The sequence below is a fragment of the Halalkalicoccus tibetensis genome, assembly GCF_037996645.1.
GTDB lineage: Archaea > Halobacteriota > Halobacteria > Halobacteriales > Halalkalicoccaceae > Halalkalicoccus > Halalkalicoccus tibetensis.
The window spans coordinates 593,506-644,510 of sequence record NZ_JBBMXV010000001.1 but is presented as its reverse complement, the minus strand read 5'-3'; the positions used below and the strand labels follow the sequence as shown (position 1 = coordinate 644,510).

Here is a 51,005-nt window from a genome sequence, read left to right as displayed (position 1 = left end):
GAGTTCGCCGCGCTCTGCGAACTGGCGATGGAGCGGGGTGAGCCCGGGTGAACGAGGCGCTCGTCGGGCTGGACGCCCTCGGCGAGCAGTACGCGACGGTCCCCGAACGGCTCGCGATCACGCTGCTGGCGCTCGCGATCGTCTCGTTGATGGCCTGGAGCGTCGCCCGCCTCCGCAGCGAGACCGGCGAGGGTCTCCGATCGGCGGTCCTCGACCTGGCGGGCTCGATCGCGCTCGTGGGTTCCGCCGTCGGCGCGACCGCCGTCGTCATCGGGGTCTGGGGACAGGGGACCACCGTCGCGTTCGCGCTCGCGCGGGCCAACGTCGGCGTCGACACGCTCGGGACCGTCCTGTTGACGATCGGGCTGCTGGTCGGGACGTTCGTCTTCGTGCGCTTTCTCAAAGGGGTGATCGGCGAGCTCCTCGGCGGCCACGACGCGGTCAGCGAGCACCAGATCGAGGTGACCTACCGCATTACGCAGGTCGGGACCTACCTGCTCGCGCTCCTCGTCGTCCTCGGGATCTGGAACGTCGACCTGAGCGGGCTGCTGATCGGTGCCGGCGTCCTCGGAGCAGTCCTCGGACTCGCGGCCCAGCAGACGCTCGCGTCGATCTTCGCGGGGTTCGTCCTCATGTTCTCGCGGCCCTTCGAGATCGGCGACTGGGTACAGATCGGCGACAACGAGGGGATCGTCAGCGACATCACGATCGTCAGTACCCGCATCCAGACCGCGGACGGCGAGTACGCGATCCTCCCCAACGACGAGGTGGGCAGCCGGACGATCATCAACCACTCCCGGAAGGGGCGACTCCGCCTGCAGGTCTCGGTGGGCGTCGACTACGACACCGATCTCGACCGGGCGGAGGCGGTCATCCGCGAGGCGATCTCGGACATCGACCGGCTGATGCGCGTGCCGACGCCGCAGGTCGTGGTCACGGGATTCGGCGACTCGGCGATCGAGTTCGACGTCCGCTTCTGGATCGACAAGCCGAGCGCCCGCCGGCGCTGGCGCGCGAAGCAGGCGGTGATCAAGTCGATCACCGAGGCGTTCCGCCGCGAGGGGATCACCATCCCGTACCCCCAGCGCGAGCTCTCGGACCGCGAGGGGGCGTTCGAGGGGCTCGGGGAACCGCCAGAGGCGCCGGACGCGACCCCACAGGCCGACGGGGGTGAGGAATGACCCGCGACCTCGCCGAGCGCCGCGGGGTCGAGACCGAGGTCTACGGCGCCGCCGAGGACTCACAGCTGCTCGCGGAGGCCGCCGCCGAGGCGATCGAGCCCGGCTGGACCGTCCTCGACTGTGGCACCGGCTCGGGCCACGTCGGCGGGGCGGTCGCCGACGCGGGCGACGTGCGCGTGATCGCCTCCGACCTTAACCCCCACGCCTGCCGGCGGGCGCAGGATCGAGGACTGGAAGCCGTTCGGGCCGACCTGCTCGCGCCCTTCCGTGCGGACGCCTTCGACGCCGTCCTGTTCAACCCGCCGTACCTGCCGACCGACCCCGAGAACGAGTGGAACGACTGGATGGAGGTCGCGCTCTCGGGCGGCGAGTCGGGCCGCGAGGTGATCGATCCGTTCCTCGACTCGGTAGGGAGAGTGCTCGCGCCCGACGGGATCGTGCTGTTGCTCGTGAGCAGCCTCACGGGGTTCGAGGACGTCCTCGAGTACGCCGAAAAACGCGGGTTCGAGGCGAACGTCGTAAACGAGGAGTCGTTTCCCTTCGAGACGCTGTCGGTGGTGAAGCTACGCCGTTAGGCCATCGGGAACAGCGTCGAGAGCACCATGATGATGATGAAGCCCGTGATCGAGATGATCGTCGTCAGCACGGTCCAGATCTGAAGCGTCTCGATCTGGGTGAGCCCGCCGATCTCCTTGATGACCCAGAAGCCGCTGTCGTTGAACCACGAGCAGATGTTCCCACCCGCGCCGATGATCAGCGCGAGGTAGACCGGGTGGACGGTCAGGTCGGGAACCAGCGGCGCCATGATTCCCGCGGTGGTGAGCATCGCGACCGTCGCCGAGCCCTGGGCGATGCGGATCGTCGCCGCGATGACGAAGCCGGCGATCAGCAGCGGGATCCCGATGTCCGCGAAGAGGGTCGCGATGTAGTCGCCGATACCGGCCTCCGCGAGCGTCGCACCGAAGGCACCACCCGCTGCGGTGATCGCCGCGATGTGCCCGCCGCTCTTGAGCGACTCGACCAACTCGTCCGCCCACGTATCGCGATCGAGCGCGCGGATCCGATAGAAGGTGAGCGCCGCCGCGAACGCCGCCGCCGTCAGCGCGAAGTTCGCGTTGCCGAGGAAGCTCGTGATCGCGACGAGCGGCGAGTTCTCGGCGACGAGTTCGAGGTCGACGAGATAGTCGACCGTCGTGTTCGACGCGATGAGCACGATCGCGAGCGTGATCGGGAGTGTCGCCTCGACCATTCCCGGAAGCTTCTCGGTCGGACGCTCCGCCATCTCCTGCATCTTCTCGGCGGACGAACCCATCGATTCGCGAAGCGGGATGTCGTCGATTCGCTCGTTGATCCAGTGGCCGTAGAGGACGCCCGCGACCACCGCGGTCGGCACCGCCACGAGAAAGCCGATCAGCATGACGATCCCGAGGTCGACGCCGAGCTCGAGCGCGACCGCGAGCGGCCCCGGCGTCGGCGGCACGAACACGTGGGTCGTCGCCGCGCCGGCGCCGACGACGGTGATGAACAGCGCGTAGTCCCGACCGGTCCGTGCGCGCATCGACCGGGCCAACGGTGCCATCAGGAAGAAGACGTTGTCGAAGAAGACGGGGATCGAGAGCGCGCTCGAAGAGCCCCACAACGCGAGATACGAGCGTTCCTCGCCGGTCAGCGACTGGAACCCCCGCACGACCCGTTCAGCGGCGCCGCTTTCCATCATCGTCTTGCCGATCACCGCCGCCATCAGGATCGGGATCCCGACGCCGACCATCGTCTCGCCGAACGCTTCCGCCGTCGCCTCCGGAACCTCCCCGAACGGGATCTGTGCGGTCGCGGCGCCGACGATCAACGTCGCGACGACCAGTCCGAGAAAGGCGGGTACCTTGAGCCAAACGAGCAGCAGGACGACGGCCACCAGGCCGATGCCGAACACCAACACGGGGTTCTCTAACATGTGTTCGACGGCCCGACTACGACGGTAAATAAATTATGATGTTAGTATCGGACCGGGTCCCTTTCGGTCCGGGTATAACTACAGAGCATCAAACAGGATGGGAAATATTAAACAGTCGTATCTCGAAGCGGTATGCAGATGACCGTAGTCACGACGACACCGGGGCTGTATCCGCTGCCCGATTGGGCGAAGGAGGCCCTCTCGGGGCTGAAAGGCCACCAGAAGCACGACTTGATCGGCGGCGACGAGGGCGGGGAGATCGCCGACGCGTACGGCGACGTCCGCGAGGAGCTGTTGGTCGACCAGACCGAGGCCGGTCTCGATCTGGTTACCGAGGGCCAGGCACGCTGGGACGACATGCTTGCCCATCCGCTGGCGGTCCACGATAACGTCGAGACCCGCGGGATCGTCCGCTACTACGACAACAACAACTTCTATCGCGACCCCGTCGTCACGGGCGAACTGACCGAGAGCGGCGACGTCGCGCGCGAACTGGAGGCCGCAAGCGAGTTCACCGACTCGCTGCAGGCCGTGCTTCCCGGCCCGTACTCGCTCGCGGACCTCGCGAGCAACGAACACTACCGGGAGGACGACTTCCTCGACGCGGTCGCGGAGTTCCTCGCCGGCGAGGTCGAGGCGTTCCCGGCCCACGAGACGCTCTTTCTCCTCGAGCCCTCTCTTGTCGAGAACGCGCCCGGAGACGGCGAGGACGAGCGGGCAAGCGAGGCGATCGACCGCGTGGCCGCGGCGACCGACGCCGAGGTCGTCGTCCACACCTACTGGGGGGCACTGGAGGAGAAGGTCCACGCCCACCTGCTCGACGCCGACGTCGACGCCATCGGCTACGACTTCGTCAGCGACGTCGACGACAACCTCTACAACATCCAGGAGTACGGCACCAAGGACTCGGTCGCGCTGGGCCTGCTCGACGGCCAGAACACGCGCGTCGAGAGCCCCGAGACGATCGCGGAACGGATCGACTGGATCGGCGAGCGCCTGCCCGCCCAGGAGTTCGACACAACCTACGTGACGACCAACACCGAGCTGTTCTACCTGCCCGAGAACAAATATAAGGAGAAGCTCGCGGCGCTGGGCGAGGTCGCCGCGCGCACGGAGGTGACGGCATGAAACGAGATCAGTTCCGCCGGCCGGACCACGCGAACGAGACGTTCATCATGACGACCGTGGTGGGGAGCTACCCCAAGCCCAAGTGGCTCCACCGGGTCCGGGACCTCTGGGAGGACGAGGAGAGCGACTTCGACGACGAGAACTGGGACGAGGCGACCGACGACGCCGCCCGCGTCATCACCGACGAACACGAGCGGGCGGGCCTCGACGTGCTGGTCGACGGCGAAGTTCGACGAAACGAGATGGTCGAGTTCTTCGCCCACCGGATCGAGGGCTACGAGTTCAACGGCCCCGTGAAGGTCTGGGGGCACAACTACTTCGACAAGCCCTCGGTCACCCGCGAGGTCGCCTACGACGAGAGCTGGCTGGTCGACGAGTACGAGTTCGCCGCCGAACTGACCGATCGTCCGGTGAAGGTCCCGATCACGGGCCCCTACACGCTCGCGAACTGGTCGTTCAACGAGGCCTACGAGACCGAGGAGGAGCTCGTCTACGATCTGGCCGATCTGGTCAACGAGGAGATCGAGAAGCTGGTCGACGCCGGTGCGCGCTACATCCAGATCGACGAGCCCGCCCTGGCCACGACGCCCGATGACCACGCGATCGTCGGCGAGGCGCTCGAACGCATCGCCGAGGACATCCACGAGGACGTCTACCTCGGCCTGCACGTCTGCTACGGCGACTACTCGCGGATCTACCCCGAGATCCTCGACTACCCGGTCGACGAGTACGACCTCGAGCTCGCGAACGGCGACTACGAGCAGCTCGACGTCTTCACCGACCACGAGTTCACGGGCAATCTCGCGCTGGGCGTCACGGACGTCCACGTCGCGGAGGTCGAGTCGGTGGCGGAGATCAAGGAGAACATCAAGAAAGGCCTCGAGGTCGTTCCTGCCGATCGGCTGACGATCTCGCCCGACTGCGGGCTGAAGCTGCTTCCCCGCGACGTCGCCTACGGCAAGATGGCGAACATGGTGCAGGCCGCCCGCGAGATCGAAGCCGAGATCGACCGCGGCGAGATCGAGGTCTCGCGCACGCCCGCGAGCGCGGACTGACCTGATCCGCCGACCGCGACCTGCGTCCCTTTTACCCGCGAGCCCGTTTCGAACCGTATGAGCTACGACGAGCTGGCCGAGGCGCTCGCGAACGACGCCGGGGAACGGACGATCACGGCGTTCCCCGATGGGAGCGTCGACGTCTACTACAGTGCCTACGACGCCCACGGCGAGCCCATCGAGGACCGCGGGACGTTCGCAGAGCGGCTCGTCGAGGACCCGCCGGCGTTCCCCGTCACCCGCGAGTCGACCGAGCCCGGCGGGCAGGCGGTCAACATGGCGATCCAATCTGACGCGCTCGGCGACCGGACGAGCCTGTTCGGCCACCTCGACGACCCCGTTCTCGCGGACTGGGGGTTCGAGACGACCTCGATGGGCGATCCCTCACGGGTGGAGGTCTACCCGATGGACGAGGACGTGCTGTTCGCCGAACGTTCCGAGGAGCTGGGCGACTGGGTGTTCGACGATCTCCGGACCGTCGCGGACGACTTCGAGGGGGCGTTCGAGGCAGACGCGGTCTGCTGTGGCAACTGGCCCTCCGCCCCGGGGTTGACCGGGGCGTTCCGGGAGCTCGCCGATTCAGCGATCGACGGCGGGGTCCTCGTGTTCGACCCCGGCCCGATCTCGGTCCGATCCGGCGGGGAGATCCGCGAGCTGTTCGACGCGCTCTCGGCGCTCGAGGGGATCTACGACGTCGTCCTGAGCGTCAACGGCTCGGAGCTCCGGACCGCGACGGCCGTCCTCGGAGCGGGCGGCGACGGCCGCGAGGGGGTCGTCGCCCTGCGCGAGGAGCTCGGGGTCACGGGGGTCGTGCTCCACACGGCCGACGAGGCGCTCGCCGCTACCGCGGAGGGCGTCATCGAGGTGCCGAACCGCTCGGTCGACGAGCCGGCCCGGGAGACGGGGGCGGGCGACCGGTTCACCGCCGGCCTCGCCCACGCGCTCGCTCACGAGTGGGACTGGGAGCTCGCACTCGCGCTCGGAAACGTCTGTGGCGCCTACTACGTCGAGAACGCCGAGACCGCCGACCGGGAGGCGCTCATCGAGTGGCTCTGAGCTTGCGCTTCCAGGCGAAACGGCTACGTCGCCCACCGAAAAACGCCCGGACATGGGAACGCGCTACGAGGAAGGCGACGTCGTTGCGACGCCCGACGGCCGTGGGGTCGTCGCGGCGGTCCTCACGGAGACGTTCTACTTCCCTCGAGAAGGTGGCGAGGACGAGTACGAGCAGGTGACGGCCACGGACGACCAACCGGCCTACGTCGTCGGCCTCGAGTCGGTCGGCTCGGCTCCCTATCGCGCCTCCGCGCTCGAGGCGAGCAGTCTGGACGACGAGGAAAGCGACGTCCCGGAGGTCGAAGGCGAGCGCCTGGCCGACACCATCGACGAGGAGGTAAACGGGCTGGACTCGCTGCCCGAGGGCTGGGACCGCGAGAGCGTCCTCGAGTACTGGGAGGGGATCGGCGGCTCCTGGGAGGAGTGCGTCGACGACATGGAAGAGGAGTTCGGCGAGGACCGAGCGAAACAGCACTGCTCGGCGATGAAGGACGAGGTGCTACGGACCGAGCGGTGGCGCAACCGGTTTTAGAAGGGTTGCGATCGAAGGCATAGCCGATAGCATCGATCCGTGAGTCAGTCTCGCCCATGTCACGAGCAGCGACGCCGTACGAGTCGGGCGACGTCGTCGCGACGCCGGACGGCCGTGGGGTCGTCCTCGCGACGCGAGCCGAGGGTTTCTCGTTTCCCCAAGAGGGCCACGACCACGCCGACGTCGAGGCCAGCCCCGAGCGACCCGCCTTCGTGGTCGCCCTCGAGGAGGGGGGCTCGGCGACGTACAGGGAAGGGGCGCTCGAGCCCACGACCTTCGGCGAGACGGACCTCCCCGAGCCGAAGGACGAGCGGGTGACGGACGTCGTCGACGAGGAGGTCGACAGCGGCGATCGCCTGCCGGAGGGGATGGATCGCCGGGAGGCCCTCGAGTACTGGTCGGACCTCGGGGGCTCCTGGAGCGCCTGCGTCTCCGATCGCGAGGACGAGCTCGGCGAACAGGAGGCGGAGGCCCAGTGTACCGCGATCAAGGACCTGCTCTCGGGCACCGAGCGCTGGCGCGAACACTTCTGAAACCTCGCTTTTCAGCCGGGACGGTCGACCCTCGGATCGCGCCCGGAGGCCTCGGTTCGGGGCCCCCTGACAGTTAAGTAGGTCTGTGCGTCTATTCGAGTCGATGACCGTACCAACGCAGACGCTGCCGAGCGGCGACTCGATCCCCGGAATCGGCCTCGGAACCTGGGACATCGAGGGCGAGACCGTCGAGGAGTCCGTGCGTGCGGCGCTCGATGCCGGCTATACGCATATCGACACCGCCGAGGGCTACATGAACGAATCCGAGATCGGCTCCGTGCTGGCCGAACACGACCGCGAGGACGTCTTTCTCACCTCGAAGGTGCTCCCGTCGAACCTCGCCTACGAATCGGTCATCGAGGCGTGTGAGGCCTCGTTGGACCGGCTGGGGACCGACTACCTCGACCTGTACCTGATCCACTGGCCCAACCCCGCGATCTCGCTGCGCGAGACGCTGAACGGGATGGCACGGCTCCACGAACGCGGGCTGGTCCGAAACGTCGGCGTCTCGAACTTCAGCGCCTACCAGCTCAGCGCCGCCCACCACGTCTCGGACGTCCCGATCGCCGTCAACCAGATCGAGTTCCACCCCTGGTTCCAGCGCCCCGATCTCGTCGAGTACTGTCGGGAGACCGGGACAACCATCGAGGCCGCGGCACCGCTCGCCCGGACGGGGGTCTTCGACGACGAGACGATCGGGGAGCTCGCCGAGAAATACGACAGATCCGCCGCACAGGTCGCCCTCCGGTGGGCGGTCGAGAAGGACGTCGTCGTCCTGCCCAAGTCCTCCTCGCCTGAACACGTCCGCGACAACGTCGGGGTGTTCGACTGGGAGCTTGACGAGGAGGATCACCGTCGCCTCGACGGGATCGACCGCGACCAGCCCTGTTACGACACCGGGGCCCGCGATTGGAGTCGCGACGTGTACGGTATCTCGCAGTAAAACGGTAAAAACGGTCGCCGCAGCGATCGGACTACTCGTAGAGCCAGGTCTCGTCGACCCGCTCGTAGTCCAGCAGCTCGTCGTCGTCGAAGAACAGCTCGATCTCGCGCTCGTTGGCGCCCTCGTCCTCGTGGTCCGAGCCGTGGATGACGTTACGACCCAGATCGAGCCCGAAGTCGCCACGGATCGTGCCGGGCGCCGAGTCTGCGGGGTCGGTCTCGCCCATCATCCGCCGGACCTGCCGCGTGGCGTCCTGGCCCTCCCAGACCATCGCGAAGACCGGGCCGGCGGTGATGAAGTCGACGAGCCCCTCGAAGAAGGGCTTGTCCTCGTGCTCGCCGTAGTGTTCGTGGGCGAGCTCCTCGTCGATACGCATGAACTTCCCGCCGACGAGCTTCAGCCCGCGCTCCTCGAAGCGCGAGACGATCTCGCCGATCAAGCCACGCTGCACGCCGTCGGGCTTGACCATCACGAAGGTGCGCTCGTGGTCCTCGCTCATTCTTCGGTCTCCTCGCTGTCCTCGTCCTCGACGGTTTCGGCCTGCTCGGCGCCGTCGTCGCTCTCGACGTCGCCGTCGTCGGCGGTGGCCTCCTCTGCGGCCTCCTCGTCGGTCTCGATCGTCGCTTCTTCCTCGGTCCCGGCGGCCTCGGTGCCGACGTCGCCGGCGTCCGCGGCGGTGGACTCGGCGTGTGCGTCGCGCTTCTCCTGGGCCTGGGCGCGCCCCTCCTTCTCGGCGCGGCCGGCGGCGGTCCACTCCAGATCCCGGGCCTCGCGCCCGAGGAAGTAGTTCTTCTCCGCTTTCGAGTCGACGAAGTTGAGCACGGTGCCGTCGGTCCGGACGAACATGATGCCCGTACCGGGTTCGATCTCCTCGCCGCTGTAGTCGCAGGTGCGTGTCTCGACCATTACTGTCCTCCGATGGAGTCGGCCTCCCGGGCGGTCTCGCGGAGCTGCAGCACGTCGCCCTCGCGGACCGGGCCCAGGACGTTTCGCGTGATGATGCGTCCCTGGTTCTCGCCCTCCTGGATGCGGCACTTGACCTGCATGGCCTCGCCGTGCATCCCCGTCTTGCCGACGACCTCGATGACCTCGGCGGACGTGGAGTCGTTGGCGGATTCTTCTGCGCTCATTGGTTATCTCAGCGGAGCTCCTCGACCTTCCCACCGATGTCCTCGACGTCGTCCTCGGCGTCGCCGGCGTCCGTGATGGCGGCGGCGGCGCTCCCGACCTCGAGGCCGGCCGCGTGGCCGACGTCGTCCTGGGTCTCGACGAAGACGAACGGGATGCCCTTCTCGTCGGCGAGCTCGGGGAGGTGCAGCACGATCTCCTCGGGCTGGACGTCCTCGGCGATGACGACGAGCGAGGCGTTGCCGCGCTCGATGGCTTTGGTCGTTTCGTTGGTACCTTTCTTCACCGAACCTGTGTCTCGGGCGACCTCGAGGGCCTCGAGGGCGTCCTCCTGAAGGTCGGCCGGGACGTCGAAGTTGACGTATACTGGCATTGTGATCTCCTCCTGCACGCGGGCTCTCGCTCCCCTGCCTGTATAGATCCTAAACGGCTAGGAGCGTCATGACCCCGCGCAGGCTGTAGACTCGAATAGCGCACCACCCCATAAAAGCGTGTTCAAACGATAGAGGGCGTGTGATCCCGGCGCACGGAAATAGACGCGAGAGATTTCCCGGTGAAAGAAAGACGGACGGCGACGAACAATCGAAGTGAACGAGGCGATGGCCGACGGATGGGAAACGGCCATACGCCGGCCCCTCCAAGCCGGGGCATGGACCCCGCTTCGGTCGCCGCCCGCCTCCTCGCGGAGGCCCGCGAAACGAACGAGCGCCGACTGCTCGTGCTCGCCGGCGACCGCGAACGGTGTTTCTCCACGCTGCGGACGGTCCTCGAGGCCCTATCCGTGGGCGTGACCGACACCGTCCTCGTGAGCGATCGGGACGCCCTCCCCTGCGAACGGGTCGACCCCAAGCGAACCGCCGAGCTGCTGGGCACCACTCGCGAGATCGTCGTCTACGACGCCCACGACGCGCTACTCCCCAACGCCCTCGGGCAGTTGAGCGGCGTCGTCGACGGTGGCGGCCTGCTGGTCCTGCTCGCGCCCGACCTCGAGGGGTGGCCCGACCGACGCGACGGCTTCGACGGTTCGCTCGCGGTCCCACCGTTCGGGGTCAGGGAGGTGTCCGGGCGCTTTCGCGGCCGGCTGATCGACCTCCTGTACGCCCATCCGGGGATCGGGATCGTCGACGTCGACTCGGGGGGGATCGAACGCGACGGGCTGACCCACCCGGCCCCGCGGATCGGTTCGAGCGGGAACCGAACCGAGATCCCCGACGAACACGCCTTTTCCCGGCGGGCCTACGAGGCCTGTCTGACCGGCGACCAGGCCGAGGCCCTTCGCACGCTCGAATCGCTCCGGGAGGGCCGGCGGGCGGTCGTGGTCGAGGCCGACCGGGGACGGGGAAAGTCGAGCGCCGCGGGGCTCGCCGCGGGCGCGCTGGCCGCCGAGGGCCACGACGTGCTCGTGACCGCCCCCGACGCCCGGAACGTCATGGAAGTATTCGCGCGCGCACGCGAACTCCTCGATGGCGAGGGGCTCGCGGACCCGGACGGGGAGCGCCCCCTGGAGACCGCCACCGGGGGCCGGGTCCGGTTCGCGCCGCCCGCGGCCGCGGCGGGCGAGGAGCCCGACGTCCTGATCGTCGACGAGGCGGCGGCGCTGCCGGTACGAGTGCTCGAGGGATTCCTCGCGGTCGATCGGGTCGCGTTCGTCACGACGATCCACGGCTACGAGGGGGCCGGCCGGGGCTTCTCGGTTCGCTTTCGCGATCGACTGGAGGAGGGTGACCACGAGACCCATTCGGTGTCGATGGCCGACCCCATCCGCTATGCCGCGGGCGACCCGCTCGAGATCTGGGCGTTTCGCGCCCTGCTGCTCGACGCGCGCCCGCCCGTCGAGCCGCTGGTCGCGGATGCGAGCCCCGAAACGGTCGAATATCGCGCCCTCTCGAAGGGCGACCTCGCGGGCGACGAGCGGCTGCTCCGGGAGACGTTCGGCCTGCTCGTCGCGGCCCACTACCGGACCGAGCCCGACGACCTCGCGCGCCTGCTCGACGCGCCGAACCTCGCGGTCCGCGCGCTGATCCACGATGGCCACGTCGCGAGCGTCGCGCTGCTTGCCCGCGAGGGCGGCCTCGGTCCCGACACGCGGCGGGAGCTCTACGACGGCGGCCGAGTTCGAGGAAACATGATCCCCGATCTCCTGACGAGCCAGCTACGCGACGAGAGCGCGGGAGAGACGGTCGGATGGCGGGTCATGCGGATCGCGACCCACCACGCGGCCCGTTCGCGCGGATTGGGGTCGCGGCTGCTCTCGGAGATCCACGGGGAGCTCTCCTCGCGAGCGGACTGGCTCGGCGTCGGCTACGGCGCGACCCCCGAGCTCATCTCCTTCTGGTCGGAGAACGACTTCTCGACGGTCCACCTCTCGACGACGCGCAACGACGCGAGCGGCGAGTACTCCGCCATCATGCTCGCGCCGACAAGCGAGGCGGGCCGCGGGCTCCACGACGCCCACGCCGACTGGTTCGCCGAGCGGGCTGGGGGGATGCTCGCCGACCCGCTCCGGGACGCCGAGCCCGACGTCGTCCGGGCGGCGCTGCGGTCGACTGACGCCCCGCGGAACCCGGCGCTCTCCGAGCGCGCCTGGCGCCACGTCGCGAGCGCCGCCTACGGGTCGGGCGCGTTCGACGCCGCCCCTCACGGGTTCGGGGCGCTCGCACTGGCTCACTTGCTCGACCCCGTCGCCGAGCTCACGGACCGCCAGGAACGCCTGCTCGTGCGCAAAGCCCTGCAGGGCCGTCCCTGGGACCGCGTCACCGACGAGCTGGAGTTCGTCTCGATGCGGATGTGCATGCGCGAACTCGGCGAGGCGTTCAAGCCGTTGGTCGACGAGTACGGGGATGAAGCGGCCCTCGAAGAGAGAGACCGCTACACCGATGACTGAACCCTGTTCCGAGGCCGGCTGCGACCGCTCGGCCGCCGTCCGGCTGCACGTTCCCTGGGCCGACGAGCGGCTGGTCTGTACAGCCCACGCGCGGGTGCTCGCCAGGCAGGACGGCGTCGTCGCCGAACCCCTCGGGGACGCCGACTGGGAGTGATCGCGGTTGAGTCAGGTCAGGGGTGCGCGAAGTACGCCACCGATTCGCTTTTCTCGCCCTCGTCTCGCGGGTCGGACCCGCTCGTCCCGGCCGCGGCGCGTCCCGCCACGCGGTCCACCCGGGCGAACCCGATCCGCTCGAACTGCACGACCTCGTCGACCTCGGACTCGACGAACCCGGGCTCGGCGCGCCCCTCGACGTCGCCGTCCATCGTCCGGAGCCGGACGGGGACGCTCTCGTCGGCGGGCACCCAGTGTATCACGTCGACGCCCCCCTCGCGGACGGCCTCGATATCGTCACCCGTGTACTCGAGGGTGTCGCGTTCGTGGCGGAAACAGCCCAGCCCCTTCAGCCAGACCCGCTCGCCGTGGTCGGGGACGTCGACGGGCTCGATGAGGGCCGCCTCGCCGGCGGGGATGTGGCGCGTGCCCCGGTCCTCGTGGTCGGGGTGGACCGGCGGCTCGGCCGTTTCGGGATGGTCGCCGGTCAGGGGGTACTCGACCCCGTCGCGGACGAGGAAGCGCCGGGTCGCCCCGTCGTCGACGCGCTCGCGGTTCTTCGCGTAGACGCTGCTCATCGCCAGATCGACGTTGCTCGTCGAGGTGCCGAGCTCGACCATTGCCTCGGTGACCGCCTCACCCTCGATGCCCCGCCGGCGGACGCTCTGGAGGGTCGGCGCCCGGGGGTCGTCCCAGCCGTCGAGCTCGCCCTTCCGGATCAGCTCGCCGATGGTCGAGGTCGAGAGCGCCACGTCGTACTCGTCGGTCTGGATGTGTCCCCAGTGAACGACCTCGGGGTACTCCCAGCCGAAGTACTCGTAGACGAACCGCTGGCGCTTCGCCGAGTCCTGCAGGTCGATCCCGCGGATGATGTGGGTGATCCCCTTGAGGTGGTCGTCGACGCCCGACTGGAAGTCGAGCATCGGCCAGCAGCGGTACTCCGCGGCCTCCTCGCGGGGGTGTGGCGTGTCGATGAGCCGGAACGCCACCCAGTCGCGCAGCGCGGGGTTCTTGTGCTCGATGTCGGTCCGAACGCGAAGCACCATCTCGCCCGACTCGTACTCCCCGTCGATCATCGCCTCGAACTCCTCGAGGGTGGTCCCGGCGTCCTTGTCGCGATGCGGACAGGGCCGGCCGTCGTTCTTCAGCTCCGAGAACTCCTCGCCGGGACACGAGCAGGTGTAGGCACCCCCCTTCTCGATGAGCTCGCGGGCGTGCTCGTAGTAGGTCTCGAGCCGATCGGAGGCCTTCATGGTCTCGTCGGGCTCGAACCCGAGGTACTCGATGTCCTCGAGGATGTCGTCGTAGGCCTCGAGGTCGGGGCGTTTGGTCTCGGGGTCCGTGTCGTCGAACCGGACGAGGAACCAGCCGTCGTAGAGCTCCTTGTAGGTCCCGATCACGGCGGGCATCCGGCCGTGGCCGAGATGCCACGGACCGTTGGGGTTGGGCGCACAGCGCATCCGAATCTCCTCGTACTCCTCCGCGTTCGGCAGGTCCGGCAGGACGCGGTCGTCCTCCTCGTCGTCTGCCTCCAGCTCCGCGAGCAGTTCGGGGGCGAGCTCGGCCAGTCGGTCGCGACGTTCCTCGGGCGTAAGGTCGTTGACCCGGGCGATGACCCCGCCAGCGACGCCGGGGATCTCGTCGCCGTGGGGTCGGAACTCGGGGTTCTCGCCCATCAGCGGCCCCATGATCGCGCCCACGTCTGCCTCGCCGCCGTGTTTGACGGCGTTCATCAGCGCGTGTTTCTCGGCCTCCCGCTCGATCCGCTCTCTGAGCTCCTGGTCCATTACCGTCGCTTCGCGCGAACGGGTGAAAAGAAAACTGATCGGGCGTGGAGTAGGTCGCTCGGAGGTCCAGTGGTGTCTGGATCCGGCTGCCCGCGAACGGGGCGACGTCGCGGCGATTCCGCGGCGGGTCTTCGGAGGAAATGGCGCGTCAGTAGCCGCGTTCGATCAGGAAGTCGGCGACGGCCTCGAGCTGTGCCCGCGCCTCGTTGTCGGGCAGGACCTCGAGTTCGGCCTTCCCGTTGTCGACGAGCGACTGGGCCGTTTTGCGGGCGTAGTCGATGCTGCCGGCCTCCTCCAACGTGGAGACGGCCTCGTCGATCTCGGCCTCCGAGACGGCCTCGGGGTCCGAGACGTCGACCAGATCGTCGACGTCGACGCCCTGTTGGCGGGCGTGTAGCGTGATCAGGGTGCGTTTACCCTCGACGATGTCGCTGCCCCGCTGTTTGCCGAGGGTGTCGCTCGGCACCGTCAGGTCGAGCACGTCGTCCTGGATCTGGAACGCCCTGCCGATATCGATCCCATAGCGATAGAGCGCCTCGACGGTCCCGCTCTCGGCGCCGAGCAGCGTCGGGGGGAGGCTCGCGGCGGCCCCGTACAGCACCGCGGTCTTGTGTTCGACCATCTCGAGGTACTGCTCCTCGTCGACCGAGTCGCTGCGCTCGAACTCGACGTCCAGCGACTGCCCCTCGGAGATCTGGGTGCAGGTATGGGCGAGCGTCCGGACCGCCTCGAGGCTCCGCTCGGGCTCGGCGCCGCTCTCGAGCATGATCTCGAAGGCCTTCGAGTAGAGGGTGTCGCCCGCGAGGATCGCGGTCTCGAGGTCGTACTCGCGGTGGACCGACGGCACGCCCCGTCGGAGGTCGTCGTCGTCCATGATGTCGTCGTGGATCAGGGTGAACGACTGGATGACCTCGATCGAGACGGCCGCCCGCATCACGTCGATGCGGTCCCCGTCGAGCGTCGGGAACTCCCGATAACTCGTCGTGAGGGGCTCGACGTCCGACAGCGCCTCCGCGGTCAGCAGCAACACCGCCGGGCGGAGGCGCTTTCCGCCCGCCTCCAGCAGGTAGCGCGAGGCTTCGTAGAGCCGCTCGGGCCGGGTGACGGGGAGCTCCTCGTCGATGGCCTCGTTGACCAGCTCACGACGCTTGGCCACCGCCTCGTCCACCGACCGCGCCTCTGGATTGGTCATTACTCGACCAGCGAGATGACGTTGCCGTTGTGCGTGACGTGGATGTCACGACCGAGTTCGTAGCCCTGGTTCTGACAGAGGTCGACGTAGCCCGAGTAGCCCTTCATGTTCTGGTGGGCCGGGATGACGTGCTGGGGCTGGAGGGCGTCGAGCATCTCGTAGTGGCCCTCCTGGCAGAGGTGGCCCGAGACGTGGATTTCGTCGTAGATCCGCGCGCCCTGCATCCGCAGCAGGTTCTCGGACTGGTAGCGCTGACCCTCGTTGGTCGGCTCCGGGATGACCCGCGCCGAGAACAGCACCTTGTCGCCGTCGTCGAGCTGGTAGGGCGTCTCGCCCCGTCCCATCCGGGTGAGCATCGCGCGGGGCTCGCCCTGATGGCCCGTCACGATCGGCAGGAAGTTCTCCTTGCCCTCGTTCATGATGCGCTTGAATGCGCGCTGGTAGGCCTTCCGGTGGCCGAACATGGCGACCTCGTCGGGGAAGTCGACGAAGCCCAGTCGCTCCGCGGTGCCCGAGTACTTCTCCATCGACCGGCCCAGAAGCAGGGGCGTGCGGTCGATGTCCTGGGCGAACTCGACGAGCGACTTCACGCGGGCGATGTGGCTCGAGAACGTCGTCGCGACGATCCCGCCGTCGTAGTCCTCGATGCTCGTCATGACGTCCTGCAGGTGGCGCCGGGCGACCGCCTCGCTGGGGGTCCGCCCCTTCTTGTTGGCGTTGGTGCAGTCCTCGATATACGCTAGGACGCCCTCGCCCTCGCGGCCGATCTCGCGGAAGCGCTCCATGTCGATCGGGTCGCCGATGACGGGCGTGTGGTCCATACGCTTGTCGAGCCCGTAGACGATCGCGCCCTCGGGGGTGTGGAGCACCGGGTTGATCGCGTCGATGATCGAGTGGGTGACGTTGACGAACTCGAGTTCGAGGCCGTTGCCGATCTCCATCGAGGAGCCCGACTCCATCTTCTGGAGGTCGTTCTCGACCATGAACTTGTTCTCATCGTCGATCTCCTGTTTGACGAGCTCGATCGTGAAGGGCGTCGCCACGATGGGCGCGTCGTAGCGGTGGGCGAGCTTGGAGATCGCGCCGATGTGGTCGAGGTGACCGTGGGTCGGGACGATCGCCTGAACGTCGCCCTCGATGTCGGACATCACGCGATCGTCGGGGATCGCGCCCATGTCGATCAGGTCGAGGCTGTGCATCTTCTCGGTCTGTACGTTGTCGTGAATGAGGACCTTCGACAGGTTGAGTCCCATGTCGAAGATGACGACGTCGTCGCCAGCGCGGACGGCAGTCATCTGCCGGCCGACCTCCTCGTAGCCGCCGATCGTTGCGATTTCGATTTCCATAGTTGGGTGTATATAGCGGTTCGCCTGATGGCGAACGCGCTCATTGAAAACCGCGGACGCTCCCGGCACCGCACCGCCGTGAGTCGACAGGTCCCGAACGATTTCGAGCTCCCGCATGCGGCCGATCCGCATTACCCGCGGGTTTCGTTAGGTGGCGCTACGAGATCCTACGGTATAAAGAACGTGGGTTCGTTGCAGCCCGTGACAGGCTGAACCGACCCACTGATGCCTACATCCGCCGCCCGAGGGAGGGTCGCGCGCCGAACACCGGATCGCCCACCGATGCTATCACTTGCCACGGTTCTTGTAGGTGGACGTGGAAGCCGGGAACGATGAGCAGTCCGACGACGCCCAAAGCGAACCGAAGGGCCAGGCCGGCCGATCCGCCGCCCCGTAAGCGGGTCTCGGGCCGGAAGACGTGCCCGGCCTACACGTCGAGCCGCCGGAGCTGGTACGGCTGGGGGAGCACGGGGTCGGGCGAGAAGAGCGCGTTCGGGCAGTTCCTCCACGATACCCCGTATCTGTTCGCGGAGATCGCCGTCCTCGCGCTGCCGACGCTCGTCTGAATCAGCACAACGGTCGTCGACGGCGGGTTCGGGGTTTCCGGGTCGGCGTTTGCCGCCTGGACGACGATGACCCTCGTCGCGACGGCGATCCACACGGGGCTGGTCCGCCCGCTCGTCACCGACACGCTCGGCTGGGTGTCGATCACGCCGGCGCTCGTCGGGCTCCGGCTCGTCTACTACAACCTCACGCTCCTCGCCGCCTCCTACGGGAGCGTCGCGCTCGCGGCGCTGGTCGGCTACCCGCCCGCGGCGTTCGCGAGCGCGGTGGGCGTCTCAGGGCTCGCGATGCTGGCGTTCCCCCGGCTCGCCGAGACGGTCGCCCGGCAGCGTGCGCGATAGAGACGAAGACAGCGTCCATTCGAGCCGCGTTCGCTCAGTAGGGATTACCGGTACCGACGTCGAACCAGCGAGCGGTGGCCTCTCGGTCCCCGCCCTCGTCGACGACGAACGCCGTCTCCGGCCACCACGGTCCGCGGCGTTCGAACCTGATCAGCTCCCCATCGCGTTCGGCGACCGTGATCCGCGAACCGGGGACGAACGTGCTGACGAGTGCGCCGCTATCCTGTCGAATCACTCCGTTTTCGAGTAGTCTGTACGTGCGGGCCCGTCGTGCGAGCGGGCCGGTCAGTGCCACTCCATCGAGCAACAGGACGAGCAGGGAGAGGGCCACGAGATACGCGCCCGCCGAGACGGCAACCCATCCCGGTGTCCGTACCATATATAATACATGTATGAGAAGAGATATAATCCTTCCGTCGTTCTCTCAGCCGATCCGCGTACCGGGCTCCTCGCCCGCGAGGAACCCCTCCAGCGCCTCGGGTCCGAAGACCGACGCCGGGGCTTCCAGATCGAGCAGCGCGCGCACCTTCGCCGCCATCCCGCCCGTGACGTCCGTCGACTCGCTCTCGCCCAGATAGCCCGCGACCTCGTCGTAACCCCCGATCCGCGGGACCACCTCGCCCCCGTCGTCGAGCACGCCCGGCACCGTCGAACACAGCCCCACCCGGTCGGCGCCGAGCCCTTCGGCGAGCGAGACCACGAGCTCGTCGCCGCTGACGACCGTCGCGCCCTCGTCCCGATGGACGACGACGTCGCCGTGAAGCACCGGGACGAACCCCTCGCCGAGGCTCGCCTCGACCCCTTCGACGGGAAGCGAGAGCTCGCCCTCCCGGGAACGATGGGCCAGTGAGAACGGATGGACCGGGACGGCCGGGACGCCCTCGCCCGCGAGCGCACTGACCACCCGATCGTTCAGCCGCTTCATCGCGGCGTGGACCTCCCGAACCCCTTCCGCCGAGCGGGTGCCGTCGGTCCGCGAGACGCCGTGGGCCGCGGCCGCGGGATGCCCGAAGCTCCCGCCGCCGTGGACGACGACGAGCTCGCCGTCGTATCCGCCGAGTGCACCCGCAAGCGCCGCGAGGCGCTCCTCGTCGACCGTTTCGTCGCTGTCCTTGTCGGTGATCACCGATCCCCCGAGCTTCAGGACGATCACTCGACGCGCACCCCCTCGTCGTCGAGCTCGGCCCGAAAGCCCTCCTCGCAGCCCGGCGTGAACCCCAGCGCGCTCTCGGTCCCGTCGGTCGGATCGAGCGCGACGATACAGCCCCCGCCGCCCGCGCCCGTGAGCTTCGCGCCGTGGGCGCCCGCGTCGCGGGCGGCCCAGACCATCCGGTCGAGCGAGCGCGAGGAGACCCCCAGCGACGAGAGCAGTCCGTGGTTGAAGTCCATCAGCGTGCCGAGCTCCTCTAGATCGCCCTCCGCGAGCGCGCGCTCGCCCTGGCGGACGAGGTCGCCGATCGTCTCAACCGTGCTCGCCGCGAACGGGTAGCGTTCGCGCAGCTCCCGGACGCCCGCGACGAGCTCGCCGGTGTCGCCCGCGCCGCCGTCGAACCCGATGACGAAGGGGAGATCCGGCGCCTCGATCGCCCGGCAGTCCTCGCCCTCCACCCGGACCGCTCCGCCGGTCGCCGAACAGAACGTATCGGCCCGCGAGGCCTGGCCCTCCTGGACCTCGTGCTCCGCGCGATACGCCCGGTCGGCGATCTCCTCGGTTCCCAGTTCGACGCCCAGCTCGCGGGTCGCGGCCTCGATCCCCGCGACCACGACGGCCGCCGAGGAGCCCAGCCCCGCGCCCAGCGGGATCTCGCTCTCGATGGTGATGTCGAAGCCCGCCTCGGGGGCGTCCGTCGCCTCGCGGGCCTGCGAAACCGCGGCGTCGACGTAGCCCATCGCCGCTCGGACCAACCCCGGCGAGACGTCCACGTCGGGTGTCGAATCGGTCTCGCCGCTGTACTCGACGGTGAAGCCGTCGAGCGAGAGGTCCTCGGCATGGACGCGAAGCCGGCTGTCCGCGCGGCGCTCGGCGGTGACCCGCGCCCGGCGCGAGATCGCACTCGGGACCGCGGGCTCGCCGTAGACGACGGCGTGCTCGCCGAAGAGGTACACCTTCCCCGGCGCGCTTGCGGTGGTCATGGGGAAGGGTGGTCGGCGACGCGGTTTATAGCTGCAGGTTCGTCCGTGAACACCAGCCGCTGGTCGGTCATGACGTCACGCAAAAGGAAGTGTCGACGTGGCGAACGTTCCGCTCAGATCCCGCTCTCGAAGTCCTCGAGCGCGTAGACCGTGTCGGCACCGCGGCGGTCGAGCGTCTCGTTGGCCAGCAGCCAGTAGACGACGGAGAGGGCCTTGCGACCCTTGTTGTTCGTCGGGATGACGAGGTCGACGTTGCTCGTCGAGTTGTTCGAGTCACACATCGCGATCACGGGGATACCGACGGTGATCGCCTCGGTGACGGCCTGTGCGTCGCCGATCGGGTCGGTCACCACGAGCACGTCGGGTTCGATGTAGCCGTCGTACTTGGGGTTCGTCAACGTCCCCGGGATGAACCGGCCCGTACGGGCGCGCGCGCCGATGGACTCGGCGAACTTCTCGGCCGGGAACCGACCGTACTGCCGCGAGGAAGTCACCAGCACCTGCTCGGGGTCGTAGTTCGAGAGGAAGTCCGCAGCGGTGCGGATGCGCTGGTCGGTCTTCGAGACGTCCAGCACGTACAGCCCATCCGTGCGCACGCGGTGGATGAAGCGCTCCATGTCCTGGGTCTTCTGCTGGGTCCCGATGTGGGCGCCCGCGCCGAGGTACTCCTCGACCGGGATGAGGAGGTCGGCCTCCTCGTCGGGCATGACGTCCTCGTCGAACGTCGGCCCGGTGTCCTCTTCTTCTGCCTCGGCCTCGACGTCGAGCTCCTCGATATCGGAGTCGGTGTCGGCGTCGGCGCTCGGTTCCTCGTTCTCGGCTCGGACGTCCTCGTCGGGATCGACGTCGGGGTCCCCGCCCGCTTCGGGTTCGGGTTCCTCGTCGATCTCCTCCTCGGCCGCCTCGAGCCCGTCTTGGTCTGGGTCGTTGCTCATAATGCGTCCTCCGCGATGCGGATGAGTTCGTTGAGTTTGGCGGTTCGCTCGCCGCCGGCCGCGCCCGTCTTGATGAACGGGGCGTCGGTCGCCACGGCGAGGTGTGCGATCGTCGTGTCCTCGGTCTCGCCCGAGCGATGGGAGATCACCGCGTCGAGCCCGTTTCGCCCCGCGAGCTCGACCGCGTCGAAGGCGTCCGTCAGCGTGCCGATCTGGTTGGGCTTGATCAGGATCGAGTTGGCCGATCCCTGTTCGATCCCGCGCTGTAGGCGCTCGGTGTTGGTGACGAACAGGTCGTCCCCACAGATCAGCGTCTCCTCGCCCACCCGGTCGGTGAGCTCGGCGAAGCCCTCGAAGTCGTTCTCGTCGAGGGGATCCTCGACGTAGACCAGGTCGTACTCCCGGACGAGGTCGGCGACGTACTCGACCTGCTCGTCGGTCGAGCGGGTGCGATCCGAGTACTGGTACTCGCCGTCCTCGAACATCTCGGCGGCCGCGACGTCGAGCCCGAAGCCGATCTCGAAGCCGACGTCGTCGCTCATGGTCTCGGTCGCCTCGGCCATGATCTCGAAGGCCACCTCGTCCTCGACCGAGGGCGCCCACGCGCCCTCGTCGCCCTTACCTGCAGGGATGCCGCGCTCTGCGAGGACGTCGCCGACCTCGGCGTGGACCGCGGCGTTCGCGAATACGGCGTCGGTGACGCTCGGTGCGCCGACCGGCGCCGAGAGGAACTCCTGGATGTCGGTCGCGTCGGCGGCGTGTTCGCCGCCACCGATGACGTTGCCCAGGGGTACCGGGAAGTTCTCGCCCCGGAACGCGCCACCGAGATGCTGGTACAGCGGCGCGCCGAGCATGTCCGCGCCGGCCTTGGCGGCGGCCATGCTGATCGCGACGGCGCTGTTCGCGCCGATCTCCGAGAAGTCGTCGGTGCCGTCGGCGGCGTGCAGCGCCCTGTCGACGCCGCGCTGGTCGCCCGCGTAGGCCTCGCCGACGAGTCGGGGGACGGCCCGGTCGCGGGCCGCGGCGATCGCCTCCTCGGGAGCGAGCTCGATCGCCTCGTGCTCGCCCGTGCTCGCACCGCTCGGGGCCGCAGCGCGCCCGAAGCCGCCGCTCTCGGTGAGTACGTCGGCCTCGACGGTGCCGTTGGCCCGCGAGTCGAGCACTCGGCGAAGCCGGATCTCGGCGATCTGCGTCATTTCCCACCCCGCCCGACGGTGAAGGGCAGCGCCCCCGCGTCGTACTCCTCGGCGGCGATGAGGATCGGTTCGGACTGGTCGGTCTCGATCAACACCGGCGCGCCGTAGGACACCTGCAGCGCTCGCGCGCCGAGGATCCGGGCCTTCTCGTAGCGGCTGAACTGTTGGCCCGTCATTGGTAGGGGGCCACCACGTCGACGAGATCGGTGTGCGAGACGAGCATCCGGCGACAGCAGTGTCGCGAGACGCCGAGGTCGTCGAGCACCTCGGCTGGGTCCTCCCCCTCGTCGACGCGGGAGGTAAACGCCTCCCAGTGCTCGCCGACGACGCTACCACACGTGAAACACCGGACTGGTACCATCATGGGTGGATCACCTAACGGTAGGACTTCTGGTAGCGGGCCCGCGCACCGGGTCCGCCCCACTTCTTCGGTTCGGACTGGCGCACGTCGTTGACCAGCAGCGAGCGGTCGAACTCCATGTAGGCGTCCCGCAGCTCGGCGTCGTTGCGGAACTCGACGAGCCCGCGGGCGATCGCGGTCCGGACCGCGTCGGCCTGTCCGTTGTACCCGCCGCCCTGGACGTCGACCTCGATGTCGACGTCGTCGCGGATGCCGTCGACGATGCGGAACGGCTCGAGCATCTTCAGGCGTGAGATCTCCGGTTCGACCAGCTCGACTGGCTGGGAGTTGATGCGAACGCGCCCCTCGCCGTCCTGCACGGTGGCGCGGGCGACGGCCGTCTTCTTCTTGCCGCTCGTGTTCGTTACCATGTGACGTTTGCCCCCAGGTTCTCGCTTACCTCGCCCAGCTGGACGAACTTGATGTTCGAGAGCCGATCCAGCGAGGTCCCCTCGAGGACCTCCGCGTCCCGGTCGTGGGGGTTGCCGACGTAGACGCGGACGTTCTCGAACGCTTCGCGACCCGCCGTGCTCTTGTACGGGACCATCCCGCGGATCGAGCGTTTCAGGATGCCGTCGGGTCGCTTGGGGTAGTACGGACCGTTCTCGGCGCCGACGTCGATGCGCTTTCGGTAGACGCTCATGATGTCGTCCTCGCTGCCGGTGATCACGGCCGATTCGGCGTTCACGACGGCGACGCGCTGGCCGTCCATCGCCGCCTCGGCGACCTTGCTCGCGACGCGACCCAGGATGCAGTCCCGGGCGTCGACGACGAGGTCGGCCTCGAACTCGGCGATGCTCATGCGGTTACCTCCAGAACGTCGTTCTGGCGTCCTCGCATTCGTTCACTGTGGTCTCTCATGCGATCACCCTCACGTTGCTCCCCTCCGGGTTCTGTTCGATGACCTCCTCCAACTGCACGACCTGGCCATCGGCCTGTTCGATCTTCGTCTCGGCGGTCCCCGAGAAGGAGACGGCCGCGACGGTGACGTTCTTCTGCAGCACACCGCTGCCGAGAACCTTGCCGGGCACGACGACGGTCTCGTCCTCGGTCGCGTACCGTTCGATGCGACCGAGGTTGACCTCCGCGTGGGTCCGGCGTGGTTTCTCGAGGCGGTCTGCGATGTCGCTCCACACGTCGGCGCCCGACTCGCGGGAAACCGACTTGCATTCGGCGATGAGACTGGTGAGCCTCGGATTGGTCTTACTCATAGTTCCTCCTGATTATGGTGGAAGTGCGGAAAAGTCGAAGCGGAGTGCAGGGAGCAGGATTTGAACCGGCCGGGAGGCGATACTCGACTCCCGTGGCCCAAACCTGCTCGTTCGATTTCCACGGCTCTCCCGTTCGGTCGAGCCGGAAAATGCAGGGAGCAGGATTTGAACCTGCGGACTCCTACGAGACAGCGCCCTGAACGCTGCGCCGTTGGCCAGACTTGGCTATCCCTGCTCGCAACTCCTCGTACTTTCTGCCCCGTAAAGCCACTTTCGGTTACCCACCGCTGGCCGTGGCGTGCGCTCTCCGCGGGAGCGAACGCCGGGGGGTGGGTGACGGGACACATGGCGATTCTATAGTGCGACTGCGTCTTCGAGCTCGCTCGCGCGGTCGCCGATCGAGGCGGCGGCGCGGTCGACCAGCTCGTCGACCGTCATCGAGCCGTCCGTCTCGACGTGGAAGACGAACGCGCCGGGGACGTCCTCGACGCGCAGCTCCTTGCCGGGATAGCGCTCGGAGAGGTCGTGGCCGAACTCGCTGGTCGGGATCAGATCGCCCTCCTCGGTCTCGATGACGCCGCGGGTGATGTTCGCCTCCTCGTCGGCGAACTCCTCGCGGTTGCCCTCGACGATCACGCGCTGGAGGTGTCGGTAGCCGACCGAGACGCCGCCCTGATGTTTGGCGTGCTCGCGGCCGACGTCGAGCACCGCGTCGGCCTCCAGCTCCAGTCGCTGGCCCTCCTTGAGCTCGATGATGGGTACGTTCTGTTCGGCGGGCCCGACCTGATCGTCCGAGCTGACGAGGTCGCCCGAGTAGGCGGTGGCGGGCCCCTCGACGTCGAGCGCGAGGGTGACTTCCTCGCCGAGCTCGTAGTCGTCGGGCGTCGACAGCGGAACGAGCCCGAGCCGGAGCGCGAGCTGTTCGTTGAACATCACCGAGGAGTTCTCGATGAAGCGCACGGTGTCGATCGCGAGCGTCGGGACGTCCGCGATCATCGCCCGGCGGATGCCGTTTGCGAACGCGGGCGTCGCGTTCCGGACGAGGAACCGTGCGCTTCGGTCCTCGTGTTCGATGACCTCGACGTCGAAGTTCCCCTCCATGCTAGAACCCGCTGTTTTTGGGTGCACGACAGCCGTCGTGCGGGATCGGCGTGACGTCCTCGATGCGGCCGATCTCGAGGCCCGCGCGTGCGAGCGCGCGGATCGTCGCCTGCGCACCGGGGCCGGGGTTCTGCTGGCGGTTGCCGCCGGGCCCGCGTACGCGGACGTGAACGCCCTCGATGCCGGCGTCGAGCACTTCCTGGGCGACGACCTCGGCCATCTGCATCGCCGCGTACGGCGAGGCCTCGTCGCGGTTCTGTTTCACGACCGTCCCGCCCGAGGACTTCGCGATCGTCTCGGCGCCGGTCTGGTCGGTGATCGTGATGACCGTGTTGTTGAACGACGCGTGGACGTGCGCGACGCCCCACTTGCTGTCTCCTGATTCGCTCATTTATTGTTCCTCCGCGCGTTCGGGGTGTAGTTCGTCGGCGAGCGGGCTGTTCTCGTCGAACTCGACGGCGTCCTCCTCGGCGACGCTCACCTTATAGGAGGGGACCGTCACCCGCCGGCCGTCGATCGTGACGTGGCCGTGGGAGATGAACTGGCGGGCCTGCTTGGGCGTGTTGCCCAGGCCCTTCCGGTAGGCAATCGTCTGTAGACGGCGCTCGAGCAGGTCGGTGACCTCGAGCGACAGGACGTCGTCGAGCCCCTCCTGGTCGCCGAGGATACCGAGCCGCTGGAGCCGCGAGAGGAACTCGCCGCCCTCGCTGGCGGCGTCCTCGGCGTCTCCCTGCGCCTCGCCAAGCAGGTCACGCGCCTCCCGGCGGAACGAGCGCAGTTCGGACTGTGCGCGCCAGAGCTCCTCCTTGTTCTTCAGGCCGTAGCGACCGACCAGCGAGTGCTCGCTGGCGATGCGCTCTCCCTGGAAGGGGTGGTTCGGCGTCTCGTAGAACTTGGTGTTGCTACCGAGCGCCATTACTCGTCACCTCCCTCCTCCTGCTCCTCCTTGATGGCCTCGACGTTGACGCCGATGGTCCCCTCCGAGCGCCCGGTCGAACGGGTGCGCTGACCGCGGACCTTCTGTCCGCGCTGGTGGCGCACGCCACGGTAGGCGCTGATCATCTGCAGGCGGTTGATGTCCTGCCGGCGGGTGAGCTCGAGGTCGTTACCCGTCTCGTGGGTGATCTCGCCGCTGTAGTAGCTCTGATGGTTCGCGAGCCACTCGGGGTTGTTCTCGGCGAACCCCTCGACCTCTTCGACGATCGCGTCGATCTCGTCGTCGTCGAGTCGCCCGAACGTCGCGGTACGCGAAATACCGGCGTTCTGGGCGATGATTCTGGCCGCTCGTCGGCCGATTCCGTTCATCTCGCTCAGCGATCGTTCGACGGATTTCGTCCCATCGAGGTCCGTCTGCCCGATGCGAACGAAGTACCGAAGGTCCTTGTCGTCCTCCGGTCCGTCCTGTTGTTCTGGGTCTTCTGCACTCATGTGTCTTCGTGCCAGGGGTCGTCCAGCCGCGAACCGATCGCGGTGGTGATGTGCTACCGGATGCGTCCCGGTAGTGTAGCGTCGTGGCGGGGATTCGAACCCCGGAGGCTGTACGCCACAGAGTTAGCAACCCTGCGCCTTGGGCCGGGCTTGGCTACCACGACACGCTGTCTGTACTGTCGCCCTTCCGGACTCGGGACGCCGCGTCCCTGCAGTGTATGCACCCGCACCTATCCCGTTCGCGTACTTAAGGCCACCGGATCACGTCCCCATCATCGATCCCAGCACCTCGTCGGCGGCCGCGAGATACCCCTCCAGTTCGGCTTCGCCGTGGGCCCACGAGAGGTGCTGGCGCTTGTAGGGGTTCGGCGTGAAGAACTGCCCGCGCTCGCGCATCCTGCGGGCGAACTCCTCGAACGTCGCCTCGTCGAGCCTGAGGACGTCCTCGTAGCGCCGGGGCTCTCCCGTCACGCCGAACTGGGGCGCGAAGACGCTGCCGTAGCCCACGACCCGCCCCTCGATCCCGTGCTCCGCGAACAGCCCCTCGAGCCCCTCGCGGTAGCGCTCGCCCAGGGCAGATATCTCCTCGACGACGGACTCCTCGTCGAGCAGCCGGAGCGTCTCGCGGGCCGCCGCGAGCCCCACGGGATGGCCCGAGTAGGTCCCGCTGATCACCACGCCGGAGGTGTTGTCGCCGCCGGCCTGGGCCATGAGCTCCTCGCGCCCGCAGACCGCCGCGACGGGGTAGCCGTTGCCCATCGCCTTCGCCAGCGTGGTCAGATCGGGCGTCACGCCGAACTCGTCCTGAATCCCGTGGGCGGAGTGTCTGAACCCGGTGATCACCTCGTCGAAGATCAGCGGCACGCCGTTCTCGGCGGTGGCTTCTCGCAGACTCGCGAGGAACCCTTCCTCGGGCAGCAGACAGCCCACCGAGTGAGGGATCGGCTCGCAGATCACCGCCGCGACGTCGTCGAACTCCTCGAGGGCGGCCTCGACGGCATCGGGATCGTTGAACGGCAGGACCTCGGTGTGCTCGACCGCCTCGGGGAGCATCCCCGCCGACTCGGGGTGTTTCTCGCCGATGCGCTCTTTCGGGGGATAGACGCCCACGTCGACGTAGTCGTGCCAACCGTGGTAGCAGCCCTCGAACTTGATCACCCGGTCGTTGCCGGTGTACGCGCGTGCGAGCCGGATCGCGTGATAGGTCGCCTCCGTCCCGCTGTTGCAGAAGTTCACTCGCTCGGCACTCGGAAGCAGGTCGACGACTCGCTCCGCGACCTCGACCTCCAGGGGCGTGGTCGCCGCCCCGTAGAGCACTCCCTCGTCGATCGTCTCCGTGACTGCGTCGTCCACCTCGGGGTGGCCGTGACCCAGAACGACCGGGCCGAAGGCGAGGTGGTAGTCGGTGAACGTCTCGCCCTCGACGGTCTCGAGTGTCGTGCCCGTCGCTCCCGAGAAGGCGATCTCGCCGAGGTCGTAGGCCTGCGCCCGCAACCCGGTCTGTGCGCCGCCCGGGATCACCGTGCGGGCGCGCTCGACGACCGAGCGGCTCGATCCGCGTTCGTCGCTCATATCGGGACCACTGCACGGGTCGCCCTAACGCTATCGCCCGGCGGGAACTATGGCGCTGGCGTCCCGAGGGGCGGTATGGAGATCGGGATCGTCGGCGCCGGGATCGCGGGACTCGGCGCGGCGTACGAGCTGCGCGGGACCGACGCCGACGTGACACTGCTGGAGAAGAGTCGCGGGGTGGGCGGACGGGCCGCCACGCGGCGGAAGAACGGCTGTACCTACGATCACGGCGCGAACTACGTCACGCCCGACCCGGAGCTGGAGGCGTTCATGCGCGAACTCGGGGAGCCGGCCGGGATCGACGATCCCGTCTGGACGTTCGACGCCGAGGAGACCATCGAGCCGGGCGAGGACCGCGACCGGCCGTCGCTCACCTACGAGGACGGGATCAGGCGCTTCGCGAAGGAGGTCCTCGCGGAGTGCGACGCGGCCCTCGAAACCGAGACGAGGGTCGAGTCGATCGCCCGCGAGGGCGAGCGCTGGCGGGTCGAAAGCGAGGAGCGGAGGTACGGGTTCGACGCGCTCGCCCTGACGCCGCCGGCCCCGCGGACCGCCGCGCTCCTGGCCGATACCGACTGGGACGCTGCGATCCGAGAGGAGCTGGTCGAGGCGATCGAGGCGGTCCCCTATCGGACGATCCTCTCGCTGGTCCTGCACTATCCCTTCGAGCTCGATCGGCCCTACTACGCGCTGGTCAACACCGACAAGGGCCACGAGATCAGTTGGTTCTCGCGCGAGGAGTGCAAACCCGGTCACGTCCCCGACGGCGAGTCGCTCCTGATCGTCCAGATGGCGCCCGACTGGTCGCTCGAGCGCTACGGCGAGCCCGAGGAGGCGGTCGCGGGGGCGGCCGCGGGGCTGGCCGCCGACCTGCTCGAGGAGCCCCCGCTCGAGAGTCCCGACTGGACGGACTGCGGGCGCTGGCGCCACGCGCTGCCCGACGAGGGGGCAAACACCGACGTTCTCGCGCGCGCGGAGGACGACGCACTGTACTTCGCGGGCGACTGGGTCGTCGGCGAGGGGCGGGTCGCCGCGGCCTTCGAGAACGGGCGCGAACTGGGCGAGCGCCTACTCCAGCAGAGAGACGAGCCCCTCTAGGTGGTCGATCCCGACGACCGCGACGGTCTGTCCCGGTAGTTCGCCGAGCGCCTCGGCCATACACTCCTCGCGGATCGCGTCACGGTGGGCGACGTGGGGCGGCGAGAACGCCGTCGCGGCCCGGGCGGTGGCGACGTGCGAGCGCTCGTCGGCGGCCAGCTCCTCGGGATCGCCGTCCAGGTCGCGGTCGTAGGTGAAGGGGCGGTCGCCCTCGAGCCCGGACCGTCGGCCGAGCCGGGTGGCCGCGAGGCGACAGCGGAGGGCCCGATCGCCCGCGATCCGGACGCTCTCGGAGAGCCGCTCGCGGGTCTCGTCGTCGAGTCCCTCGCGGTCGACGTACCGGCGGAAGGTATGGCGGAACCGTCGGCTCGGCCCGTCGACGCCGACGACCGGGGCGTCGCTCGCCCGGATCGCAGCGCTCATCTCGCCGCCGGCCCCGCGGGAGCCGTCACGCCTCGCGTACGACCGGTAGAGGGGGATCGCCAGCGGCGGGAGTTCGAGCGCGACCGTCTCGGGGGCCGTCTGCCGAAGGGTCGACTCGACTCGCTCGACGCTCGCGGGATGGTCGTGGACGACGCCGACGAGGGTCAGATCCGGGAGCCGACGGACGTAGTCGGGGTTCGGGCCGAGGGTGGAGGGCGCGTTGGTGGTCGACACGGGTGCTCTACTCCGAGGAGCCCCGCGTCGGGGATGTAGTTCAGCGAACTCTCCAGTACGCGAACCGGGTTACCTATCGGTAAGTGGGCCGTCGCCGGCCGCGTGCTCGATGGGCGTCCCGGACCCGGCGACGGCGTCGAACACCCTCTCCCCGACCCGTTCGACCGACCGGTCCGTCCGAACCGTCTCCCAGCCGAGCTCGGCCCCCAGCCGGTCGTGAAAGCGCCGGCCCGCCCGGTAGTACTCGCGGGGGCGCTCGCTGTCGCGGCCGCTCGTCCGGCCCCGAAGCGTCCCCGGGTCGGCCGTCAGCCGGATCGTCCGGTCGGGCGACGGGAGGGTGTGGACGAGAGCCGGCGCGAGCGGCCCGTAGCAGTCGTGGAGGAACTGGTAGCGATAGCGATCGAAGACGACGATCCGGCCGCGATAGCGATAGCGGGCGAGCACGATCGACAGGAGCGCGAAGGGGTAGCCGAGGAGGACCATGAGCAGCCGGCGGGTCGCCCGGCTCGCGAGCGTCGGTCGGTGGAGCCAGCCGACCAGGCGGCGTTTGATCCGCTCCCCGCCGGGGACGAGCGCGATCAGGTCGTTCGAGGGGTGGACCGACGTCGCGTCGTGGCCGGCCGCGCGGAGCGCCTCGGCCAGCGCCCGGGCCTGCGTGGTCTTGCCGGCGCCGTCGAGGCCGACGATCGCGATGACGTACGTCCTCACTGCCCCGAGAGACCGACGGCGCGAGAATAAGTGGCCCGCTTCAGGCGTCGACGTACTCGTCGTTCATCTCCCAGCCGCCGTTGCCGTCGCGGATCATGTACTCGCCGTAGAACGGAACGCGGTTCGCGACGGTCTCGCGGTAGGTCTCGCGGATCTCCGCCTTGCTCATCTCGCCCATCGGCCGGAGGTCGTCGTTGCGGTTCAGACAGCCCTTCAGGTAGCCCTCGTGGGTGACCCGCACCCGATGGCAGTTCGCGCAGAACTCGGGGTTCTCGACGGGGTCGACGATCTCGACCATCCCCTCGCCGTCACCGCTCTCGTTCTCGATCCAGTAGCGCGCGCGGTGGTGCATCTCGCGGCGTTCGACCCTCGTCGCCTGCTCCTCGAGCCAGCCGTGGACCCGTTCGATGTCGATGTTCCACTCGGGCTTTCCGGTCAGCTCGGGCATGTACTGGATGAGTTGGAGCTGGAGCCCGTCGTTCTCGGCGACGTGGTCGACCATCTCGGGGACGTAGCCCGCGGTGTGCTCGAAGACGACCATGTTGAGCTTCACCGGGTCGAGCCCGGCGTCGAGCGCCGCATGAACCCCCTCGATCACCTTGTCGTAGGCGCCGCTTTTCGTGATCTCGGCGAACGCCTTCGGCTCCAGCGCGTCCTGCGAGACGTTGACGCGATCGAGACCCGCCTCGACGAGCCCCTCGGCGCGTCCGGGGAGGAACGTCCCGTTGGTGGTCAGCGAGACCTCCATGTGATCGGGTGTCCGGCGGATGATCTCCTCCAGGTCGTCCCGGAGCATCGGTTCGCCGCCGGTGAACTTCACCTTCCCGACGCCGAACTCGCTCGCCACCTCCAGGAATCGAACGACCTCGTCGGCGGTCATCTCGTCGTCCTGGGGGTCCATCGGGCCCCGGGTGTCGCCGAGCCCCTCGTTGTGGCAGTACACGCAGTCGAAGTTACACCGGTCGGTCAGGGAGATCCGAACCCCCGTCACCTCCCGTCCGTAGTCGTCGGCGAGGACACTCATGATACCCCCTATCAAGCGCACGGACTTAAGATAGTGGTCAGATGCTCCCGCGATATAACCGATACTGGTTACCAGGAGTAGGCGACCAGCAGCGCGAGCGAACAGAGCATGGCGGCGACGGCCAGCGCGCCGACGAGGTCCATCGCGCCGGCGGTCGTAACGAACAACAGCACGAGATAGAGCACCGTGATGGCGAACCCGAGGACGGCGACCGGCCCGGCCGCGCCCAGGGAGCCGGCCCCGAGCGGCTCCTCGAAGCGCCGCTCGGGGTCCTCGACGCGCCACTCGCCGCCGACCCGGCCGAGGACGACCTCCTCGCCCTCGATCCCCGCGAGGCTGCTCGGGCTGTAGCCGAGGTCCTCGATCACGCGTGCGAACTTGAACCGGTCGCTCCACGGCATCGGCTTCTCGAACTCCTCGCTCGCGTAGGCGTCGTGCGGGAGGCGGTACCAGAGCCGGATCGTCCCGCCCCGATCGACGACGGACTCGATGCGCGCACGCAGCCGCCGGCCGTCGATCGACCGCAGCTGGACCCGGCCGAGCTCGTCGGCGAGGTCGGCGGCGTCCGACCCTTCGGTGGCTACCGTCTCCGGCCGTTCCGTCGCCGATCGATCGTTCGGGCCGGGCTGTTGCGAGTCCATTGTCTCCCCTCCCACCGCGGGACACTCGCACAATAGTTGCCCAGACGACATATGTGTTGTGCTCACGAGTCGGTCGTTCAGAAGCCTTATCCACCCGAGACCGCCTACTCGGGCCATGGACGAAGACGCCGTTCTCGACCGCCTGCGCGGGGTCGAGGACCCGGATCTCGGCGACGACATCGTCTCGCTGGGCCTCGTCAACGACGTCACGGTCGAGCCCGATCGGGTGTCGCTCTCGCTGGCGCTCGGCGCGCCGTACTCGCCGACCGAGACGGCGATCGCGAGCGAGGTCCGCGAGGCACTTTCCGATCTCGATCGCGAGCTCGAGCTCTCGGCGAACGTCGACAGCGGGCTCTCGGCCGACGAGCAGGTGCTGCCGAACGTCGAGAACGTCATCGCCGTGGCCTCGGGCAAGGGCGGGGTCGGGAAGTCGACGATGGCGGTCAACATCGCGGCGGGCCTCTCGCAGCTCGGCGCGCGCGTCGGGCTGTTCGACGCCGACATCTACGGGCCGAACGTCCCGCGGATGGTCGATGCCGACCAGCGCCCGCAGGCCACCGAGGAGGAGCAGATAATACCTCCCGAGAAGTTCGGAATGAAGCTGATGAGCATGGACTTCCTCGTCGGGAAGGACGACCCCGTGATCTGGCGGGGCCCGATGGTCCACAAGGTCCTCACGCAGCTCTGGGAGGACGTCGAGTGGGGCCACCTCGACTACATGATCGTCGACCTCCCGCCGGGGACGGGCGACGCCCAGCTGACGCTGCTCCAGAGCGTGCCCGTGACGGGCTCGGTGATAGTCACCACCCCCCAGGAGGTCGCGCTCGACGACGCGAACAAGGGGCTTCGGATGTTCGGGCGCCACGACACCGTCGTGCTGGGGATCGCCGAGAACATGTCCGGGTTCACCTGCCCCGACTGCGGCTCGACCCACGACGTCTTCGGGACGGGCGGCGGCGAGACGTTCGCCGCCGAGAACGAGCTGCCGTTCCTCGGGGGGGTGCCCCTCGACCCCGCCGTCAGGACCGGGGGCGACGAGGGGGCGCCGATCGTCCTCGACGAGGACAGCGAGACGGGCGGGGCGTTCCGGGCGATCACCGAGAAGGTCGCGAACAACGTCGGGGTCACGAAGCGCCAAGGACAGAGCCAGCGATGAGCGAGTCCGGGGAGTCGGACGGACGCGAACCGGACCCCGAACGGGTCGCGATGCTCCGGGAGGCCGCCGACGATCTCCGGGGCGAGAGCTCCGAGAGCAAGCAGCTCGCGGCGATCCTCTACCGGGTGAGCGACCTCTACGACGGGAGCGAGGAAACCAGTCCGGAGGAGATCTACATCGCCGTGCGAAACATCCTGAACGTCAAGGAACGGGGCGGGCTGGGGCGCTGATCGCGCGCTCGCGCCGGCGAAGCGTTGATTGCCCGTCCCCGCCTCGTACGGGGTAGATGGTGCGCGAGGCGCTGCGGTCGTATCGCGAGCGGGTCCGCTCCGAGTTCGTCTCGGCGTTCGACGAGGACCGCTCGCCCCACGAGATCGCCGCCAGCTTCGCCACCGGGATATTCATCACGTCGCTGCCGACGCTCGGCACCGGCCTCCTCCTGTTCGTCGCGATCGTCTACCTGTTCGAGCGCGTCAGCCGGATCGCGCTGTTCGCCTCGCTGATCGTGCTCAACCCCGCGGCGAAGTGGGGCGTCTACGCGGGGAGCTTCTGGATCGGGACGCAGCTGCTCGGGCCGGTGCCCGGCGTGACGCTCGCGGAGGTCTCCTTCTCGGCGGGCCCGGACGTCGTCACGCGCCTCCTCGTTGGCAACCTCGTCCTCGCGGTCCTGTTCACGGTCGTCGGCTACGTCGCCGTCCACAGGCTCGTCCGGGAGTACCGAAAGCGCGACATCGAGGTCGACGTCGAGGAGCTGCTCCCGGAGGCGCTCGTGGAACAAGACGTTTCCACGCGGGACGACTGAGTGGGGGTATGGACGCCGATCAGCTCTCGGCCAGCAACCCCTTCGGGATGGACGAGGAGTGTACGAACTGCCCGAAACTCTGTGAGACTCGAGAAGAGATCGCCCACGGCTACGGCGACGTGGGTGCGGAGTTCCTCTTCGTCGGCGAACGCCCCTCGCCGGGCGCCGACGAGACGGGGATCCCCTTCTTCGGCGACGAGCGTGGCGAGGCGTTTCAGGAGGTCCTCCGCGCGCTCGGTTTCGCCACCCAGGAGCCGGGCGAGGAGCCCGAACTCGACAACGCCTATCTCACCCTACTCACGCGCTGTCGTCATCCCGAGCGCCCACCCACGGATGAAGAGATCACGAACTGCGAGCCCTACCTGAACGCCGAGGTCCGGATGATCAACCCCGAGATCATCGTCCCCGTCGGCGAACGCGCCCTGCGGGAGATCGCGACCGAGTACACCACGACCCCCGCCGAGGAGTTCGACATCGAGGAGGACCACGCGACCGAGATCCGCGGGCGCGGGTTCGAGATCGTGCCGACCATCCACCCCGCCGAGGGAACCGACGACCAGCGTGAGGCGTTCCTTGAGGCGTTTTCCGATCTCTTCGGCCGGGACTACCGCCAGACGAAGGGGCGCCAGGGCCGATAGCGGGTCACTCCGCGAACGAGGCGTCGTAGCGGGTGTACCACCGCGCGAAGAGGACGAAGACGATCAGTGCCCCGATGAAGCCGGCGATGGGACCGACCATCGAGACGAGCGGCCGGGCGACGGCCCCGCCGCCGATGGACATCAGCCCGATGACCGCGAACCCGAGAATGAACCGGGTGAGGAAGTTCCGCTCGACGGGGTTCGAGGGCATGGTCGTCCGTACAACGAACGGATATTTGATGTCTTCGGCCGGCCATGCGGTGGCCTCGCTTCGCGGCCCGTGGCCGCGAATCGAACGGGGAAGGGCTGGCGTCCTAAGCGAGGGGTTCGGATCCGAACCCCTCGCAAACGGTCCTGGTGGTCCGCAGAAATCTTCGATTTCTGGGATCTCGCGGGAACGCAGTTCCCGCGGACCTCGCGGCGACGTCGTCGCCGCTCAGCCCGAAAAGACTGCGCAGCAGTCTTTTCTTGGACATGAAAAGGGCGAAGCGCGAGCGCGAGCGCCAGCGAGCGCTGAGGGCTTTCGTGGACATGAAACGGGCGAGACCGGACTGTCGAGTCCGGCCGAGGGCTTTCACCAGTAGGACGTCCGCGAGCGCTTTGCCGTCCGGATCCCGAGAGCGACCGCGGCCACCACCGCGAGGGTCAGGGCGGCCAGCGTGCCGACCGATCGGGGGTCAGTCGAGAGGGTGCTCGCGAACGTCGCGACGGCCCCGAGGGCCAGGACCGCGGTCGCGAGCAGGAGGGCCGCGACCGAAACCGAGACTGCGCGCATGGTGCGTGTGTCACCCTCACAGAGCATAAAGCGATGGGTCCGGTAGCTTATGCGTTTGCGGCCCCTAGCTCCCTTCGATGGTCACCCGCGTTACGGGATGGGGAGAATCGGATCGCCGGTGGTCGCCGTGATCAGGCGGCTGATCGGCGCGGTGTTCTCGCTGCTGAGCCTCCTGGTGTTCGTCGCCCTCCTGCTGGGACTGCTCTGGTCGGCCTCGCTGATGGGGCTGGTCGACACGAGCGAGGTCGACCAGCCGGTCGTCGAGGACGTCGTCGAACCGCCGGAATGGTTCATCGACTCGCCGTTCGTCTGGGAAGTGCCCGCCCAGGAGGAGGGCGGCGAGCCGCCGGAGGTAGACCCTGACGCCGAGCCGGCAGAGGGTGATCCCGGCACCACCTCCGAGGGTGACGTGAGCTCCGACGAGGTCGAGGCCGAGATCCACGCACAGGTCAACGAGATCCGCGCCGAGCACGGGCTGAGCGAGCTCGACCACGACGACGAGATCGCCGGGATCGCCCGGACCCACAGCCAGGACATGAACGAGCGCGACTACTTCAGCCACACCAATCCGGAGGGTGAGTCGCCGGCCGACCGCTTCGGCGACCTCCACCCCTCCGAGTGCCGTGCCGTGGGTGAGAACCTCGCGTACATCCAGACCGGGATCGGCTCGGGCGGCTCCGCCGAGGAGATCGCCGAACGGATCGTCCAGGGCTGGATGGACTCGGAGGGCCACCGCGAGAACATCCTCCGTGACGGCTGGGACAGCGAAGGGATCGGCGTCTATATGGACGACGGCCGGGTCGACGCCACCCAGAAGTTCTGCACGACGACCTGATCGCGTACCCGCGGATTGAAGGCCGTCGCCGGCGGACTCCCGTCCATGACTACCGTCGCCGTGTTCGCGGACCCGCCCCGTCCGGGGCTCGTGTTGCCCGAGCTGATCGAGACGAGCCCGCTTTCGGCCGAGGAGGCCGCCGGACTCTACGAAGCGATGCTCATCGACGCCTGCCTCGCCGCCGAGCGAAGCGGGGGCGAGCTGCTCGTCAACTACCGCCCCGCCGAACTGCTGCCCGACGACCACGCGGGCGGCGACCCCGAGGCCGAGATCCGCGACCTCCTCGAAGGGGTCCTCGAGGAGTCGCCGCGCATGGAGGTCCAGGTCGGCTCGACGTACGCCGCCCGCGTCGGGAACACGATGACCCACCTGCTCGAGACCGAGGAGGTCGCGAGCGCGGCGGTCCTCTCGCCGGCCGCGCCGCTCTGTTTCCGGACCCAGATCGACAGTGCGGCGATGAAGCTCCGGAACAGCCCCGTCGTGCTCGGGCCCGCGACCGACGGCCGGATCGCCTTCGCCGGCTTCGCCGAGCCGATCGACTTCGAGGGCGCCTACGACCCGCCGGCCGTCGAGACGCTGGCGTGGCGGGCGGGCGATGCGGGCCTCGGAACCGACTTCCTCCCGGTGCTCCCGGTCGTCGAGACGGGGGAGGACCTCGCGACGGTCGTCTCGCTGATCAGGGCGCGCCGCATCGCCGATCGGATGGTCCCGGCGAACACGGCGACCTGGATCGAGGAGCGGGGTCTCCGTGTCGAGGGCGAGGAACTCGTCGCGGACCGATAACCCGGACCGCGAGACGAGACGTTCACGCGAGGCGACCGCCGTTCGTTATCCGTGGTCTTAGCCAGACTGATGGAGGACAGGGAACGATCCGATCGACGACACGCGATACGACGTCCGTCCCTCGTCCTCGAACTACCCATTCTTCACGACCTATGACACTGAAGTCCTCGAGTCCGACTCCACTCATATCGATGTCCGCGTCCGGCATCGAGTGCCCCGGAAAACTGCTATCCACGGTTCTCTATTCTCGGTTTTGTAGTACGAACGCCACGTGGACGGTCGTCGTGTACTGCTCGATCCGTCCGTCCTCTACGTCCGCCGTCTGTGACTCTATTTCGATGCCGTTGATGTTTTCCAACGTCGCATCGGCGTCATCGAGCGCATTCTGAGCGGCGTCTTCCCAGGATTCGGTCGAACTCCCCACCAGTTCGATGACTTTGACAGTATCTCCCATGATCTGGGAGATCTACATCATCAATAGATATAATAGTTGGGTGCGAGGGAAACAGCCGAATCTCGCGATCGCCGCGAACCGATCGAGCGCTCGGTCGCGCACCTCGAAGCACCCTCCTGATCCCGTTCGATCCCGCCGGGTCGTCGAACACCTCCCGGGTCGTAGTAGGCCTGCGACGGATCGCCCCGGTCTTTACCCCCTTGGACGAGAGAATTCTCCCATATGATCGGACTCGCACTCGGCAAGAAAGCGCTGAAGGCCGGATACAAACGCGCGGGCATCCCCGGTGCGATCGCCACCGGCAGCGCCGCCGCGATCGGCTACGTCGTCGTCAAACGCGCCCTCAAATCGAACACGAACGGCGGGAGCATCGACGCGGCGATCGACGCCGATCGGATCAGATCGGCCGTCGACGAGGACGGCGTCGGTGCGGTCACCGACAAAGGCACGCTGGAATCCGCCATCGACGAGGACGAGCTCGGGACCGACGTCGACATGGACGACGTCCAGTCCGATGCCGAGGACGAAACCGAGGGCGTAGACGGAGGCTCCGGCTCGGATTCCACTCAGTGAACGGTATACATCGTAGAGGTCCTGTTGAGATCCAGTAGCCGGACTCGTCGATCGATGGGACGTCCGTTCGATACGATGCTAATAGGTCGGTACAGTAGCTCGCTGTAGATCGGGTCGAATCGGGAAAGAGCCGCACTCACACTCAACGGCGGTCGTGATACCACGACCCTCGGAACTGTTATCCGCACCTCGGCCCTACGTTTGTTTGCAATGGCAAACGGAAAAGTTGATTTCTTCAACGACACTGGCGGCTACGGATTTATTTCCACTGAGGATGCGGATGATGACGTTTTCTTCCACATGGAGGACGTTGGCGGCCCGGACCTCGAGGAAGGCACAGACATTGAATTCGACATCGAACAGGCCCCCAAGGGCCCCCGAGCGACCAACGTCGTTCGCGCCTAATACGGCGCAGTAGCCCGCCACCGACTGGCGGCACTTACCACACATACCTTTTATCGATACTACGTCCCGTAGTCAGCGCTCCCCGTATCGTCCGTAGGTAGTGCTGGGTCCTCTCCCAGTTCGTCTGTGAGAGTGACGAGTAGCGTCGAGGTCCGCGGGGAGGACCGACAGGCCTTAGAACGCGCGCCCGGAAGTGAACCCCGAGGTGGGGTGGCAGAGCGGCCTATTGCGCCTGCCTTGAGAGCAGGTGTCCGAGAGGACTCATGGGTTCAAATCCCATCCCCACCGTCGGAGTNCCCCCCCCCCCCCCCCCCCACGACTCCGTAACGGATGGATTTGAAGCAGGGAGCAAAGCGCCAGCGGAGCGACCGCGGTTCAAATCCCATCCCCACCGCGTTTCCCGGCAACCGCGCCATACTCACAAACGTATTAGTTCGCGCCCCCCACGGACTCTGCATGACCGATTCCGGGAACCACCGGATCACCGAGCGCGTCGCGGCCTCCGAGCGCTCGGCGATCCGCGTGATGTTCGACATGGCCGAGGCCCACGACGGCGAGCTCGTTCGCCTGGAGGTCGGCGAGCCCGACTTCGACACGCCCGAGCACGTCACCGAGGCGGCCTTCGAGGCAGCCCGGTCGGGCGAGACCCACTACACCTCGAACGCCGGGATGCCTGAGCTCCGGGAAGCGATCGCGGCCGGGCGGGAGGGCCGGACCGCGGAGGACGTGGTCGTGACGACCGGAGGAATGGAGGCGCTGCATCTCGCGATGCTCACCGTCGCCGAGTCGGGCTCGGAGGTCGTGATCCCCGCGCCGTCCTGGCCCAACTACGCGGTCCAGGCCCGCCTGGCCGACGCGACCCCGATCGAGGTCGGGCTCCCCGAGGAGGAGGGGTTCGCGCTCGATCCCGAAACGATGATCGACGCCATGACCGAGGAGACCTCCGTCGTCGTCCTGACCTCCCCCTCGAACCCCACTGGGCGGGTGTTCGAGCCCGAGGCGGTCCGGGAGGTCGCCGCCGCGGCGGCCGAACACGACGCCTACGTGATCGCCGACGAGGTCTACCGCGGGCTCGTCTACGAGGGCGCCGACCGCGCGATGGCGAGCTACGTCGACGACCCCGAGCGGGTGCTCACGGTCGATTCGTGCTCGAAGCGCTACGCGATGACGGGCTGGCGGATCGGTTGGCTCTCGGGCCCGACCCCGGTGATCGACGAGGTGACGAAGATCCACGAGGCGACGACCGCCTGCGCCTCGAGCGTCGCCCAGCACGCCGCGCTGGCGGCGATCGAGGGGCCACAAGAACCGGTCGAGCGGATGTACGAGGCCTTCCGTGAACGCCGCGAGTACGTCGTCGAGCGGATCGGGTCGATCCCAAACGTCTCGGCGGCCCCGCCGGAGGGCGCCTTCTACGCCTTCCTCGACGTGGGCGCGCTGCCCGGCGACACCCTCTCAATCGCGAAGCGCCTGCTCCGGGAGCACGGCGTCGTCACCGCGCCGGGCAACGGCTTCGGCGAGGCCGGCGCGGGCTACCTGCGGGTGAGCTTCGCGAACGACCTCCCGCGGCTCGAGAGGGGGTTCGACGGGATCGAGGCGATGGTCCGCGAGGAGGTCTGAATGGAGCTCGCGATCACCGACGCGCTCCTGGTCACGTTCGACCCCGACCGCGACGGCTCGGGAGTCGTCGAGGACGGCGCGGTCGGCGTCACGGACGGCGAGATCACGTTCGTCGGGTCGAGCGTGGAGCTCGATGCCCGAAGCGCGGATCGGGTCATCGATGCCGCCGGCCGGGCCGTGCTCCCGGGATTCGTCGACGCGCACGTCCACACCCCGCTGACGCTGCTGCGCGGCGGCACACAGGACCTCCCCGAGATCGAGTGGATGACCCGAGGGCTCGAGCCGCTCGCGCGGGCGATGACCGACGAGGACCGGGTCGCGGGCGCCCGGCTGGGCGTGCTCGAAGGGCTTCGCTCGGGCGTGACGACCTTCGGCGAGTACACGGGCGAGGTCGGACGGATCGTCGAGGAGGTCTACGATCCGTTCGGCGCGCGCGTCGCGGCGACCGAGACGATCAACGAGGTGGCCGAAATGGTCGGTCACGACGACCCCGGCGAGGCGTACCCGCTCGATCGCTCGAAGGGCAAGGCCGCGCTCTCGCGGGCCGAGGCGTTGTTCGATCGGTACGGCGACGATCCCCTCGTGACGCCCATGTACGGCCCGCAGGCGCTCGACATGGTCTCGCCCGGTCTCCTCGGGGAGATCCGCGACCGGGCGGACGAACGCGGGGCGTCGATCCACATGCACGTCGCCCAGGGCGATCGCGAGCGCCGCCAGGTGCGGGCGCGCTACGGCCCCGACGCCACCACTGTGGGCGTCCTCGACGAGTACGGGCTGCTCGACGAGCGGCTGATCGCGGTGCACTGTCACGGCGCGACGGAGGACGAGCGCGCCCGGATCGCCGGGAGCGGTGCCCGGACGATCTGCTGTCCGAGCTCGATCGCGGCCATCGACGGGGTCGTTCCCCCGGTCGCGGAGCTCCTCGCGGCGGGCGCCCCGGTCGGGCTCGGGACCGACCAGGCGCCAGGCCCCGGCGGCCACGACATGGGCCGGGAGCTGCGGACGGCGAGCCTGCTCGCGAAGACCGATCGCGGCGACCCGACGGCGCTGCCGGCCTGGGAGGCGCTCCGGCTGGGGACCGTCGGCGGTGCGCGGGCGCTCGGGCTCGATTCGGTCGGACGGATCGCGGTCGGTGCCCGGGCGGACCTGGCCGTCTTCGCGCTCGACTCGCTCGGGACCGCACCCGCGGTCACGGAGCCGCTCCACACCGCGATCCCGAACCTCGTCTACGGCGGCGCGGACGCCGAGGCCGTGTTCGTCGACGGCGAGCCGATCGTGCTCGACGGCGAGTTCACCGCGATCGACGAACGAGCGGTTCTCGAGGAGGCGAGCGAGCGCGCCGAGGCGGTCTTCTCGCGGGCCGCCGAGGACTGGCGGGCGGCCGACTCGAAGCTCGTCGGGGCGGCAAGGGAGGGCCGGCTGTAGCTAGATCAGAAGCAGCGCCGGGACGTTGCCGGTGGTCGTTCCCCAGTAGAGGATGAGGAACTGGATCGCGTTGAACAGCCCGTGGATCACCGAGGGGACGACGAGGTTCTCGCTGTACTCGTAGCTCACCCCGAGAACGACGCTCAGGAGGACGTAGGTGACGAGCGTCGGCAGCAGCCCCTCGCCGGTGAGCGAGCCGACGTGGGCGACGGCGAAGATGACGCTCGCGATCGCGATCCCGACGGCGACCCCGAAGCGGTTCCTGAGGAGCTGCTGGATGACGCCACGAAAGAGCAGCTCCTCGCCGGGGCCCACGAGCAGGATCGACAGCGGGACGAGCACGAGCAGGATCTCGGGGTTCTGGGTGCCGAGCTCCTGAAGGCCGTGCTCGGCCGACTCGATGCCGAAGGTCATCTGGACGAGGCTGACCCCGATCAGCACGACGAACAGCGAGACCAGGCCAGCCGCGATCCAGATCAGGTCACGGAGGTCGGGCATCGACAGCATCAGCAGGTCGAACCCCTCGTCGCGGGTCGAGAGGTAGAACAGTGCGACCGAGCCGAAGCCCAGTCCCTGAAGCGTGACGACGCCGACGACGATCTGGAGCACGGGCCTGCCGAAGACGTCGATCCCGAACGCCCCGAGGAGGGCCGCGGCGACGAGGGTGAAGATCGATCCGACGGCGAACCCCGCGAAGCCGATGGCGAGGACGGTGACGAGCGTGATGGCGTACGCGAGCGGTCCGGTATCCGTCGTACGGGTATCCATTGTCGACCGTTCGGACCGACGTCCCTTTTCCCTGTCGTTTGCGCGCGACACACAGTAACCTTTTTTCGCCCCTCGCGCCCATCCGTGGTATGGACTGGCCACACGACCCCGACGGCGAGCAGGGCAGCGAGGGGATGCGACAGTACGGGATGGCGATCTTCGCGAAGAAGGTCGACGAGGAGGAGGACTTCCCGCTCGCGTTCGAGGAGTTCGTCGCCGAGTACGGCGACGATCCCATCCGGATCAACTCGAAGACGGTCGTCCCCGCCCGCGAGATCCTCGAGGGCGTCGACACCGAGGAGGTCCCCGACATCGTCGAGTTCCACCGCGCGATCGGCCGCGCGATGCGCGAGGGCGGCTTCTGGGAGTACCACCCCGTCGGCGCGAACCCCGAGCGAAACCCGGCTTAGTCGTCGTACTCGAGCAGCGGCGTCCCGGGTTCGGCCTCGGTGGCCGGCGCGCCGCCGAGCTGTCGGTCGCGGGCGGCCGCGATCGCCGCCTCCAGCAGGTCGATCGCGACCGTGTTGGCCCCCTCGGGGATGACGAGGTCGGCCTCCTTCTTCGTCGGCTCGACGAACTGCTCGTGCATCGGTTTGACCGTCGAGAGATACTGGTCGATCACGCCCTCGAGGCTCCGGCCCCGTTCGAGGACGTCCCGGCGGATGCGCCGGAGGATCCGCACGTCGGCGTCGGTCTCGACGTAGAGCCGGAGGTCGAGCATGTCGACGATCGCCTCGTCGTGGAGCGCGAGGATCCCCTCGAGGACGACGACGTCGGTCGGCTCGACGCGGACCCGCTCGCCGGTGCGGCTGTGGGTCTCGAAGTCGTACTGGGGCATCTCGATGGGCTGACCCGAGAGCAGCCGGTCGAAATGCTCCCGGAGCAGCTCCCAGTCGAACGCCGAGGGGTGGTCGTAGTTGATCTCCTCGCGCTCGTCGAGCGTGAGCTCCGGACGATCCTCGTAGTAGTTGTCGAGCGGGACGTGCGTCACGGCCCCGGCGGAGCCCTCGGCGTCCGGCTGGTCCTCCTCGAAGCCCTCCCCGGGCTCGACCCGTCGGTCGGTCCGGGAGTCGGCACCTTCGAGCCCGGCGGTGACCTCCCGGGCGACGGTCGTCTTGCCCGCGCCGGTGCCGCCGGCGATCCCGAGCACGAACGAGGGGATGGTCATCACCGACAGTGACACGTGAGCGGGTTTCAACGTCCCGGTTCGTGCCGAACGGAGGACTGACCATGATACTACCACACATGGATGCATAACTCTGCCGGGAACAGGTTTTAGCCGCTCTGTGCGAAATCCTCCCATATGGTAGAAGACCTCACTGCCCGGGACGCGATGACGACCGCCTACGTGGGGGTGAGCGAGTCGGATACGGTCGGCGACGTCATCGACGTGATGATCGAGGAGGGCGTCAGCGAGGTCGTCGTCCTCCGGGGATCGGAGGCCGTCGGCACGGTCACCGAACACGACCTCCTGCGGGCCGCGACCACCGGGACGATCCCCGTCGAGGCCGGCATCGCCTCAATGATGTCCGGTGCGGGGCCGAGCGTCGACGCGGAGACGCCCCTCTCGGAGGCCGCGAGCGAGCTCTCGACGGCCGACAGGCGCCAGCTGATCGTGCGAAACGGCGAGCGGATCGTCGGCGTGCTCACCTGCCAGGACGTGATCACCGCCACGGCGTCGATCCTCTCGGCGCCCGAGCCCGAGGAGGGGCTGTCGGACGCCGCCGAGACGAACGCGGGAGCGGAGACGGCCTCGGAGAACCCCGAGTACACCACCCAGAGCGTCTGTGAGGTCTGCGGGTCGCTGATGCCGAACCTGGCGTCGGTCAACGGCCAGGCCGTCTGCGGGGACTGCCGGGGGGTCTGAGCCGCGACCGGACGCTTCTTTGTCCTCGCACGTCTCTCCCCGCCGATGCGGATCGAACCCGCGGAGCTCGAGGAGATCGAAGCGATCGCCGACCTCTGGGTGCGCCTGGCGGTCGGCCAGCGTGCCTTCGGCTCCCACCTCGCGAGCGAGGCCAACCGCACGCGCATCGAGGAGTCGATGGGCCACTACGCCGCGGAGGGGAACCTGCTGGTGGCCCGCGAGGACGATACGCTCCTCGGGTTTGCCATGTTCTCGATCGAGCAACGGCTCTACGTCGCCGACGAGACCCGCGGGCTCGTCCACAACCTCTTCGTCGTCCCCGAGAAGCGCGGCGAGGGGATCGGCTCGGCGCTGCTGGAAGAGGCCGAGAGGGCTCTACAGGAAGACGGCGCGGCGGTGATCGGGATCGAGGTGCTCGCCGAGAACGAGGACGCCCGGCGCTTCTACGACGAGCGGGGCTACCGGCCCCATCGCGTCGAGCTAGAGAAACGAGTCGAAACCGATAACACCCCATAGCGATAGCGTACGCATGCGCCAAGGGAGCTTGGGTGGTTCAAGCACCCGACTTGTAATCGGGAGTTCGGGGGTTCAAATCCCCCCCTTGGCTTTGGGATTATATCATCTATAATTTGATATACGATAGGCAGGTACTATGGGTAAGATCATAAGATGGCTATCTACCTGGTTCATTATTTTGCCACTAGCAATCAAACGTAACCTGAGTAGGCTCTCCGTTAGGTGGAACTATTAAAAGATTCCACTCCAGAGATCCATCATCATTTTCTTTGAGATGGGTGAATAAATACTTTTTACGATTAAATAAACGGCTTGACTTGAGAACAGATTCTTTTGGCTGACATACTTCAAAATTCCGCTCCTCCATAACTTCCTTCATTGCCTCTTTTCTGATAGGTGACTCGGCAAGCGTAAAGTTAGGACCTTCAGTCATCAATCTAGAATATTGTAAACTATAAAGCCATCTGATGTCTTTTCCACTATGATATCTTGAGTTATTCGATCCATTTCACCCACTTCTAGAGAAAGTTCCAAAGCCTGGCTTTCCTCCATCATTTTCTTTGCTTTTTCCAATCTTTCTTCCTCTGGCAGCTCTGCAATGTCCGGTTCCGTTGACTTGGTTTCCCGATTTTTAATCTGGTTGACTCTGTTTTTGTTTCGGCCCTGCTCATGAATGTTTGTTCTGCTACTAGCTGGGCCTCCTGTAGCGTGAACGCGACTACTATCCTTGGAGCTGCCACGCCCGCCTCGGAACTCGTATGTGCTACTGGACATGGTACCTAATTAGCGGTCTATGATTTATTTCCGTCGTCTGGCACCTTCTCTCGTTCTTCCACAAATTCTGCAAGGTTAGCCGCAAGTTTCTCGGCAGCAGTGAAGGACATGTGAAGACGAGCAGATGACTCTCTCTCGCCGCCGAACTCAACTAAATTACCCTCCTCATCTATATAGAAATCAGCATTTGTTTTCTGGAAATCAATAATCACGTGATCCTCTGTTTCGACGACAACTCCCTCTTCTACGAATTGCTCTGTATAATTTTCGGAACGTTTCAGCTTCGTTATCGAGCTATCATTTATATTGCTGTCGGTAGGATCGGATCCCATTTGGAAACTACTATTGGAAGCAGAGAGTTATGCGTTTCCCTGATTGTATTCAGCCATATATAGCCGATCATCAGAAAGCTTAGTAACCATATTAAACTATCTGATATATCTAGAATAATAATATCAGTGAGAACATCTCTGAGACAGCCGACGCCATCAAGAGACCCCCGCCCATAGCCCCCAAGAACACGTGGCCTACAGCAACAGCGAGGTCCTCGATGTCCTCGACGAGATGCCCCACGGCGGCGGGGAGCACTACAGCAAGGAGGAGGGCAAACTCCACCCCGACGCTGCCGACGTAACCGTCTCCACCCTCTCGGAGCTCGAAGAAGCCGCGGGGCCGGATCACGTAATCCATATCGACTCGGACATCGAGTTCGGCTCGACGGAGCTCGACATCGGCCGATCCACTCTAGTGGGCGACAGGGGGTGGGACGGCTCCGAGGGCGCGCTGCTGTCCACCGGCGTCGAGGGCCACACCGGGGGCGGGACGGGCTCGGATCGCCCCTACACGATGCTCTACAGCACGGCGACCGAGGGCGCTCCCAGAGTTACGGGCCTCCGGCTCCGGGGGGCCTCCCACGACCGCGAGGAGTACGCGCCGAACGACCCGGAGGTCTACCCGGGCAACCTCGCCCGCGCGATCACGCTGCAGGGAGAGGGCGGCGAGGTCGACAACTGCGAGATCTGGGGCTGGACGTGGGCGGGGGTCCACGTCAAGGGCTGTATCGAGGAGGATCGCTGGACCGACGACGCCCACGTCCATCACTGTCACCTCCACACCTCGAAGCAGGACGGCTACGGCTACGGGATTGACGTCTGGATGGGCTTCGCGGAGATCGACCACGTCTACTGCAACGATCAGCGCCACGCGATCACCGGCCAGGGCCGATACCGGTGTGGCTATCGGGCGAGAGAGCTCGTCGTCGGCCCCGACCAGTTCGGCCACACGATCGACATGCACTGTCTGACCGAGAACGACATCTCCTACGACACGACCGAGGAGGATCCCGACTTCGGGCTCCGGGCCGGCGGAGTGGTCGAGGTCCGCGACAGCACCTTCCTCCACGACTCGGCCGCGGTCGCGACCTGCCGCGGGCAGCCCTGGGAGCGCTTCGAGCTCGTCGACTGCCGGATCAGCCACGACGCGATCCCCGAGTCGAACTCCGGCAACGACAGGGCGGGAAGCTGGTACCAGCAGAACGTCCACGGCGTGACGGGCAACGACGGCGAGCGCTACGATCCGCTGGTCCCCGACGGGGAGTTCACCGACCGCTGGGGGACGTCGGGCAACGAAACCGGCGCCTCGGACCCCGACGTCGCCTGGAGTCCCGACCGCGGAGCGTCGATCGACTTCGAGAACCCGGAGGACAGCCCCGCCTACCGGGGATACGACGACCCTGAAGCTTGAGAGGCTCCGATCCGGTCGCGGAAACGAGGAGAGGGGCCGGAATTAATGTATGTATATCTATATTACTGCGAGCCGTAGGAGTAGAGGCTGGCTGCCCGCCAGCAGCGGTGTGAGGAGGGGGAAGTGGTGCTTGGATCGCCACACGCTGCCCATCCCCGCTTGGTCTGTCAGGGACGCGATCCGTCTCCTGCCGGGACGACTGTCTCGTCCCGATTCGTTGCGATTCGATGGCGCCGCCCCTGCCAGGGGAGGGAGTGGGCGGCGCCCGTCATCGGACTACTGAGCACGCGGAGCGAAGAGCCACTCGGTCACGAACAGCGCGACCGACAGCGGCACGACCAACGTGAGGAACATCGTCGGGGACATAGGTTATTCACCTCCAAATTGCAACACTACCTGACATTATAAAAATATGTATGTTTTCGTATGTAAACTGTCGGAGAGTTTCGCCGACCGCCTCTCTCCGGGGTTCGACGATCGTCGTAGAGTGGTTTTAATATCGTCGAACCAGTCGTACGAATCGAACAGATGACCGTAGTCGGAGAGCCCAAACATGGATCGCTGCCCGAAGAACTGTCCTCCTCGACCGCCAAGCTCGTCTACCTCTACCTGCGGACGGCGGGCGACGCCACGCCCGACCAGCTACAGTCCGCGCTCGGGGTGAAGAAGCTCACGCTCTTCCCGGTGTTGCACCGCCTCGAGACCGAGGGCTTCATCGAGACGGTCGATGGGGGCGGGAGCTACTCCGCCATCCGATAGAAGGAGGTGATCCGCGGAGTCCCGCACCCGACGGCCCGTACTGTTATTCTCCTGTGCTCGTAAGACGCCAGTGGAAGGGGCGGGATTCGAACCACGCGAAGCCTGTGCACGAAAACGTGCGTCGGCGCTCTACCTCTGAGCCACACTTCCCTATACCGTCGCTACGGGGGTTGCGAGCAAGAAGCCAACGATCGACGAGGTGCGGCTGTCGGGCGCACGCGGGCGCCGGGAGCGATCGCGGACGCCTCAGTAGCTGCGGATCTTCGGCTCGTAGGTCTTGTCCTCGCCCTCGAGGATGACGGGCTTGAACCAGAGCTCGGGCGTGCCGTCGTTCCACGAGAGCAGCGTGTGTTTGAGCCACTTCTCGTCGCGCCGTTCCTGGTACTCCTGGCGCCAGTGGGCGCCCCGGAACTCGTCGCGCGCGAGCGCGCCCAGCGTGATCGCCTCGGCGGTGTCGATCAGGTTGCGCATCTCGATGGTCTGTTGGAGGTCGGTGTTGAACGTCCGCGAGGGGTCGTCGACGTAGACGTCCTGGTACTGCTCGCGCACCTCGCGGATGTCGCGCAGCGCCTGCTTGAGCCCCTCCTCGGTCCGGAACACGTTGACGTTCTGGGTCATCGTCTTCTGGAGCTTCTCGCGGAGCTCGGCCTGCTGGACGCCGTCCTCTTTCTCCATCAGGTGATCGACCCGGCGGTTCTCGGCCTGGACGGCCCGGTCGACGACCTCGTCGGGCTCGGGGATGACGCTCGCCCCCTCGCTCCGGGGGTCGCCACCGTCGGACCGCGTCGCGTCCCGACGTGATTCGGAGTCGTCGACGTCCGAACCCCCGTCGGCGACGGCCTCGTCGTCGGCGTGGATCGCGCCGGGCGCGACCGGAGTGTCGACCTCGCCGATCTCCGTGTCCTCGGTCCGCCCGGTCTCGATGATCGCCTCGCCGAGGTCCGTTCCCGCGGCGTGCCGTCCCGCCCGTGCGCCGAAGACGATGAGCTCGGGCAGCGCGTTCCCGCCCAGCCTGTTCGCGCCGTGGACCGACGCACAGGCACACTCGCCGACGGCGTAGAGCCCCGAAACGAGCGTCTCGCCGTTCTCGTCGGTCTCGATGCCGCCCATCGCGTAGTGCTGGCCGGGCTTGACGGGCATCGGCTCGACGAGCCCGTCGACGCCCTCGAAGTCGCCCGCCAGGTGCAGGATGTTCTCGAGGCGGTCGATGATGCGCTCCTCGCCCAGGTGGCGCATGTCGAGGTGGACGTACTCGTCGTTGATGCCGCGGCCCTCGTTGACCTCGGTGAGCTCCGCGCGAGCGACCACGTCGCGGGAGGCGAGCTCGCCCGAATTGGAGGCGTAGCCGTGTTCGAACATGAACCGCTCGCCCTTCTCGTTGTAGAGGATCCCGCCCTCGCCACGGACGCCCTCGGAGATGAGCACGCCGGTGCTCGGGAGCGTCGTCGGGTGGAACTGGATGAACTCCATGTCCTCCATCGGAACGCCCGCCCGGTAGGCCATCGCGGGGCCGTCGCCCGTGTTCGAGACGGCGTTGGTGGTGTGGTCGTAGACCTGGCCGGGCCCGCCGGTCGCGAGGATGACGCCGTCTCGCGCCCGGAAGCCCGCGACTTCACCGGTTTGAACGTCGTAGCCGACGACGCCGTGACACTGGCGTTTCTCGGGGTCGGGGTCCTCGGTCACGGCGAGGCGTGAGACGTACCACTCGTCGTAGACCTCGATCCCGCGTTTGACGACCTGCTGGTAGAGCGTGTGCAGCAGGTGGTGACCGGTCTCGGCGCCCGCGTACGTGGTTCGGGGGAACGAGAGCCCGCCGAAGGGGCGCTGGGACATCCGACCGTCCTCCTCGCGGGAGAACGGCATCCCCCAGTTCTCGAGCTGGATCGTCTCCTGGGGGCTGTCCTGACAGAGGGTCTCGATCGCGGGGGCGTCCCCGAGGTAGTCGGAACCCTTCATCGTGTCGTAGGCGTGGTCCTGCCAGGAGTCGCCCTCCCGGAGCGCGGCGTTGATGCCGCCCTCCGCCGCGCCGGTGTGGCTGCGAACGGGGTGGAGTTTCGTGACGAGCGCGACGTCCGCGCCCTCCTCGTGGGCCGCGATCGCCGCACGGAGGCCGGCGCCGCCCGCGCCGACGACGAGTACATCGTGTTCGTACATGATCGGTGATTAGGAGTGTATCGTATTGAGGTTGTGGTTGCGCTACGGTCCTACCAGAACTTGAGGTTCTTCTTGACCGCCTCCCGCTTGAGCTCCTGGATGTGCTCGGTCAGCGGGATGTCCTTCGGGCAGACGTTCGTACAGGAGAACTGGGTCTGACAGCGCCAGACGCCGTGCTCCTGCTCGATCAGCCGTAGGCGGTGGTCCTTCATCTCGTCGCCCTCGCGCTCGTCCATCGCGAAGCGGTAGGCCATGCTGATCGCCGCCGGGCCGAGGTAGCTGTCGTCGCCCGCCGCGATGTTACACGAGGACATACAGGAGGCACACCAGATACATCGGGTGCCCATCTTGATCTTCTCGCGGTTCTCCCGGCTCTGGCGCTGCTCCTCGAGCTCGCCGTCGGGTTTCTCCTCGGTCTGGAAGTACGGCTCGACGGCCTCCATCTGCTCGTAGAAGGAGTCCATGTCGACGACGAGGTCCTTGACGACCTCCTGATGAGGGAGGGGCTCGATCCGAACCGGGGTATCGAGCTCGGCGATCTGGGTCTGACAGCCCAGCCGTTGGCGGCCGTTGATGAAGAAGGCGTCCGACCCACAGATCGCCTGGCGACAGGAGTGTCTGAAGGTCAGCGAGGAGTCGTGGTGGTCGCGCGCGTACATCACCGCGTCGAGGACCGTCATCCCCTTCTCGAAGGGGACGTGGAAGGTGTCGAAGCGGGGCTCCTGTTTGGCCTCGACCTCCGGGTCGTAGCGAAAGACCTTGATCTCGACGGTTTCCTCGCTCTCCCGTGTGCGCTCGTCGTTCAACCGCTGTCGCCGTTCCTCTTTCGACGCCCTCTCCTGCATCCGGCGGTCCTGATGGGGCGAGTGCGGCTCCGCCTGTCCCGATTCGACTTCCGCCTCCTCCGTCTCCTGTGATGTTTGTGTGCTCATGGTGGTGTCAGTAGAGTCCGATTCCCGCGAGTGCGTTCGCCGTTCTGATCCCCTGGACGATCAACAGCAGGCTCGCGACGATCAGCACCCACTTGACGACCGTCTTCGGGGTGCCCGTGATCCCCTGATTGGTCACGGCGTTGTAGACGCC

Annotated in this window: 66 protein-coding genes and 4 tRNA genes (2 of these 70 only partly in view); 31 read left to right on the top strand and 39 right to left on the bottom strand. The window is 67.4% G+C overall.

Features of this window, described 5'->3' with window-relative positions; all coding sequences use genetic code 11:
• The 3 genes in view from WOA58_RS03570 to WOA58_RS03560 are tightly spaced (each overlapping or abutting the next) and all read left to right on the top strand, a layout consistent with a single transcriptional unit that may run on beyond the window.
• Positions 1-51: the 3' portion of a 16S ribosomal RNA methyltransferase A gene (locus tag WOA58_RS03570; RefSeq protein ID WP_340602780.1), read on the top strand. It extends 783 nt beyond the left edge of the window; only the last 51 of its 834 coding nucleotides appear in the window; its start codon lies off the left edge, out of view; it ends in the stop codon at positions 49-51.
• Positions 48-1,181 carry a mechanosensitive ion channel family protein gene (locus tag WOA58_RS03565; RefSeq protein ID WP_340602779.1) on the top strand — a complete coding sequence of 378 codons (1,134 nt, stop codon included), beginning with the start codon at positions 48-50 and terminating at the stop codon, positions 1,179-1,181. The genes WOA58_RS03570 and WOA58_RS03565 overlap by 4 nt, the downstream gene beginning before the upstream one ends.
• Entirely contained in the window at positions 1,178-1,756 is a 579-nt protein-coding gene (locus WOA58_RS03560; RefSeq protein WP_340602778.1) for a HemK2/MTQ2 family protein methyltransferase, read from the top strand. Before WOA58_RS03565 ends, WOA58_RS03560 begins: the two co-directional genes overlap by 4 nt.
• Here WOA58_RS03560 and WOA58_RS03555 read toward each other — a convergent pair.
• The gene (locus WOA58_RS03555; RefSeq protein ID WP_340602777.1) at positions 1,753-3,132 is read right to left on the bottom strand and encodes a GntP family permease; all 1,380 of its coding nucleotides are present in this window, start codon (positions 3,130-3,132) and stop codon (positions 1,753-1,755) included. The two genes, WOA58_RS03560 and WOA58_RS03555, sit on opposite strands and share 4 nt — an antisense overlap.
• Positions 3,133-3,270: 138 nt before the next feature.
• Here WOA58_RS03555 and WOA58_RS03550 point away from each other — a divergent pair, with 138 nt between their 5' ends.
• From WOA58_RS03550 to WOA58_RS03525, 6 genes are all read left to right on the top strand, one after another.
• On the top strand, positions 3,271-4,260 hold the full coding sequence (locus tag WOA58_RS03550) for a 5-methyltetrahydropteroyltriglutamate--homocysteine methyltransferase (protein WP_340603118.1): 990 nt from the start codon (positions 3,271-3,273) through the stop codon (positions 4,258-4,260).
• Positions 4,257-5,315, top strand: a complete 1,059-nt coding sequence (locus WOA58_RS03545) for a methionine synthase (protein WP_340602776.1) — start codon at positions 4,257-4,259, stop codon at positions 5,313-5,315. Before WOA58_RS03550 ends, WOA58_RS03545 begins: the two co-directional genes overlap by 4 nt.
• A gap of 57 nt (positions 5,316-5,372) precedes the next feature.
• Complete coding sequence (locus tag WOA58_RS03540) at positions 5,373-6,371, top strand: PfkB family carbohydrate kinase (RefSeq protein ID WP_340602775.1); 999 nt, start codon at positions 5,373-5,375, stop codon at positions 6,369-6,371.
• A gap of 52 nt (positions 6,372-6,423) precedes the next feature.
• Positions 6,424-6,903, top strand: a complete 480-nt coding sequence (locus WOA58_RS03535) for a hypothetical protein (RefSeq protein WP_340602774.1) — start codon at positions 6,424-6,426, stop codon at positions 6,901-6,903.
• 56 nt (positions 6,904-6,959) lie between these two features.
• Entirely contained in the window at positions 6,960-7,436 is a 477-nt protein-coding gene (locus WOA58_RS03530) for a hypothetical protein (protein ID WP_340602773.1), read from the top strand.
• A gap of 103 nt (positions 7,437-7,539) precedes the next feature.
• Complete coding sequence (locus WOA58_RS03525; protein ID WP_340602772.1) at positions 7,540-8,379, top strand: aldo/keto reductase; 840 nt, start codon at positions 7,540-7,542, stop codon at positions 8,377-8,379.
• Positions 8,380-8,410: 31 nt separating this feature from the next.
• Here the strand turns inward: WOA58_RS03525 and ndk are convergent, their stop codons facing one another.
• The 4 genes from ndk to rpl7ae are packed head-to-tail and all read right to left on the bottom strand — an operon-like array spanning position 8,411 to position 9,880.
• Complete coding sequence (ndk, locus tag WOA58_RS03520) at positions 8,411-8,878, bottom strand: nucleoside-diphosphate kinase (RefSeq protein ID WP_340602771.1); 468 nt, start codon at positions 8,876-8,878, stop codon at positions 8,411-8,413.
• Positions 8,875-9,285: a 50S ribosomal protein L24e gene (locus WOA58_RS03515; protein WP_340602770.1), complete on the bottom strand. Its 411-nt coding sequence runs from the start codon at positions 9,283-9,285 to the stop codon at positions 8,875-8,877. The genes ndk and WOA58_RS03515 overlap by 4 nt, the downstream gene beginning before the upstream one ends.
• Complete coding sequence (locus WOA58_RS03510) at positions 9,285-9,509, bottom strand: 30S ribosomal protein S28e (RefSeq protein WP_122089976.1); 225 nt, start codon at positions 9,507-9,509, stop codon at positions 9,285-9,287. The genes WOA58_RS03515 and WOA58_RS03510 overlap by 1 nt, the downstream gene beginning before the upstream one ends.
• Before the next feature lie 8 nt (positions 9,510-9,517).
• Positions 9,518-9,880 (bottom strand): 50S ribosomal protein L7Ae, encoded by a 363-nt coding sequence (gene rpl7ae, locus WOA58_RS03505; protein WP_122089975.1) that lies wholly within the window; start codon positions 9,878-9,880, stop codon positions 9,518-9,520.
• A gap of 276 nt (positions 9,881-10,156) precedes the next feature.
• On the opposite strand from rpl7ae, the gene tmcA reads away from it, so the two are divergent.
• Both tmcA and WOA58_RS03495 read left to right on the top strand, forming a co-directional pair.
• Positions 10,157-12,391 (top strand): tRNA(Met) cytidine acetyltransferase TmcA, encoded by a 2,235-nt coding sequence (gene tmcA, locus WOA58_RS03500; protein ID WP_340602769.1) that lies wholly within the window; start codon positions 10,157-10,159, stop codon positions 12,389-12,391.
• On the top strand, positions 12,384-12,545 hold the full coding sequence (locus WOA58_RS03495) for a hypothetical protein (protein ID WP_340602768.1): 162 nt from the start codon (positions 12,384-12,386) through the stop codon (positions 12,543-12,545). Before tmcA ends, WOA58_RS03495 begins: the two co-directional genes overlap by 8 nt.
• Before the next feature lie 16 nt (positions 12,546-12,561).
• Here the strand turns inward: WOA58_RS03495 and WOA58_RS03490 are convergent, their stop codons facing one another.
• From WOA58_RS03490 to WOA58_RS03480, 3 genes are all read right to left on the bottom strand, one after another.
• Positions 12,562-14,331, bottom strand: a complete 1,770-nt coding sequence (locus tag WOA58_RS03490) for a glutamate--tRNA ligase (RefSeq protein WP_340602767.1) — start codon at positions 14,329-14,331, stop codon at positions 12,562-12,564.
• A 148-nt stretch (positions 14,332-14,479) separates the two neighbouring features.
• Positions 14,480-15,523 (bottom strand): geranylfarnesyl diphosphate synthase, encoded by a 1,044-nt coding sequence (gene idsA3, locus WOA58_RS03485; protein ID WP_340602766.1) that lies wholly within the window; start codon positions 15,521-15,523, stop codon positions 14,480-14,482.
• Positions 15,523-16,869: a ribonuclease J gene (locus WOA58_RS03480; protein ID WP_340602765.1), complete on the bottom strand. Its 1,347-nt coding sequence runs from the start codon at positions 16,867-16,869 to the stop codon at positions 15,523-15,525. Before WOA58_RS03480 ends, idsA3 begins: the two co-directional genes overlap by 1 nt.
• A gap of 332 nt (positions 16,870-17,201) precedes the next feature.
• Here WOA58_RS03480 and WOA58_RS03475 point away from each other — a divergent pair, with 332 nt between their 5' ends.
• The gene (locus WOA58_RS03475) at positions 17,202-17,435 is read left to right on the top strand and encodes a hypothetical protein (RefSeq protein ID WP_340602764.1); all 234 of its coding nucleotides are present in this window, start codon (positions 17,202-17,204) and stop codon (positions 17,433-17,435) included.
• A gap of 66 nt (positions 17,436-17,501) precedes the next feature.
• Positions 17,502-17,774, top strand: coding sequence for a hypothetical protein (locus WOA58_RS03470; protein ID WP_340602763.1), 273 nt, complete (start codon positions 17,502-17,504; stop codon positions 17,772-17,774).
• 34 nt (positions 17,775-17,808) lie between these two features.
• Here the strand turns inward: WOA58_RS03470 and WOA58_RS03465 are convergent, their stop codons facing one another.
• The 17 genes from WOA58_RS03465 to WOA58_RS03385 all read right to left on the bottom strand — a co-directional run bounded on the left by WOA58_RS03465 (position 17,809) and on the right by WOA58_RS03385 (position 27,750).
• Positions 17,809-18,153, bottom strand: coding sequence for a hypothetical protein (locus tag WOA58_RS03465; protein WP_340602762.1), 345 nt, complete (start codon positions 18,151-18,153; stop codon positions 17,809-17,811).
• A gap of 45 nt (positions 18,154-18,198) precedes the next feature.
• A complete protein-coding gene (locus WOA58_RS03460; protein WP_340602761.1) occupies positions 18,199-18,927 on the bottom strand; it encodes an isopentenyl phosphate kinase in 729 nt (242 codons plus the stop codon).
• A complete protein-coding gene (mvk, locus tag WOA58_RS03455; protein WP_340602760.1) occupies positions 18,924-19,907 on the bottom strand; it encodes a mevalonate kinase in 984 nt (327 codons plus the stop codon). Before mvk ends, WOA58_RS03460 begins: the two co-directional genes overlap by 4 nt.
• Positions 19,908-20,020: 113 nt before the next feature.
• Positions 20,021-20,842 carry a 30S ribosomal protein S2 gene (rpsB, locus tag WOA58_RS03450; RefSeq protein ID WP_340602759.1) on the bottom strand — a complete coding sequence of 274 codons (822 nt, stop codon included), beginning with the start codon at positions 20,840-20,842 and terminating at the stop codon, positions 20,021-20,023.
• On the bottom strand, positions 20,839-22,038 hold the full coding sequence (eno, locus tag WOA58_RS03445) for a phosphopyruvate hydratase (RefSeq protein ID WP_340602758.1): 1,200 nt from the start codon (positions 22,036-22,038) through the stop codon (positions 20,839-20,841). Before eno ends, rpsB begins: the two co-directional genes overlap by 4 nt.
• The gene (locus tag WOA58_RS03440) at positions 22,035-22,214 is read right to left on the bottom strand and encodes a DNA-directed RNA polymerase subunit K (RefSeq protein WP_340602757.1); all 180 of its coding nucleotides are present in this window, start codon (positions 22,212-22,214) and stop codon (positions 22,035-22,037) included. Before WOA58_RS03440 ends, eno begins: the two co-directional genes overlap by 4 nt.
• Positions 22,211-22,402 carry a DNA-directed RNA polymerase subunit N gene (locus WOA58_RS03435; protein ID WP_340602756.1) on the bottom strand — a complete coding sequence of 64 codons (192 nt, stop codon included), beginning with the start codon at positions 22,400-22,402 and terminating at the stop codon, positions 22,211-22,213. Before WOA58_RS03435 ends, WOA58_RS03440 begins: the two co-directional genes overlap by 4 nt.
• 11 nt (positions 22,403-22,413) lie before the next feature.
• Positions 22,414-22,809, bottom strand: coding sequence for a 30S ribosomal protein S9 (locus WOA58_RS03430; protein WP_340602755.1), 396 nt, complete (start codon positions 22,807-22,809; stop codon positions 22,414-22,416).
• Complete coding sequence (locus WOA58_RS03425; protein ID WP_340602754.1) at positions 22,803-23,240, bottom strand: 50S ribosomal protein L13; 438 nt, start codon at positions 23,238-23,240, stop codon at positions 22,803-22,805. Before WOA58_RS03425 ends, WOA58_RS03430 begins: the two co-directional genes overlap by 7 nt.
• A 55-nt stretch (positions 23,241-23,295) precedes the next feature.
• Positions 23,296-23,649 (bottom strand): 50S ribosomal protein L18e, encoded by a 354-nt coding sequence (locus tag WOA58_RS03420; RefSeq protein WP_340602753.1) that lies wholly within the window; start codon positions 23,647-23,649, stop codon positions 23,296-23,298.
• 150 nt (positions 23,650-23,799) lie between these two features.
• Positions 23,800-23,884: transfer RNA gene (locus WOA58_RS03415), tRNA-Leu, on the bottom strand.
• A gap of 119 nt (positions 23,885-24,003) precedes the next feature.
• On the bottom strand, positions 24,004-24,750 hold the full coding sequence (locus tag WOA58_RS03410; RefSeq protein ID WP_340602752.1) for a DNA-directed RNA polymerase subunit D: 747 nt from the start codon (positions 24,748-24,750) through the stop codon (positions 24,004-24,006).
• Position 24,751: 1 nt separating this feature from the next.
• Positions 24,752-25,141, bottom strand: coding sequence for a 30S ribosomal protein S11 (locus WOA58_RS03405; RefSeq protein ID WP_122088573.1), 390 nt, complete (start codon positions 25,139-25,141; stop codon positions 24,752-24,754).
• Complete coding sequence (locus tag WOA58_RS03400) at positions 25,142-25,666, bottom strand: 30S ribosomal protein S4 (protein WP_340602751.1); 525 nt, start codon at positions 25,664-25,666, stop codon at positions 25,142-25,144.
• A complete protein-coding gene (locus WOA58_RS03395) occupies positions 25,666-26,178 on the bottom strand; it encodes a 30S ribosomal protein S13 (protein WP_340602750.1) in 513 nt (170 codons plus the stop codon). The genes WOA58_RS03400 and WOA58_RS03395 overlap by 1 nt, the downstream gene beginning before the upstream one ends.
• A 79-nt stretch (positions 26,179-26,257) precedes the next feature.
• Positions 26,258-26,342, bottom strand: a tRNA-Ser gene (locus tag WOA58_RS03390).
• Positions 26,343-26,439: 97 nt separating this feature from the next.
• The gene (locus WOA58_RS03385) at positions 26,440-27,750 is read right to left on the bottom strand and encodes an aspartate aminotransferase family protein (protein ID WP_340602749.1); all 1,311 of its coding nucleotides are present in this window, start codon (positions 27,748-27,750) and stop codon (positions 26,440-26,442) included.
• 75 nt (positions 27,751-27,825) lie between these two features.
• Between WOA58_RS03385 and WOA58_RS03380 the strand changes: the two genes are divergently transcribed.
• Entirely contained in the window at positions 27,826-28,848 is a 1,023-nt protein-coding gene (locus tag WOA58_RS03380) for an NAD(P)/FAD-dependent oxidoreductase (protein WP_340602748.1), read from the top strand.
• Here WOA58_RS03380 and WOA58_RS03375 read toward each other — a convergent pair.
• From WOA58_RS03375 to WOA58_RS03360, 4 genes are all read right to left on the bottom strand, one after another.
• Positions 28,819-29,505, bottom strand: a complete 687-nt coding sequence (locus WOA58_RS03375; protein ID WP_340602747.1) for a TraB/GumN family protein — start codon at positions 29,503-29,505, stop codon at positions 28,819-28,821. The genes WOA58_RS03380 and WOA58_RS03375 overlap by 30 nt on opposite strands.
• Positions 29,506-29,574: 69 nt before the next feature.
• On the bottom strand, positions 29,575-30,213 hold the full coding sequence (locus tag WOA58_RS03370) for a nucleoside/nucleotide kinase family protein (RefSeq protein WP_340602746.1): 639 nt from the start codon (positions 30,211-30,213) through the stop codon (positions 29,575-29,577).
• 40 nt (positions 30,214-30,253) lie between these two features.
• Positions 30,254-31,237: a GTP 3',8-cyclase MoaA gene (gene moaA, locus WOA58_RS03365; protein WP_340602745.1), complete on the bottom strand. Its 984-nt coding sequence runs from the start codon at positions 31,235-31,237 to the stop codon at positions 30,254-30,256.
• A gap of 68 nt (positions 31,238-31,305) precedes the next feature.
• On the bottom strand, positions 31,306-31,878 hold the full coding sequence (locus WOA58_RS03360; RefSeq protein ID WP_340602744.1) for a hypothetical protein: 573 nt from the start codon (positions 31,876-31,878) through the stop codon (positions 31,306-31,308).
• 115 nt (positions 31,879-31,993) lie between these two features.
• Here WOA58_RS03360 and WOA58_RS03355 point away from each other — a divergent pair, with 115 nt between their 5' ends.
• The 4 genes from WOA58_RS03355 to WOA58_RS03340 are packed head-to-tail and all read left to right on the top strand — an operon-like array spanning position 31,994 to position 34,474.
• A complete protein-coding gene (locus WOA58_RS03355; RefSeq protein ID WP_340602743.1) occupies positions 31,994-33,034 on the top strand; it encodes an Mrp/NBP35 family ATP-binding protein in 1,041 nt (346 codons plus the stop codon).
• Complete coding sequence (locus WOA58_RS03350; protein WP_340602742.1) at positions 33,031-33,264, top strand: hypothetical protein; 234 nt, start codon at positions 33,031-33,033, stop codon at positions 33,262-33,264. Before WOA58_RS03355 ends, WOA58_RS03350 begins: the two co-directional genes overlap by 4 nt.
• Before the next feature lie 56 nt (positions 33,265-33,320).
• Complete coding sequence (locus tag WOA58_RS03345) at positions 33,321-33,836, top strand: DUF2062 domain-containing protein (RefSeq protein ID WP_340602741.1); 516 nt, start codon at positions 33,321-33,323, stop codon at positions 33,834-33,836.
• A gap of 8 nt (positions 33,837-33,844) precedes the next feature.
• A complete protein-coding gene (locus WOA58_RS03340) occupies positions 33,845-34,474 on the top strand; it encodes a uracil-DNA glycosylase (protein WP_340602740.1) in 630 nt (209 codons plus the stop codon).
• A 4-nt stretch (positions 34,475-34,478) separates the two neighbouring features.
• Here the strand turns inward: WOA58_RS03340 and WOA58_RS03335 are convergent, their stop codons facing one another.
• Positions 34,479-34,685, bottom strand: a complete 207-nt coding sequence (locus WOA58_RS03335) for a hypothetical protein (protein ID WP_340602739.1) — start codon at positions 34,683-34,685, stop codon at positions 34,479-34,481.
• Positions 34,686-35,048: 363 nt separating this feature from the next.
• Positions 35,049-35,249, bottom strand: coding sequence for a hypothetical protein (locus tag WOA58_RS03330; RefSeq protein WP_340602738.1), 201 nt, complete (start codon positions 35,247-35,249; stop codon positions 35,049-35,051).
• Positions 35,250-35,346: 97 nt separating this feature from the next.
• Here WOA58_RS03330 and WOA58_RS03325 point away from each other — a divergent pair, with 97 nt between their 5' ends.
• Both WOA58_RS03325 and WOA58_RS03320 read left to right on the top strand, forming a co-directional pair.
• Positions 35,347-36,084, top strand: coding sequence for a CAP domain-containing protein (locus tag WOA58_RS03325; RefSeq protein ID WP_340602737.1), 738 nt, complete (start codon positions 35,347-35,349; stop codon positions 36,082-36,084).
• 45 nt (positions 36,085-36,129) lie between these two features.
• On the top strand, positions 36,130-36,867 hold the full coding sequence (locus WOA58_RS03320; RefSeq protein ID WP_340602736.1) for a hypothetical protein: 738 nt from the start codon (positions 36,130-36,132) through the stop codon (positions 36,865-36,867).
• Positions 36,868-37,108: 241 nt separating this feature from the next.
• Here WOA58_RS03320 and WOA58_RS03315 read toward each other — a convergent pair whose 3' ends face one another.
• Positions 37,109-37,321, bottom strand: coding sequence for a dodecin family protein (locus WOA58_RS03315; protein WP_340602735.1), 213 nt, complete (start codon positions 37,319-37,321; stop codon positions 37,109-37,111).
• Between the two features lie 222 nt (positions 37,322-37,543).
• On the opposite strand from WOA58_RS03315, the gene WOA58_RS03310 reads away from it, so the two are divergent.
• From WOA58_RS03310 to WOA58_RS03290, 5 genes are all read left to right on the top strand, one after another.
• The gene (locus tag WOA58_RS03310) at positions 37,544-37,894 is read left to right on the top strand and encodes a hypothetical protein (protein ID WP_340602734.1); all 351 of its coding nucleotides are present in this window, start codon (positions 37,544-37,546) and stop codon (positions 37,892-37,894) included.
• 210 nt (positions 37,895-38,104) lie between these two features.
• A complete protein-coding gene (locus tag WOA58_RS03305; RefSeq protein ID WP_122090876.1) occupies positions 38,105-38,299 on the top strand; it encodes a cold-shock protein in 195 nt (64 codons plus the stop codon).
• A 204-nt stretch (positions 38,300-38,503) separates the two neighbouring features.
• Positions 38,504-38,587 (top strand) — tRNA-Ser (locus WOA58_RS03300).
• A 168-nt stretch (positions 38,588-38,755) separates the two neighbouring features.
• A complete protein-coding gene (locus tag WOA58_RS03295) occupies positions 38,756-39,916 on the top strand; it encodes a pyridoxal phosphate-dependent aminotransferase (protein WP_340602733.1) in 1,161 nt (386 codons plus the stop codon).
• Positions 39,917-41,341 (top strand): amidohydrolase family protein, encoded by a 1,425-nt coding sequence (locus WOA58_RS03290; protein ID WP_340602732.1) that lies wholly within the window; start codon positions 39,917-39,919, stop codon positions 41,339-41,341. It abuts the gene before it with no gap.
• Here WOA58_RS03290 and WOA58_RS03285 read toward each other — a convergent pair whose 3' ends face one another.
• A complete protein-coding gene (locus WOA58_RS03285) occupies positions 41,342-42,109 on the bottom strand; it encodes a CPBP family intramembrane glutamic endopeptidase (RefSeq protein ID WP_340602731.1) in 768 nt (255 codons plus the stop codon).
• A gap of 89 nt (positions 42,110-42,198) precedes the next feature.
• Between WOA58_RS03285 and WOA58_RS03280 the strand changes: the two genes are divergently transcribed.
• On the top strand, positions 42,199-42,519 hold the full coding sequence (locus WOA58_RS03280; RefSeq protein WP_340602730.1) for a DUF5785 family protein: 321 nt from the start codon (positions 42,199-42,201) through the stop codon (positions 42,517-42,519).
• Here the strand turns inward: WOA58_RS03280 and udk are convergent.
• Entirely contained in the window at positions 42,516-43,277 is a 762-nt protein-coding gene (udk, locus tag WOA58_RS03275) for a uridine kinase (protein ID WP_340602729.1), read from the bottom strand. The two genes, WOA58_RS03280 and udk, sit on opposite strands and share 4 nt — an antisense overlap.
• Positions 43,278-43,412: 135 nt before the next feature.
• On the opposite strand from udk, the gene WOA58_RS03270 reads away from it, so the two are divergent.
• From WOA58_RS03270 to WOA58_RS03260, 3 genes are all read left to right on the top strand, one after another.
• A complete protein-coding gene (locus WOA58_RS03270) occupies positions 43,413-43,976 on the top strand; it encodes a CBS domain-containing protein (RefSeq protein WP_340602728.1) in 564 nt (187 codons plus the stop codon).
• A gap of 45 nt (positions 43,977-44,021) precedes the next feature.
• Positions 44,022-44,492, top strand: coding sequence for a GNAT family N-acetyltransferase (locus WOA58_RS03265; RefSeq protein ID WP_340602727.1), 471 nt, complete (start codon positions 44,022-44,024; stop codon positions 44,490-44,492).
• Positions 44,493-44,509: 17 nt separating this feature from the next.
• A tRNA-Thr gene (locus WOA58_RS03260) sits at positions 44,510-44,583 on the top strand.
• A gap of 341 nt (positions 44,584-44,924) precedes the next feature.
• On the opposite strand, the gene WOA58_RS03255 is transcribed toward WOA58_RS03260, so the two are convergent.
• Both WOA58_RS03255 and WOA58_RS03250 read right to left on the bottom strand, forming a co-directional pair.
• Entirely contained in the window at positions 44,925-45,266 is a 342-nt protein-coding gene (locus tag WOA58_RS03255; protein ID WP_340602726.1) for a hypothetical protein, read from the bottom strand.
• A gap of 17 nt (positions 45,267-45,283) precedes the next feature.
• Positions 45,284-45,598, bottom strand: a complete 315-nt coding sequence (locus WOA58_RS03250; RefSeq protein WP_340602725.1) for a hypothetical protein — start codon at positions 45,596-45,598, stop codon at positions 45,284-45,286.
• A 190-nt stretch (positions 45,599-45,788) separates the two neighbouring features.
• On the opposite strand from WOA58_RS03250, the gene WOA58_RS03245 reads away from it, so the two are divergent.
• Both WOA58_RS03245 and WOA58_RS03240 read left to right on the top strand, forming a co-directional pair.
• Positions 45,789-47,009 (top strand): hypothetical protein, encoded by a 1,221-nt coding sequence (locus tag WOA58_RS03245; protein WP_340602724.1) that lies wholly within the window; start codon positions 45,789-45,791, stop codon positions 47,007-47,009.
• Positions 47,010-47,537: 528 nt separating this feature from the next.
• Positions 47,538-47,768: a MarR family transcriptional regulator gene (locus tag WOA58_RS03240; protein WP_340602723.1), complete on the top strand. Its 231-nt coding sequence runs from the start codon at positions 47,538-47,540 to the stop codon at positions 47,766-47,768.
• A gap of 246 nt (positions 47,769-48,014) precedes the next feature.
• Here the strand turns inward: WOA58_RS03240 and WOA58_RS03235 are convergent, their stop codons facing one another.
• The 3 genes in view from WOA58_RS03235 to WOA58_RS03225 are tightly spaced (at most 50 nt apart) and all read right to left on the bottom strand, a layout consistent with a single transcriptional unit that may run on beyond the window.
• Entirely contained in the window at positions 48,015-49,922 is a 1,908-nt protein-coding gene (locus WOA58_RS03235; protein ID WP_340602722.1) for an FAD-binding protein, read from the bottom strand.
• Between the two features lie 50 nt (positions 49,923-49,972).
• The gene (locus WOA58_RS03230; protein ID WP_340602721.1) at positions 49,973-50,854 is read right to left on the bottom strand and encodes a succinate dehydrogenase/fumarate reductase iron-sulfur subunit; all 882 of its coding nucleotides are present in this window, start codon (positions 50,852-50,854) and stop codon (positions 49,973-49,975) included.
• A gap of 7 nt (positions 50,855-50,861) precedes the next feature.
• A protein-coding gene (locus WOA58_RS03225) for a succinate dehydrogenase hydrophobic membrane anchor subunit (protein ID WP_340602720.1) crosses the window boundary here: on the bottom strand, positions 50,862-51,005 show its end. Its footprint extends 228 nt past the window's final position; 144 of the gene's 372 nt are visible here — the last part of the coding sequence; the start codon falls outside the window, past its right edge; the stop codon is at positions 50,862-50,864.

What these genes read in the sequence shown, in the direction of transcription:
- WOA58_RS03560 (WP_340602778.1), top strand. Translation starts at nt 1,178, where the DNA reads ATGACCCGCGACCTCGCCGAGCGCCGCGGGGTCGAGACCGAGGTCTAC.
- WOA58_RS03555 (WP_340602777.1), bottom strand. Translation starts at nt 3,132, where the DNA reads ATGTTAGAGAACCCCGTGTTGGTGTTCGGCATCGGCCTGGTGGCCGTC.
- WOA58_RS03550 (WP_340603118.1), top strand. Translation starts at nt 3,271, where the DNA reads ATGACCGTAGTCACGACGACACCGGGGCTGTATCCGCTGCCCGATTGG.
- WOA58_RS03545 (WP_340602776.1), top strand. Translation starts at nt 4,257, where the DNA reads ATGAAACGAGATCAGTTCCGCCGGCCGGACCACGCGAACGAGACGTTC.
- WOA58_RS03540 (WP_340602775.1), top strand. Translation starts at nt 5,373, where the DNA reads ATGAGCTACGACGAGCTGGCCGAGGCGCTCGCGAACGACGCCGGGGAA.
- WOA58_RS03535 (WP_340602774.1), top strand. Translation starts at nt 6,424, where the DNA reads ATGGGAACGCGCTACGAGGAAGGCGACGTCGTTGCGACGCCCGACGGC.
- WOA58_RS03530 (WP_340602773.1), top strand. Translation starts at nt 6,960, where the DNA reads ATGTCACGAGCAGCGACGCCGTACGAGTCGGGCGACGTCGTCGCGACG.
- WOA58_RS03525 (WP_340602772.1), top strand. Translation starts at nt 7,540, where the DNA reads ATGACCGTACCAACGCAGACGCTGCCGAGCGGCGACTCGATCCCCGGA.
- ndk (WP_340602771.1), bottom strand. Translation starts at nt 8,878, where the DNA reads ATGAGCGAGGACCACGAGCGCACCTTCGTGATGGTCAAGCCCGACGGC.
- WOA58_RS03515 (WP_340602770.1), bottom strand. Translation starts at nt 9,285, where the DNA reads ATGGTCGAGACACGCACCTGCGACTACAGCGGCGAGGAGATCGAACCC.
- WOA58_RS03510 (WP_122089976.1), bottom strand. Translation starts at nt 9,509, where the DNA reads ATGAGCGCAGAAGAATCCGCCAACGACTCCACGTCCGCCGAGGTCATC.
- rpl7ae (WP_122089975.1), bottom strand. Translation starts at nt 9,880, where the DNA reads ATGCCAGTATACGTCAACTTCGACGTCCCGGCCGACCTTCAGGAGGAC.
- tmcA (WP_340602769.1), top strand. Translation starts at nt 10,157, where the DNA reads ATGGACCCCGCTTCGGTCGCCGCCCGCCTCCTCGCGGAGGCCCGCGAA.
- WOA58_RS03495 (WP_340602768.1), top strand. Translation starts at nt 12,384, where the DNA reads ATGACTGAACCCTGTTCCGAGGCCGGCTGCGACCGCTCGGCCGCCGTC.
- WOA58_RS03490 (WP_340602767.1), bottom strand. Translation starts at nt 14,331, where the DNA reads ATGGACCAGGAGCTCAGAGAGCGGATCGAGCGGGAGGCCGAGAAACAC.
- idsA3 (WP_340602766.1), bottom strand. Translation starts at nt 15,523, where the DNA reads ATGACCAATCCAGAGGCGCGGTCGGTGGACGAGGCGGTGGCCAAGCGT.
- WOA58_RS03480 (WP_340602765.1), bottom strand. Translation starts at nt 16,869, where the DNA reads ATGGAAATCGAAATCGCAACGATCGGCGGCTACGAGGAGGTCGGCCGG.
- WOA58_RS03475 (WP_340602764.1), top strand. Translation starts at nt 17,202, where the DNA reads ATGAGCAGTCCGACGACGCCCAAAGCGAACCGAAGGGCCAGGCCGGCC.
- WOA58_RS03470 (WP_340602763.1), top strand. Translation starts at nt 17,502, where the DNA reads ATGACCCTCGTCGCGACGGCGATCCACACGGGGCTGGTCCGCCCGCTC.
- WOA58_RS03465 (WP_340602762.1), bottom strand. Translation starts at nt 18,153, where the DNA reads ATGGTACGGACACCGGGATGGGTTGCCGTCTCGGCGGGCGCGTATCTC.
- mvk (WP_340602760.1), bottom strand. Translation starts at nt 19,907, where the DNA reads ATGACCACCGCAAGCGCGCCGGGGAAGGTGTACCTCTTCGGCGAGCAC.
- rpsB (WP_340602759.1), bottom strand. Translation starts at nt 20,842, where the DNA reads ATGAGCAACGACCCAGACCAAGACGGGCTCGAGGCGGCCGAGGAGGAG.
- eno (WP_340602758.1), bottom strand. Translation starts at nt 22,038, where the DNA reads ATGACGCAGATCGCCGAGATCCGGCTTCGCCGAGTGCTCGACTCGCGG.
- WOA58_RS03440 (WP_340602757.1), bottom strand. Translation starts at nt 22,214, where the DNA reads ATGACGGGCCAACAGTTCAGCCGCTACGAGAAGGCCCGGATCCTCGGC.
- WOA58_RS03435 (WP_340602756.1), bottom strand. Translation starts at nt 22,402, where the DNA reads ATGATGGTACCAGTCCGGTGTTTCACGTGTGGTAGCGTCGTCGGCGAG.
- WOA58_RS03430 (WP_340602755.1), bottom strand. Translation starts at nt 22,809, where the DNA reads ATGGTAACGAACACGAGCGGCAAGAAGAAGACGGCCGTCGCCCGCGCC.
- WOA58_RS03425 (WP_340602754.1), bottom strand. Translation starts at nt 23,240, where the DNA reads ATGAGCATCGCCGAGTTCGAGGCCGACCTCGTCGTCGACGCCCGGGAC.
- WOA58_RS03420 (WP_340602753.1), bottom strand. Translation starts at nt 23,649, where the DNA reads ATGAGTAAGACCAATCCGAGGCTCACCAGTCTCATCGCCGAATGCAAG.
- WOA58_RS03410 (WP_340602752.1), bottom strand. Translation starts at nt 24,750, where the DNA reads ATGGAGGGGAACTTCGACGTCGAGGTCATCGAACACGAGGACCGAAGC.
- WOA58_RS03405 (WP_122088573.1), bottom strand. Translation starts at nt 25,141, where the DNA reads ATGAGCGAATCAGGAGACAGCAAGTGGGGCGTCGCGCACGTCCACGCG.
- WOA58_RS03400 (WP_340602751.1), bottom strand. Translation starts at nt 25,666, where the DNA reads ATGGCGCTCGGTAGCAACACCAAGTTCTACGAGACGCCGAACCACCCC.
- WOA58_RS03395 (WP_340602750.1), bottom strand. Translation starts at nt 26,178, where the DNA reads ATGAGTGCAGAAGACCCAGAACAACAGGACGGACCGGAGGACGACAAG.
- WOA58_RS03385 (WP_340602749.1), bottom strand. Translation starts at nt 27,750, where the DNA reads ATGAGCGACGAACGCGGATCGAGCCGCTCGGTCGTCGAGCGCGCCCGC.
- WOA58_RS03380 (WP_340602748.1), top strand. Translation starts at nt 27,826, where the DNA reads ATGGAGATCGGGATCGTCGGCGCCGGGATCGCGGGACTCGGCGCGGCG.
- moaA (WP_340602745.1), bottom strand. Translation starts at nt 31,237, where the DNA reads ATGAGTGTCCTCGCCGACGACTACGGACGGGAGGTGACGGGGGTTCGG.
- WOA58_RS03360 (WP_340602744.1), bottom strand. Translation starts at nt 31,878, where the DNA reads ATGGACTCGCAACAGCCCGGCCCGAACGATCGATCGGCGACGGAACGG.
- WOA58_RS03355 (WP_340602743.1), top strand. Translation starts at nt 31,994, where the DNA reads ATGGACGAAGACGCCGTTCTCGACCGCCTGCGCGGGGTCGAGGACCCG.
- WOA58_RS03350 (WP_340602742.1), top strand. Translation starts at nt 33,031, where the DNA reads ATGAGCGAGTCCGGGGAGTCGGACGGACGCGAACCGGACCCCGAACGG.
- WOA58_RS03345 (WP_340602741.1), top strand. Translation starts at nt 33,321, where the DNA reads ATGGTGCGCGAGGCGCTGCGGTCGTATCGCGAGCGGGTCCGCTCCGAG.
- WOA58_RS03340 (WP_340602740.1), top strand. Translation starts at nt 33,845, where the DNA reads ATGGACGCCGATCAGCTCTCGGCCAGCAACCCCTTCGGGATGGACGAG.
- WOA58_RS03335 (WP_340602739.1), bottom strand. Translation starts at nt 34,685, where the DNA reads ATGCCCTCGAACCCCGTCGAGCGGAACTTCCTCACCCGGTTCATTCTC.
- WOA58_RS03330 (WP_340602738.1), bottom strand. Translation starts at nt 35,249, where the DNA reads ATGCGCGCAGTCTCGGTTTCGGTCGCGGCCCTCCTGCTCGCGACCGCG.
- WOA58_RS03325 (WP_340602737.1), top strand. Translation starts at nt 35,347, where the DNA reads ATGGGGAGAATCGGATCGCCGGTGGTCGCCGTGATCAGGCGGCTGATC.
- WOA58_RS03320 (WP_340602736.1), top strand. Translation starts at nt 36,130, where the DNA reads ATGACTACCGTCGCCGTGTTCGCGGACCCGCCCCGTCCGGGGCTCGTG.
- WOA58_RS03315 (WP_340602735.1), bottom strand. Translation starts at nt 37,321, where the DNA reads ATGGGAGATACTGTCAAAGTCATCGAACTGGTGGGGAGTTCGACCGAA.
- WOA58_RS03310 (WP_340602734.1), top strand. Translation starts at nt 37,544, where the DNA reads ATGATCGGACTCGCACTCGGCAAGAAAGCGCTGAAGGCCGGATACAAA.
- WOA58_RS03305 (WP_122090876.1), top strand. Translation starts at nt 38,105, where the DNA reads ATGGCAAACGGAAAAGTTGATTTCTTCAACGACACTGGCGGCTACGGA.
- WOA58_RS03295 (WP_340602733.1), top strand. Translation starts at nt 38,756, where the DNA reads ATGACCGATTCCGGGAACCACCGGATCACCGAGCGCGTCGCGGCCTCC.
- WOA58_RS03290 (WP_340602732.1), top strand. Translation starts at nt 39,917, where the DNA reads ATGGAGCTCGCGATCACCGACGCGCTCCTGGTCACGTTCGACCCCGAC.
- WOA58_RS03285 (WP_340602731.1), bottom strand. Translation starts at nt 42,109, where the DNA reads ATGGATACCCGTACGACGGATACCGGACCGCTCGCGTACGCCATCACG.
- WOA58_RS03280 (WP_340602730.1), top strand. Translation starts at nt 42,199, where the DNA reads ATGGACTGGCCACACGACCCCGACGGCGAGCAGGGCAGCGAGGGGATG.
- udk (WP_340602729.1), bottom strand. Translation starts at nt 43,277, where the DNA reads ATGACCATCCCCTCGTTCGTGCTCGGGATCGCCGGCGGCACCGGCGCG.
- WOA58_RS03270 (WP_340602728.1), top strand. Translation starts at nt 43,413, where the DNA reads ATGGTAGAAGACCTCACTGCCCGGGACGCGATGACGACCGCCTACGTG.
- WOA58_RS03265 (WP_340602727.1), top strand. Translation starts at nt 44,022, where the DNA reads ATGCGGATCGAACCCGCGGAGCTCGAGGAGATCGAAGCGATCGCCGAC.
- WOA58_RS03255 (WP_340602726.1), bottom strand. Translation starts at nt 45,266, where the DNA reads ATGTCCAGTAGCACATACGAGTTCCGAGGCGGGCGTGGCAGCTCCAAG.
- WOA58_RS03250 (WP_340602725.1), bottom strand. Translation starts at nt 45,598, where the DNA reads ATGGGATCCGATCCTACCGACAGCAATATAAATGATAGCTCGATAACG.
- WOA58_RS03240 (WP_340602723.1), top strand. Translation starts at nt 47,538, where the DNA reads ATGACCGTAGTCGGAGAGCCCAAACATGGATCGCTGCCCGAAGAACTG.
- WOA58_RS03235 (WP_340602722.1), bottom strand. Translation starts at nt 49,922, where the DNA reads ATGTACGAACACGATGTACTCGTCGTCGGCGCGGGCGGCGCCGGCCTC.
- WOA58_RS03230 (WP_340602721.1), bottom strand. Translation starts at nt 50,854, where the DNA reads ATGAGCACACAAACATCACAGGAGACGGAGGAGGCGGAAGTCGAATCG.